The following is a 45,381-nucleotide window of genomic DNA, read 5'->3' on the forward strand; positions in this document are numbered from 1 at the left end:
GCTCTATCCAGCTGAGCTACGGGTGCAGTGGGGCTTCATTTAGCCGATTGGTCTGGCATCGGCAACGGCCTTTGGGGCACCTTGAGGCGCCCGGCAATACGAAGGTGGCAGGACGGCGGGCCTCATCCCCGTCAAAAATCTGATCCGTTCTGCCGGATTGGTGCTAGTCTTGGTTTGTTGATCTTCTCGACCATCGATGGGGACGTCCGATGTATAAGAAGGTTCTTCTGGCCTATGACGGGTCTGTTGAGGGCCGGCGCGCCCTGCGGGAGGGCGCCAAGCTCGCGCAAATGTGCCGTGCCGAGGTCTTCCTGCTGGCGGTTGTCGAGGTTTCCTCGATCATGACGCCGGAGGCCGGGCTCACCATTCCGATCGAACTGCAAACCGAAGACTACAAGGCGATCCTGGCCGAAGGCACGGAGCGGCTGAAGGCGGTGGGCTTTACGCCGACCTCGCGGCTGGAGGTGGGAGATGCCGGGCAAAAGATCGCGGAAGTGGCCGAGGAAATCGGCGCGCATCTCGTGGTCGTCGGGCATCGCCCGCAAGGGCCGCTGGCGCGGTGGTTCGGTTCCGTCGGCAGCTATCTGGTCAAGCGGCTGCGCTGCAGCGTGCTGGTCGCCCAGACCGAGATCAGCGACGATGAATTCGAGCGGCTGAAGCCGCCGGCCGAGACGGCAGCCTAGGCTCAGTTTTGCACCGCGCCGGATCGATCGAAGAGATCGTTACGCCGGAACGATGATCTTGCCGATCGGCCATAGCGCGATGCCGGCGAGTTTGAGGTGTGCCCAGGCGAAGGGAATGCCGATGATGGTCACGGCCAGCACGATCGCCGTGACGACATGCGCGAGCGCCAGCCACCATCCCGCCAGCACCAGCCAGATGATGTTGCCGACGACGCCGAGCGGCCCGGTGCCGATATCCTCCTCACCGGTATAGAGGTCGCGCGACACCGCCCTGAACCCGAACGGAAACAGCGTGTAGGCCGCGATATTGAACGCCGCCCGTGCCCAGGGCAGGCCGATGATGGTGATGGCCATGATCACGGCGGCCACCAGCCAGCCGAATGCCATCCACGCGCCGCCAAGCACGATCCAGACAATATTCAGAAGTAGCGAGACCGGTGACATGGCCCATCTCTACCGTGCCGGGGACGCCATTGAAACTCAAAAAGCCCGCTGCGGCAGGAATTGGCTTGTGCGCGTCGGCATCCGGAACTCGATTGCCGCAGGCCGTTCAGGCGCTAAACTGCTTTCCAATACGATCCGAACAACAGGCGTCCTTTAGGGAGAAGCGTCGATGCGTCCGCTCGAATTCGGCTGGTATCTGCCCACGCACGGCGACACCACGGCCTATGGGCTGATGGAGGCGCAGGTCGCAGGTTCCCCTGAACTCTGTGATCGCGTGGTGCAGGCGGCGGAAGCGGCCGGATTCGAATATTTGCTGATACCGGTGGGCTCGGTGTGCTGGGAGGCATGGATCACGGGCGCGTTCATGGCGGCGCGGTCGCGGACGATCAAGCCGCTGATTGCAGCAAGGCCCGGCTACATCAATCCGGTGCTGCTGGCCAAGATGATCTCGACCTTCGACCAGATGTCGGGCGGCCGCATCTGCATCAATCTGATTGCCGGCCAGAACGAGAGCGAGGTCGAAGGCGAGGGCGTGCGTTACGCCAAGGAGGAGCGCTACGCGCTGATGGAGGAGGAGGTCTCGATCCTCAAGGCGCTGTGGACCACGCGCGGCCCGGTGACGTTCGAAGGCAAGTTCCACAAACTGTCGGGCGCGCATATCAGGCCGCGTCCCTTGCAGCAGCCATTTCCAAAATTCTATCTCGGCGGCGGCTCGCGCCAGGCCTGGGAATTGTCGGCGAAACATTCCGACGTGCATCTGTTCTGGGGCGACCTGCCGGAACGGATCGCCGGAAACATCGCCGAGATCAGGCAGATGGCCCGTGCCCATGACCGCGAGAACGACATCGGATTCGGCATGCGGCTGCAGGTGATCTGCCGTGAAAACGAAGCGGACGCCTGGGAGGCCGCCGATCAGCTGGTGCGTCACGCCACCGACCGGCAGAAGCAGGAGATGAAGACGCTCTACAACAAGTCAGAGGCGAACCTGCGCGTGCAGCAGCTTGCCCGCGACCATGGCGACCTGCTGCTGCCGCATCTATGGACCGGCATCACCAAGGTTCGCCCGGGTGCCGGCATCGCCGTCGTCGGCAATCCCGCGCAATGCGCGGATACGCTGCAGCAATTCATCGATGCTGGCTGCCATTCGTTCTGCCTGTCCGGCTATTTGCACGACGAGGAGGCCGAGCGTTTCGGCCGGATGATCCGCCCCATCCTCGCCGAGAACAATCGGGGTCGCTGGGCTGCGTAGGGCCGCGCGGGTCGACATCGCGGGTCAGGCCGAGGCGAGCGCGGCTTCGCTGCCAACGCCGATCAACCGCCGCACCTCGGCAGCCGGCTTGGGGGCACTGAACAGGTAGCCCTGCATCTGGGTGCAGCCGAGCCTCTTCAGCAAGGCCTTCTGCTGTTCGGTTTCGACGCCCTCGGCGGTCGTGATCATGTTGCGCGAAGTCGCAATGTTCACCACCGCCTGCACGATCGTCTCCGAGCCGTCGACCTCGATGTCGCTGACGAAGCAGCGGTCGATCTTGATCTTGTCGAACGGGAAGCGCTTCAGATAGCTCAGCGAGGAGAAGCCGGTGCCGAAATCGTCGAGCGCGATGCGCACGCCGATGGCGCGGAGCTGATGCAGGATCGCCAGCGCGGTCTCGTCGTCATGGATCAGGACCGCCTCGGTGATTTCGATTTCCAGCCGATCTGGCGGCAGGCGGGAGGTGGCAAGTGCGCCCATGATCCGAAGTGCGAGTGTCTGGGATCTCAACTGGACTGGCGAGACGTTGACGGCGAGTCGCACATGGGCCGGCCAGCTGGCGGCCTCGATGCACGCCGTCTGCAGCACCCAATCGCCGAGCTCGTTGATCAGGCCGATATCTTCCGCCAGCGGGATGAATTCCGCCGGCGAGACCATGCCGCGTCCGGGGTGGCGCCAGCGCAGCAGCGCCTCGCAGCCCACCACCTCGTTGCTGCCGAGGTCGAGCAGCGGCTGATAGTGAATTTCGAAACCGCGATCGACCATCGCCTGCCGCAGGTCCTGCTCCATGGTCAGCCGCGCCTTGGCGCGGGCATCCATGACCGGCTCGAAGAAACGATGGGTGCGGCGGCCTTCGGCCTTGGCGCCGTACATCGCCAGATCGGCGCTCTTGATCAGCTGGTCGAGATCGGTGCCGTCCTGCGGCGCCAGCGCGATGCCGATGCTGGCGTCGGTCGAGAGTTGATGGCCGAGGCAATGATGGGGTTGCCGGATCGCCTCCTGGATCCGCGTCACGAATTCGACGACGTCGTCGCGGTCGCCGGCCGCGGTCTGGATTACGGCGAATTCGTCGCCGCCGAGCCGCGCAATCAGATCGGTCGGCTTGAGGCAGTCCTTGATACGGGAGGCGACGGCCTTCAACAGTTCGTCGCCGACATGATGCCCGAGCGAGTCGTTGATGCCCTTGAATTCGTCGATATCGATATAGAGCAGCGCGAATTGTTCGCCGCCGACGGCCTTCTGCAACTCGCGCTCGATCTGTTCGCGGAACAACACCCGGTTCGGCAAGTCGGTCAGCGCGTCGTAATGCGCGAGATGGGCGATCTTTTCATCGGCGCGGCGACGCTCGGTAACATCCTCGACGACATGGACGATGTAGCTGGGCTCGCCGGCCTGATTGCGAATTCCGAGCCGTCTGGAGGTGATGTAGCGACGGCCCATCGCCTGGGTTTCCCAGAGATGCTCGTCCTTGAACAGGCCGTCGGCGGATCGCAGCGCCTTGTCGTCGTCGGCCGTGACGATGTCGGCGGATGCTTGCGGAAATATGTCGAAGGCGGTTTTGCCGATGATGCTGTCGCGGGAAATGCCGAATTGAGTTTCGGCCACGCGGTTGGCCAGAAGGTAGCGGCGATCCCGGGCGCCCTTCACGGTGATCTGCGAGGGGATGTGATCGATGATCTGGCTCAGGAAAGCATGGTTGCGGTCGCGTTCCTGCTCGAGTTTGCGACGCTCGGTGACATCTTCGATGGTGGCGATCCAGCAGCCATGCGCCAGCGGCCGGCTGATGGCCAGGAAGCTTCGCCCGTCCGGGCACTGCATCATGCTGTGGTCGGCCTCACCCCGTGCGATATTCCGCAAAACGCCGGAACAGAATTCCTTGACGTCGCCGCTAAAGGCTCCCTTGTCCCTGCGGTGCTGGATCAGGTCGGAGAAATGACAGCCGGGCTTTACGATGTCCGGCGACAGGTTGAACATGTCGATGTAGCGCTGGTTGACGGTGACGATGCACGCGGAGGCGTCGTACATCACCAGGCCCTGGATCATGTTGTTGAGCGCGGTGTCGAGCCGGTGCCGTTGCGATTCCAGCCGTTGCTGCGCCTCTTTGCTCTGCCGGGTCATCTGCCGGATGATGAGGAACAGGATCAACGCGATCGTCGATGCCGACAAGATGGCGGCGCTGACCAGGAACCTGGTCTGGGCCTCCCAATCGGCCAGCGCGGCGGTCATCGAATTGGTCGCGATGACGATGATCGGGAAGCGGCTCAACTGGGCCGCGGACCCGAGCCGTTCCCTGCTGTCGATCGGGCTTTTGACGCGCAGCGTCTGCTGACCGCCCTGCGTCAGGACACGCTGCAGCAGCGGCGCCGATTTGAAATTTTGTCCGACCAGGTGTTCGGCGCGCGGATGTCGCGCCAGCAGGGTGCCGTCGGCGTGAAACATCGAAACGGCGGCGTCCGCTCCGATCGCGACGGAAGCAAAGAACTTCACGTAATTGGAAGGATCGATGCGCCGCGTCATCACGCCGAGAAAGACACCATCTTCGCCGGTCAGCCGATGGGCAACGACCGTGTTCAGACTGCCGCTGACAAGGCTGCGAAGCGCCTCGGTCTGGATCGAAGGTGATTGCGGATTGAATTTGAAGGACTTGAAGTAGGCGCGTTCGGAGATGTTGAGGGCCGGCGTCGGTAACGGCCGCGACCAATTGATGATGTTGCCGTCGGCGTCATAGATCGAAATGTCGCCGAGATAGGACAGGACGCCGGCTTTGGATCTGAGGATTTCGTGAGCTTCCAAACTCGACATCAATTTCCGGAACGCCTGCGGCGAAGCGATGCCGGGAATGTGCAACCGCGCTATCACGTCGGCGGCGATGGTGTCGGAGTCCTCGAATTGCTGGTCGAAGTGACGGGTGAGCAGCAGTACGGTGTTTTGCAATTCGCGTTCGCTGTTAGCCAGCGCGCGCTCGCGGAATTCCGCGACCATCATGATCGTGCCGGCAAAAATCGCCGCAACCAGCAGGGCCCCGCAAACGGTCAGCCACAGCACCGGACCACGGATCGTCGTGCCGAGACGCCGACTGGCCGCCGCGGCTCGGGACACCATGCTTTTCAGGTCGCGAAACAGAACGCGCATTCCCCCTTCTCCCCGGGAACTACATACGATGCGCTCATGTCATAAGCCGTTAGGAAATCCGGTTACCTAAGGTTTAATCCAGCCCTCTAGGCACCGTTTGCGGCCGCACTGCGCGCATGGCCGGCTGCGTGGTGCGCAAGGTGGTATCTGTCTACTTTTACAACTTTCGGGATTGGGGTCGGCGGGGGCGATGCGCGGACGCTAAGCTGCCTCAGCGGCGATAGCCGCTGGCGCGGGAAAAGGCCGGGCGGGTTTCCTGTGCCGGGCGGCTCGACAGGCTGGCGCGCGTTTCGCTGGCGAGCGGTGCGGCCGGCCTGAGATCTTCCAGGAAGATCGGCTTGGAGAAGTAATAGCCCTGCGCATAGCGGATCTTGGTCGCGGCCTGCAGATAGGCCAGTTCCTCGAAGGTTTCGAGGCCTTCGGCGATCACGGTCATGCCGAGCGCTTCGCTCAGCGATTCGATCGCCCGCAAAATGCCCTGGCTGCGCGGCCGCAGATGGATGTCGGTGATGAAGGAACGATCGATCTTGATTTCGTCGGCGGTGATGTCGGCCAGCGCCGACAGCGACGAATAGCCGATGCCGAAATCGTCGATCGAGATGCCGACGCCGAGCTTGCGGAAGATCGGCAGGATTTCATCCTGGAAATGCGTCTTGGTGACGAAAGCGTCTTCGGTCACCTCGATCATGAAGCGCTTCGGAAATCCGGTCGCCTCCAGCGCCTGCGCGAACGGCCGCATGAATTCGGGATTGCCGGCCTGCTTGGCCGCGACGTTGATGCTGATCGTGGTATCGGGACCGAAGGTCTCGTTGATCAGGTCGATCGACTTGACGATCTCCGCCAGCACCAGATGGGTCAGTTCGTCGATCAACCCCAGTTCGACGGCGAGCTTGATGAAGGTGCCGGGGGCCTGAATCACGCCCTCATCGTCCCTGAGCCGCACCAGCGCTTCGATGCCCTTGACGGCCTTGGTGCGGATGTCGACCTTGGTCTGGAACGCACAGCAGAAGCGCTTTTCCAGGATTGCCAGCCGCAGCGATTGTTCGACCTTCATCCGCGCCAGCGCCTCGCGTTCCATGCTGGAGTCGAAGAACGCTGCCCCGCCCTTGGCTCCGTTCTTGACGCGGTACATCGCGATATCGGCATTTTGGCGCAGCGTGTCGTAGGTCTTGCCGTGCTCGGGATAAAGGCTGACGCCGATCGACGTCGAAGCGAATATCTCCGATTCGTCGATGAAGAACGGCGCCTTCAGCCGTTGCAGCATGAAATGGATGTATTCGGCGACTTCGCTCTCGCTCTGGACCGGATTGAGCAGCAGCATGAACTCGTCGCCGCTGATCCGCGATAGGATGTCGGATTCGCGCAAATCCATGCCCAGCCGCTTGGCCATTTCGACCAGCAAGGCGTCGCCGATCGCGTGGCCGTAATAGTCGTTGATGTGCTTGAAATTATCGACGTCGAGAAACGCGAGCGCGAAGTGGCCGTGGACATTGCCTTGTTGCAAATTGCCTTGTTGCAAATTGCCTTGGGCGCTGTCGCGCGCGAGCAGCGTGTTGACGCGGTGTTCGATCACCCGCCGGGTCGGCAATCCCGTTAGTTCGTCATAATAGGCCGAGCGGAACAACGAATCCTCGAACGCCTTTTGTTCGGTGATATCGGCGGAACTCGAGACCAGCAAATTGCGTCCGGCGATCTGGATCGGCCGGTGTGAGGTGAGAAATACGTGCTTGGCCGGACCGGAGGTCACGGCCTCTTCCAGTGTGGCCGCGTGGCCGCTGCGGAGCAAATCGAGACAGGTCTCCTGGCGATCGCTCAATTGCGAGGGCGCAGGCGCGGCCGCGGCCATCTGCAGTAACGCCGCGGCGGCGTCGTTCACCAGCAGGAACTCGCCTTGCTCGTCCTGAACCGTCACGCCGGTCGGAAGCAATCTGAGGACATCCCGCAGAATGCTCAATTCGGTACCAAAAGCGCCTTCGTTACCGGCGCCAGTCGCTGCCGCCTGAAGGTCATGTTTATAGGGACTATGCATGCAGCGGAGCTTGCCAAAGTCCCTTCTAATTTTGGTTAAGTGGAACTGTGAAAAACCGCGACACTCCTAGAAGTTGGCGCTTTCGGACCACGCGGCCGCAATCGTCATTAACAGAATCTCAATTCGGAATGCGGCCGCGTGCGATAATTGCGAATTGTGCCTTCAGGTTGTGCAACCGCGTTCAGCTTGCGGGGATGCGACACTGCATCGTGCAATGAACGCCGGTCTTCAGGAAACTGACTTCGGTCTTGCCGTCGAACGAGCGGAGTGCCGATTGTAACAGCTTGGTGCCGAAGCCCGGCGCTCCGATTTTTTCAACCGCAGGTCCCTCGGTTTCGTCCCAGGTGATCTTGAGCCAAGCCACATTGAGTTTGTCGTCTGACACCGTCCACGACACCTGCAACATGCCATTCGCAGCGGAAAACGCGCCGTACTTCCCGGCATTGGTGGCCAATTCGTGGAAAATCAGCGCCAGGCTGACCGCCAGCTTGGCCGGAAGGAATAGCGGATCGCCGTTCAGGTTGAATCGGACATGGCCGTAAGGCCCGAGTTCGGAGCGCAGCAAGTCCTTGATATCACAGCCGCTGCCATCGACCCGTGCGATCAGATCGTCGGTTGCCGACAGCGCGCGGATCCGGTGATCGATGCTGTTCCAGACCTGCGGTTCATCATGCAAGACCTGGTGCAGAACGGCGTGAATCGTCGATGTCTTGTTCTTCAGCCGGTGCTGCAGCTCGTCGACGATCAGCTTGCGGTATTCCTCTTCCTCGGTCAGGCGCTTGGCGATCTGCCGCTGTTGCGCGACGATGGTCCGGTAGTGCTCGACACCCCATATCGTGATGCCGCAGACCGCCCAGAAAATCAGCAGCAGCGCCAGGCGGGCGGAATCGGCCACGGCGTCGCTGAAATTGACGGCGACGCCAAGCGCGCCGCCGGCGAGCGCCGTTGCGATCCCGATCCGGTAGCCGCCAAAGGCGGTGGCAAAGAACACGGCCGGAAAATACGGCGTGAAGAATACGTCGGGGCGGATCTGGGCCAGTCCCCACCGCGCCAGGGTCGCCAAAACGAGGCAACAGACCGCAAAGGCGGTGCTGAATAGCGGTGAGGGCTGGGAAATTCCCTGCCAGCCATGCCTGAACTCGTCGATCAATTTCGTCATCGGTGTTGTCACTTCACGTGATCAGCGAATCCAAAATAAGGCCGACCCTAACGGAAATCGGGGATATCGAGCCCGCCGGCAACGACGAGGCGGTCCTGCCATGGCGATGTCAGCGCGATAAGCTCGCTTGCGTTGTTCCCGGCGGGCGGGAATATTGGCATCAACAAAAACGGGAGGAATGGATGAACCGTCTCATTCGCGCGTTCGGCGCATCGGCCCTCTTTGTCCTTGCGGCCACCGGGAACAGTTGGGCGGACCCGGTGCTCCCCATGGCTGTGACGCCCGAAGACGTCGGCCTGTCCTCCAGCCAGCTGGCGCGCATCGAGGCGGTGACCCAGAAATACGTCGAAACCGGGCTGGTGCCGGGCGCCGTGATGCTGGTGGCGCGGCGCGGCAAGATCGCTTGGCACAAGACTATGGGTTTCCGCGACCGCGCGGCGAAAGACCCGATGCGACCGGACTCGATCTTCCGCATCTATTCCATGACCAAGCCGATCGTCTCGGTCGCGGCCATGATGCTGGTCGAGGAGGGAAAGATGCAGGTCAGCGACCCCGTATCGAAATTTATTCCGGAAATCGGCCGCATGAAGGTGGGCAATGAGACCACCGAGAACGGCAAGCCGGTGCTGCAATTGACCGATCCCGCCCGCGAGATGACGGTGCAGGACCTGTTGCGGCACACCTCCGGGCTGATCTACGGCGCGCGCGGCAAATCGCTGATCAATGCGGCCTATGTCGAGGCCAGGATCGGCGGCCGTGATGCCAGCAATGAGGAGTTTGTCGCGAAATTATCGAAGCTGCCGCTGCGGTTCTCCCCCGGCGAGCGCTGGGAATACGGGGTGTCGACCGACGTGCTGGGGCGCGTGGTCGAAGTCGTCTCGGGCAAGACGCTGGGCGAATTCCTGAACGAGCGCATTCTGACGCCGCTCGGCATGACCGACACGGGCTTCTCTGTGCCGTCCGACAAGCTCAATCGCGCCGCCCAGCCCTGGCAAATGCCCGAATCGCCGCCGATGACGCCACGCTTCGACGTAGCGCAAAAGCCCCGTTTCGAATCCGGCGGCGGCGGCCTCACCAGCACGATGGACGACTACCTGCGCTTTGCGATCATGCTCGCCGATAGCGGCGAATTCGCCGGCAAGCGCCTGCTCGGCAACAAGACCGTCGATTTCATGACGGCGGATCATACTTTGGCGCGGCCGGGCCGGCCGCCGGGGCTGGGTTTTGGCCTCGGCTTCGAGGTTCGGACCAGCGTCGGGGATGCCGCCTTGCCGGGCTCGCTCGGGGAATATGGCTGGGCCGGCAACGCCGGCACGCTGTTCTGGATCGATCCCAAGGAGCAATTGATCGCGATCTACATGGTGCAGGTCGATGACGGCGTGCGGATCATGCTGCGCAATCAGTTCCGGACCATGGTCCAGTCCGCGATCATCAACTAGGATTTCTCAGGTTTCGCAAAGGGGATGGTGAAATGGGACGGCTGGACGGCAAGGTCGCGGTGATCACGGGCGCGACCAGCGGCATCGGACTGCATACGGCGGAAATTTTCGTCGCCGAAGGCGCGAAGATCGTCATCGCCGGGCGCCGCGCGCCGGAGGGCGAGGCGCTGGCCAAGAAACTCGGCGCTATCTGCATCTTTCGTCAGACCGATGTCACGGTCGAGGAGCAGATGAAGGCGCTGATCGGGCTTTGCGTGGAAAAGTTCGGCAGGATCGATTGTCTGTTCAACAACGCCGGCGGTCCGGCCCAGACCGGCGGCATCGAAGGCCTTGAGGTCGATCGCTTCGATGCGGCGATGGCGACGCTGGTGCGCAGCGTGATGCTCGGCATGAAGCACGCAGCACCCCAGATGCGCAAGCAAGGCTCCGGCAGCATCATCAACAATGGCAGTATCGCAGGGCGGCTTGCCGGCTTCTCGTCATCGATGGTCTACGGCGCGGCCAAGGCCGCCGTCATCCACCTCACCAAATGCACGGCGATGGAGCTCGGCGAATCCAACATCCGCGTCAATTCGATCTCGCCGGGTGCAATCGCGACCGGCATCTTCGGCAAGGCGCTGGGCCTTTCGGTGGAAGCCGCCGAAAAGACCCCGAGCGTGATGCGTGAGGTCTACAAGACCGCGCAGCCGATCCCGCGCGCCGGATTGCCAGCGGATATCGCGCATGCCGCGGTGTTCCTCGCCAGCGACGAATCCTCTTTCATCAACGGCCACGATCTCGTTGTCGACGGCGCCATCACCGGCGGCCGCAACTGGACCCAGCAGCAGCAGGGCTATGTCGCGCTGCGCAAGGCATTCGATCAGGGATAGGTATGGGGAGTTAACCGTCATTGCGAGCGCAGCGAAGCAATCCATTCTTCCTTCGTTGCGCCATGGATTGCTTCGCTGCGCTCTCTTGCACAAACGCTTTGCGTTTGTTGCAGGCAATGACGACGAGATAGTGGAAGGAGAAGAAGAAATGTCTGCAACACTTGGTTTGTCACCCGCCAGCCCCCAAGGGCGGCCGTTTTATCTCGCCGTGATCGCCGGGCTCGCCTGCGCCTTCGTGATCGGGAAGACCTTGCCCTCCACGATGGATGCGATCTCGGCGATTATCGAGCCGCTTTGTTCGAACGCTGCGGCCGCAGGCTCGCCGCTCGATACCGTCGAGCCGATCGGCTCCTACGCGCTCCCGAACGTGCCGGGCAAGAGGGTGACGATCGTGCGCGTGTTCTACGGGCCCGGCGGGTTCACCCGCGCGCACCGGCATGCCGGCTCCGTCACCGCCTATGTCACCAAGGGCGAAATCCGCTCGCAGCTTGCCGGCGGCGTCGTCGAGACGTTCAAGGTGGGCCAGTCGTTCTTCGAACCGCCCGGAGCCGTGCACCTGGTTTCGGCCAATGCCAGCATGACAGAGCCCGCGGAATTGATCGCGGTATTCGTCGCCGATGAAGGCGCGCAGCTCACGACGTTTGTGGAGTAGCTGGGGATCGTAGATCGTAGGGTGGGCAAAGCGAAGCGTGCCCACCATTCTGCCAACGGCCTCGGATAGATGGTGGGCACGGCGCGAAGTGCGCCTTTGCCCACCCTACGCATTCCTCTGTCACACTGCCTTCAGCACGACCTTCAGTCCGTCCCGCGGTTTTGGGATCGGCCACATCTGCCAGTCCGGCTTGTAGCCGGGCTCCAGCGAGACACTGAGATTCTGCAGGAAATGCCGTGCAAAGCATTTCGCCTGCATATAGGCAAAATGCAGCCCGAGGCACATATGCGCGCCGCCGCCGAACGGCACCCAGGCGAAGCGATGACGGTTGCGCTGCGCCTCGTCGGTGAAACGCATCGGATCGAATTTGTCCGGATCGGGCCAGATCTCGGCCATGTGATGGGTGAACAGCGGATTGACGCCGACCAGGGTGCCGGCCGGGATCGCATAGCCCTTGAAGGTGAAATCGCGGACGGCGCGGCGCGGCATCGAGGGTACCGGCGGCTTCAGCCGCAACGCCTCCTTGAAGGCCATCTCGCTCAGCGGCATTTTCTCAAGATTGTCGATGCTGGAGGGGTCGTTGGCCTCGATGCCGAGCCCTTTGACTTCCTCGCGCAGCCGCGCCTGCCATTCTGGATGCGCGGCAAGCTCGCCGACAAAGGAGGTCAACGACGACGTTAGCGTGTCATGCGCCGCCATCATCAGGAAACTCATATGATCGATGACGTCCTGGGTCGACAGCAGCGCGCCGTCCTCATGGGTGGCCTGGCAAAGCTGCGAGAACAAATCGTCGGCGCCGCCGCGCGCGCGGCGGATCGGAATTTGTTCGGAGAAATAGGCGACGATCCGCTTGCGCCCCGCGACGCCGCGGCCCATCTGCGTGAACGGCAGCGGGTATCGGATCGGCGCCACGGCCGCCGCCACCATGTCGACGAAGGCGCGCGTGATCTCGTCCACCTCGGGACCGATCTCGGCGCCGAGAAACGATGTTGCCGCCAGATCGAGCGTGAGCTGCTTCATCGCGGGATAGACCAGCATCTCGCCGGGTTGCGCCTTCCATTGCTTGACGCGCACGGCAATGCCGCGGTCGAGATCAGTGAGGTAGGATTTCATCGGTCCCGACTTGAACGCAACCGACAGCGCACGGCGGTGCAAACGATGTTCCTCGAAGTCCAGCAGCATCAGCCCGCGCGGAAACAGCCGGCCAAGGATCATGCCCCAGCCATGGGTCGAGGAAAATTGCTTGGCCTGGTCGAACAGCAGCAGTTCGTTGGCCTCGGGGCCGAGCAGGTTGATGCTGGTCTCGCCGAACACGTGGCTGCGATAGACCGGGCCAAATTTGGCGTGCATCCGCTCGACCTGCCCTTTGGGATCGGCGAGGACCTCCAGCGTCTTTCCGATCACCGGCCAGCCTTCGTCGCCAGGTATGTGCTTGAGTGAATTACGCTTCGGCGGTGTAAGGGTGATCGCGGGGGAGGCCACATTCTGCATCGACATGGCGATTTGCTCCGGTTCGGCTCTGGCCCATTATGTGGGATCATCGGCATAACCAAGGCTGGAAAATAACGCTTTGTTGCGTCGATGCAAAGCCGTTAGCGCCGGTGGCGCGCCGCTTCATCCAAACCGCGCCACAAGGCCGCGGGCCGTGCTAGGGTGTGGCAAAATCAAGCCGGGCAGGGAGAACTGATATGTCGAGACTATTGGGTGTGATTGCCGTCACGCTGGCGGCGATGGTCGCCGGACCAATCGCCGCACAGGCGCAGACCATGCCCGCCATCACCAGCTTTGGTCCGGATTTCCCCAAAACCGGAATCTTCATCGGCAACAGCTTCTTCTATTACAACAACGGCCTGCCGGGTCATCTGTCGTTGATGGAAAAGGCCGCCGACCCCGAGAACGTGCAGGCCTACCGCAACACCATGGTGACGATCGGCGGTTCCGGCTTCGACTGGCATGATATCGAAAGCTATTTCCGGCCCAATGCGATCGGCAGCTATTCCTTCGACCCGAACAACAATGTCGTCTTCAACAAGCTCGACCGGCTGTTCGACGTCGCCGTCATGATGGATTGCAGCCAGTGCCCGATCCATCCCACGCTCAAAACCGTATTCACCGACTATGCGAAGAAGAACAGCACCATCGCGCGCGCCAAGGGCGCCAAGCCCGCGTTCTTCATGTCCTGGGCCTATGCCGACAAGCCGGAGATGACGGCGCAATTGGCCGAGGCCTACACGATTGCCGGCAACGAGAACAACGCGCTGGTGATTCCCGCAGGCCTTGCCTTCGCACGCGCCATCAGCAAGCAGCCCGAGCTCAACCTCTATGCGCCGGACAAGCGTCATCCGTCGTTGGCCGGCACGTATCTCGCGACTTGCGTGGTGTTTGCGTCGCTGACCGGGCGCTCGCCGGTCGGCAACCCGTATCTCGCCGGCATCGATGCGCCGACCGCGAAATTCCTGCAAACCGTGGCGTGGGAAACCGTGCAGAGCTATTACGCGAAGTAGAAATTCTGGAGTGAGGCGCCGCGGAGAGCATCCGCGGCGCTCGAAACGTCAGGCCTTGCGCTTGGCGGCTTCCTTTTGCAGGTCCGGCGCGTTGATGGTGGGGATCGCGACACGTCCGGGGCCGGTGACCGCGAGGGCCGCGGCGGCCTTATCGTTTTCCATGATCTTGGCCATCACGGCTTGTCCTGCGCGCTCGAACACCGCGCGGTTTTCGACCAGGAATTTCTGCGACTCGCGCAGTCCCTTCACGTAGCCGTTGATCTCCGGGATCACGTAGCGCGCCACCATGTCCCAGCTGCGTCGGGTGTTTTCCGGATTGGCCCAGTCATGCACGAAGCCGACGATGGTGCCGACGCCGCCGGAAACCGCCATCAGATTCTTGATGGTCTTGATCAGGTCGTCAGGTGTTCCGATGGTGGAAGCGGCGGCTTCGCCGCCCGCGGTTTTCTCAAGCGCGTCCTCGGGTGACTTGAACGGCTCGAGGCCCGGCCGTTGCAGCGTGCCGACATTATATTCATTGTGCCACTTCATCAGGCCCGGGCCGGCCTCGCGATAGGCCTGTTCGCGCGTTTCGGCGATGTGCCAGGAGAGCAGCACGCGCCAGTCGGTGCGGCTCACGGTGGTGCCGGCCTTCTTGGCGGCGTCCTCGGCAAAGCCCCATTGCGTCGGCAGCGCCATCAGGCCCTGCGTCGACATCGAACCCAGCGAGATGATGCCGATGCCGTATTTGCCCGCCAGCGTCATGCCCGAGGGCGAAATCTGCGACGCCACCACGAACGGCATCTCTTCCTGCAGCGGCAGCAATTGCAGCGCGGCGTCGTTCATCTGAAACCAGTCGCTCTTGGCGGTGACGCGCTCGCCCTTGAACAGCCGGCGGATGACCGCGATCGCTTCGTCCTGGCGGTCGCGCTGCGTCATCGGATCGATGCCGAGGGTATGCGCGTCGGAGGCCAGCGCGCCCGGACCGGAGCCGAAGATGGCGCGGCCGCCGGTCATCCAGTCGAGCTGCACCATGCGCTGCGCGACATTGTAGGGATGGTGATACGGCAGCGACACCACGCCGGTGCCGAGCTTGATGCGCTTGGTGCGCTCGCCGGCGGCGGCCAGGAACATTTCCGGCGAGGCGATCATCTCCCAGCCCGAAGAATGGTGCTCGCCGCACCAGAATTCGTCGAAGCCGAGCGCGTCGATCTGCTCGACGAAGTCTAGGTCGCGGCGGAATTGCAGCAGCGGATTCTCGCCGATCGGATGATGCGGGGCGAGAAAGGCTCCGAATTTGAGGCGCGCCATGGGGTTTTCTCTCCGGATTTATTGTTCTTTGGAATTGCTCGGTGCCAAACTACGGGGTGGGGCAGGGCAAGGCAATCCTCCAAGCCTGCCGCTGGCGCATGGTTGTCGCGCAAGTTTGGCTGACATACCGTCGGCCGGAATTACGGCCACTCACCTCAGGGACCACCATGAATCGCATCCTCGCCCGATGAATCTGGCAAAACCCCACATCGACATCGGCTTTGCCACCAATCACGCGCCGGCAGCGCTTGCGTTCTGGCAGAACGAGATCGGCCTACGGTTCGACCACACCCAACCGATCCGCCGCGGCTACAAGCAGCACCGCCACGATCTCTGCGGCTCGATCCTGAAGATCAATCAGGTCTATGAACCGCTGCCGGACAATCCGCCGTCAGGTTACCTCGAACTGCTGATAGCACGCGATGGCCTGACTGCGCCGCAGCCGATGGCCGATCCCGAGGGCAACCGCGTCTCGCTGGTGCCGAGAGGCATGTACGGCATCGAGCGCATCGGCATTCGCCTTGGCGTTCGCGACGTCGCGGCGCATCGCCGTTTCTACACCGAAGCACTGGGATTGCCGTTAGGTGAAGCCAACGCCAATGGCGCCGAGACGTTCCTCGCAGGCGACACGGTGCTAATCGTCGAGCCCGCGGCCGACGCGCCGCATGATGCTGCTTTTGAAGGCAAGGGTTGGCGCTACATCACGTTCCAAGTCTTCGAAGTCGACCGCGAGCACGCTCACGTGCTGGCCCATGGCGGCCGCGAAGCCCGCGCGCCGGTGACGCTGGGGACCACGGCGCGGATCTCGATGGTGCGCGATCCCGACGGCAACTGGATCGAGCTGTCGCAGCGGGCGTCGCTCTCTGGTTCGCTGGAGCCTTCGCATGGATAGGTTTATGTGACGATGATCCGTAGGGCGCATCAGCAGATTTTGGGATACGCGTCGCCAAGTATCGCCTTGCCGGGCGCAGCCATCGATGGCATGCTCGGCATATGACGCCCAAATGCATTTCGCTCAAGTCGCTTTGGTGGCGCTCCTTTTAGGGAGCGGCACGGCGTTACTATTTTCAACGACCTTCGCCGCCGTGATCGGGTGAGCCAAGGTCGTTTTCCGGCAAGTCTCCAATCGCGGCGGCTCCAATCAGGAGAAGCCATATGCTTGTCGAGACTGTGCGACCAATCATTCTCACCGGTGATCGCACCACCGGACCCCTTCACCTTGGCCACTATGCAGGCTCGCTGAGAAATCGGGTTGCGCTTCAGCGCACGCATCGACAGTTTGTTTTGCTGGCCGATGCACAAGCCTTGACGGACAATATCGACGATCCCGAAAAAGTGCGCAGCAATGTGATGGAAGTGGCCCTCGATTACCTGGCCGTCGGCATCGATCCGGGCGAAACGACCATTTGCGTGCAATCTGCATTGCCGGCGCTTGCCGAACTTGCCCAGCTGTATCTCAATTTTGTTTCCGTGGCCCGGTTGGAGCGCAATCCGACGATCAAGGATGAAATTCAGATGCGGGGCTTTGAGCGGGACATTCCCGCGGGCTTCCTGTGCTATCCGGTGGCGCAGGCCGCAGATATTACGGCATTCAAGGCGACCGTCGTGCCGGTGGGGTTGGATCAAGCTCCGATGATCGAACAGACGAATGAAATCGTTCGTCGGATCAATCGGCAGGTCGGTCGTGAGCTGTTGGTGGAGGCAAAGGCGCTCATTCCGGCAACGGGACGACTTCCCGGCGCTGATGGAAAGGCGAAAATGAGCAAATCCCAGGGGAATGCGATTTCGCTTTCAGCTTCGCCCAACGAGATCAGGGCTTTTGTAAATCGCATGTACACGGACCCGAATCACTTGCGCGCATCCGATCCCGGGGTCGTTGAAGGCAATGTTGTCTTTGCATACCTTGATGCGTTCGACACCGACCAAGCCGCCGTTGATGAACTGAAAGCGCGCTATCGGCGCGGAGGGCTTGGCGACGTGACGGTCAAGCGCCGCCTTGAAGACGTGTTGCAAGAGCTGCTGAAGCCGATCCGCGAACGTCGCCAGGCCGTGTCCAATGATCTCGGCTACGTGCTCGATGTGCTGCGTTCCGGCACGTCCAGGGCGCGCGCGATCACCCAAGCCACCTTCGATGAACTGCGCGATGGTTTGGGCTTGTTTTCGTTAGCCTGAACAAGATGAGATCGGCTGCTTGCATCATCGTAGTTCTACGGAGAGCGATGCATAAAGGCTTAAGGAACTTTGACTAGGTCTGTCATCAGCATTCCAGAACAGAACGCGAAGGTCCCGGTCCTTCTGTGGCGGTCGAGCCGGGCTCTTCTCTCTAGCCTCCAATGAATCAGCTACCCGCAGGCGGCGCCGTGCTCAGCGGCGTCGCCTGTTATTTCATGACCGATCCATTTCGATGGCTGGGCTGATAACCCTTGCCTTACTGCACCGGCACGTTCAGCACGCGCACCACGCGAAAACTGTAGCCGCCGCCGTCGACGATGCCGTTTTCGCGATAGCCCGCGCGAACCATGTTGGCGATCCAGTCCCAGGTGCCGCCGCGTAGCATGCGCCGCTCGCAATTGCCCTCGAGCCAGGGTGAGCCATCGACCGGCGTATCTTCATTGTAGCGCTTGTTGAAGCAGTCCTCGGTCCACTCGAACACGTTGCCGTGCACCTGATACAGGCCGAACGGGTTGGGCGGATAGGAGTCCACCACCACGGCCCCTTGCTGTCCGCACCGCGCGGCCCGGCGCCATAGGGGATCGATGCCTTGTAGTTGGCGTCCTGCGCGCTGATGGTGTTGCCGAACCAGAACGTCGTCGAGGTGCCGGCGCGGGTGAAATATTCGCGCTCGGATTCGCTCGGCAGCCGGTAGGTGCGGCCGACCTTCTTCGACAGCCACGCCAGATAGGATTTCGCGGCCACGAAATTGATGCCCTGCGCCGGCATGCGGCCGCGGCCAAAACCCTTGTCGTCGCCCTTGTCGCGGCCGCAGCCGCCGTCGGCGAGACAGGCGTCCCATTCGTCGAACGAAATGGTGAAGCGGCCCACTGCGAACGGCTTTGCAAAACTGACGCGATGAATCGGATCCTCGCCCTTGAAGCGGTCCGGCTCATCCGCGGGCGTCCCCATCATGAACGAGCCCTTCGGCACCACCACCATTTCAGGACAAACATCGCATTCCTTGAAACTGTCCTTTGGAATGAGCGACTGCTCGATCTCGGGCGTCAGCGGCTGGACGCGCTTTTCCGGAAAGAACTGCCGGGGCGCGCGCGGGGGCGGGGTCTGGCCTTCTTCCGCGACCGGTACCGGCGTCTGCATGCCCGGTGGCCACGGTTTTGTTGCCGACGCGCTGCCAGTGAATGAAACGGCGAGCACTGCGGCCATCGGCGCAAGGAGAAGCTTCGACACGAATTCCATAGGTCATCCCTTGCGCGGACCGGTAATGGTGCTTGGTCGCGGGCCAAGGGATTCGCGTTCACGGTAAATTTGAAGTCGTCGGGCGCCTAAGCTAGAGCAAGCCATGAGCTATTTTCCCGACGAATCCACCGGCCGCGCATGGGCACGATACGCAGTATTGGCATTGCCGCTGCTCTACCTGATCGTCGCCCTGACCTATTCGGCATACATGGCGCCGTGGGGGCGTCAGGTCGATCCCGAGTCGGCTTATGCGATGAACGGCCTTGCCTGGGCGGCGGGCTATCCCATGATGAAGAACGATCATCCCGGCACGACGACGATCCTGCTCGGCGGGATCGTCATGAAGCTCTATGCATTCATCAGCGGCCGTTCCGACATCATCGAATTCGGGCTGAAGAACTACGACGCATTCATCTACGCGTCGCGGGCCGTCGAAGCCCTGCTGATGTCGCTCGCCTTGCTGGCCTCCGGCCTCATGGTGCAGCGCGTGACGCGAAGCGCGATTGCCGCTGTTCTGTTACAGGTCGGGCCGTTCGTCCATTTCGAGTTGATGCACTTCGAACTGATGCTGACCCCCGAAAGCCTGATGATTTCATGTGTCGTTCTGGGAACCGGGCTGGTGCTCAAGTCGGCGCTCGGCCGGGAGCCGCCGACCGCAGGTCTCGGCGTTGCGCAAGGCCTCGTGTTCGCACTCGGGCTGTCGTCCAAATATTTGTATGCGCCGCTGGCTATTCTTTCCGTGGCGCTGCTGCGAAGCTGGCGGGCGTATGTGCTGGCGACGCTGGTCGGCGCGTTCGGATTTTTTGTCTTCAACAGGATATTGAATCCGTACGTCTTCACGAGCGGATTCCATTGGCTTGTGAGCATCGCAACGCACAAGGGTATCTACGGCGCCGGCGAGCCGGGCTTCATCGACTTCAACCTGTTCTGGTCGAACATGGGCCAGATCATCGCGGCGAGCCCTCTGATCTCAGCGGTGTTCGTCCTTGGCGGGTGCGTTGCGCTGGCGCGAATGCTGACCAGCCGCGATTACCTGAATCCGGTCAGCCTGACGCTGCTGGCGTGTTTCGTCGCCTTTGCGGCGCAGCTGCTCGCGACGTCCAAGCATTTCAACCTGCATTACATGGTTGCGTCATGGACGCTGACCGGCGGCGTTCTCGTGCTGAGCATCATTGAGATGCGAAGACTGTGGCCCGCGCTGTCGCCACGCCTGCTTGCCGGCGCGGCAGGATTGATTTGCATCGCCCTTTTTTCGACGAGCCTGATCAGGCTCAAGGACGAAGCGGTGACATGGAGCGGCCTCAACAGGACCGGCGCCAGGCTGTCGCAAACCGTTGTCTCCGTCGCGCCGACCTGCGCCAATGTCTCCAGCATGTTCGTGCGCGCGCCTGAGAACGAGTTGAACCACGGCGCGGACATGACACTCGGCACCCCGAAAATGACGGCCGACTTCTCGGAAGCCTATGCGCGGGCTTTCAAGGAGCCGTTGCTGGATCACAACTTCTACCGCAATGTCCTGCTGCGGAATTTCATCGTTCACGGCTACGATCAGCTCGCCCGTGAGTATCCGTGCATCGTCGTGCGGACCTCGCAGGAACTCAACGTCAGTACGTCGAGTGGTCTTCTGGAGTTGCGGCCCGATCATTGTGTCGTCGAGAGCATCCACGTTTACACGGTCGGGATGGCGTGCAGGAAAATCCAGGACGCCATGGCGAAGTGAGCGTGTTCTGGGCGCCAGTCGGAGCGCCGCGAAGCAGTCCTACCGCGTCATCCTGTTCCACGCATCGAGCCCGGCGATTTTGTAGGCTTCCGCCAGCGTCGGGTAATTAAAAGTGTTCTGGATGAAATAGTCGATCGTGCCTTTGAGGTTGAGCACGGCCTGGCCGATATGGATCAGCTCGGTGGCGCCTTCGCCGAGGATATGCACGCCGAGCAGGCGGCGGGTCTTGGTCGAGAAGATCATCTTCATCATGCCGCTGTTCAGCCCCATGATGTGACCGCGCGACGTCTCGCGAAACCGCGCGACGCCGACCTCATATGGAATGCCGCGCGTGCGCACCTCTTCTTCGGTCAGCCCGGTGGTCGAAATCTCCGGCACCGAATAGATGCCGTAGGGAAAAAATTCCGGCGGTGCCAGCGGCTCCATGCCGAGCGCATGGCAGGCCGCGACGCGGCCTTGCTCCATCGAGGTCGAGGCCAGGCTCGGAAATCCGATCACGTCGCCGGCAGCGTAGATATGCGGCACGCAGGTTTGCAGTGTCAGTGGATCGACCGTGATGCGGCCGCGATGATCGACCTCGATCCCGGCGGAGCCGAGATTGAGCCGGTCGGTGGCGCCGACGCGCCCGGCTGCGAACAACAGCATCTCCGACGTCACGACGCGGCCGTCGGCAAGCTTGGTCTGGATGCCGCCGCCCGCGCTGTGTTCGATCGAGTTCACCGCGGAGCCGAGGCGCAATGCGACATTGCGGTCGCGCAGCTCGTGCATGAATTCCTCGATCAGTTCCTTGTCGATGAAATCCAGAAACGTCGGGCGCGGTTCGATCAGGGTCACGGCAACGTCGAGCGCGGAGAAGATGGTAGCGTATTCGACCCCGATCACGCCGGCGCCGATCACGGCGAGGCTGCGCGGCAGTTTCGGCAGGTCGATGATCTCGTCCGAGTCGAACACGGTCTTGCCGTCGAACGGTACGTAATCGGGGCGGAACGGCCGCGTGCCGCAGGCGATCAGGATGTGCGCGGCGGACACGGTTCGGGTCTCGCCATTGGCTGCCGTTATCTCGATCTGGTGCGGGCCGACAAAGCGGCCTTCGCCGGCGGCGGTGCGCACCAGATTGCGGCTGAACTGATGTTCGAGCACCTCGACCTCGTGATCGAGCGTCTTCTGCAGCCGCACGATCAGGTCCTGGGCGGCGATGTCCTGTTTCACCCGGTAGGACCGGCCATAGAAGCCGCGCTCGCGCCAGCCGGACAGATTGAGCACGGTCTCGCGCAAGGTTTTGGAGGGGATGGTGCCGGTATGGACGGAAACGCCGCCGACCCGGCGGCCCTTTTCCACCACCAGCACCGATTTGCCGAGCTTGGCGAATTGCACGGCGGCGCGGCGCCCGGAAGGGCCGGACCCGATCACCAGCATGTCATAGTCGTACATCTAGGGCCGTCCCGAACTCACAAGCGCCTGAAAAAGCCGCAGGAAGCCTCAATCGCCATGCAGCAATCGGGCCAAATCCCCGGGACCTTTACCTCTTGGGTAATCGCTCGCATGACCGAAAGCTGTAACGGATGCGTGCAACAGATTTCGGACAAGGCCGCTGCCAATGCACCAGATCGTCGCAAACCCCGTCGATAACTCAGTCGATTCCTGGCGCCGCTGGTGGGTGCTCGCAATCGTGGTATCCGCGCAATTCATGTTCGGGGTCGACGCCTTCATCGTCAACGTCGCGATCCCGACCATCGCGGCCGAGCTGCAGGCGAGCGCAGCGCAGATCGAGGCCGTGATCGCGGTCTATCTGATCGCCTACGCCACGCTGGTGGTTACCGGCGGCCGGCTTGGCGACATCTACGGCACGCGCAACGTGTTTATGTCAGGTGTGTTCGGTTTCACCGTCACCTCGCTGTGGTGCGGGCTGGCGCAGTCCGGTCCCGAACTCATCCTGGCGCGGCTGGCGCAGGGTGCCACCGCGGCGCTGATGGTGCCGCAGGTGCTTGCGACCATTCATCTGCTGTTTGCCGATAGCTCGCGCGACCGCGCCTTTGCCATCTACGGCATCGTGCTGGGGCTGGCGGGAGCTGCCGGTTTTCTTCTCGGCGGCATTCTGGTGACATCAGATCTCGGCGGTCTCGGCTGGCGCGCAGTGTTTTTCGTCAACGTGCCATTTGGCGCGGTCATCATCGCCGCCGCTTTGCGGTTGATGCCGACCGTGCCGCGCCGCGCCGGCACGCGGCTGGATATTCCCGGCGCGATGGTGCTGTTCGTGGGCTTGCTGTGCCTGATCGGTCCGCTGCTGTTCGGCCATGATCTGCACTGGTCGCCTTGGGTCTGGCTGGTGATGGCAGCCGGAGTCGTCATCATCGCCGCGTTCCTGCAGCTCGAACGATCAGTCGCGCGCCGCGGCGGCATGCCGCTGATCGATCTTTCGCTGCTGTCGGACCCCGCGTTCATGCGCGGGCTAGCAGCGGTGTTCTTTTTCTTCTTCGCCAATCTGTCGTTCTATCTGGTCATGACCATGTTCATGCAGAAGGCGTTGCAGATTCCGCCGCTGCAGGCCGGGCTCGTCTTCATCCCGCTGGCGCTGACCTTTGTGATCGCTTCGCGCCACAGCGGCGTGCGCGCAAGGCATCGCGGCACGCTGGTGCTGATCGAAGGCTGCGCGGTGCAGCTCGCAGGTCTTGCCGCGCTGGTAGCTGTGATCGAATGGGGCAGCGCGCCATCAGCCATTGTGCTGGCGTTGGTGCTGACGATCTTCGGCTACGGCCAGGGATTGGTGATGGCGCCGTTGTCGAGCGCGGTGCTATCGACTGTAAAACCTTCGAGTGCGGGCGCGGGCTCTGGCATGTACGGCACCATTGCGCAGATCGCCAACGCTGCCGGTGTTGCCGCGATCGGCGCGGTGTTCTTTGCGATCGAAGCCGCGGGCGCGGCGCGACCGGCGCTTCTTGTCGCGTGCGCACTGTTCGCACTGTCGATCATGGCATGTGCCGCATTCCTGACATGGATGCGGCGCGCGACCTTGGGATGACAAATTAACGTCAATAACGAAAATTCAATTCTGGGGAACGACAGTGCACGGTCTTTTTATTTTGCACTGCAGCAACTATCTGGTTGAGGTGACGTTGTATGGACGATCACCTCCGGGAGCTGCCAGTTGTCACTTACCAAGAACGTCAACTTTCTCCGCCATCTTCCTAAGCTGAGTGCCTTCAATGGCTTGCCGGGGTATGGCCGGAGCATTGTGCACAGCCCCCTGGTCGAAATTAACGATTTCGGCTCGAATCCGGGCGCGCTCCGGATGTTTTCATTCGTACCTGAACACCTCCCGCGCGCGCCTGCGCTGGTCGTCGTGCTGCACGGCTGCGGCCAGACCGCGGCCGGCTACGATCGCGGCGCCGGCTGGTCGACGCTTGCGACGCGCTACGGCTTTGCGTTGCTGATGCCCGAACAGCAGGCATCGAACAACGGCAACACCTGCTTCAACTGGTTTAATCCGGAAGACATTTCGCGCGATGGTGGCGAAGCCGGTTCGATCCGGCAAATGATCGCGCGCATGGTCGACGATCACAACATCGATTCACGTCGCATCTATGTGACCGGGCTCTCCGCCGGTGGCGCCATGACCTCGGTGATGCTCGCGACCTATCCGGACGTGTTCGCCGGCGGCGCCGTCATCGCCGGCTTGCCATATGGCATTGCCGGCAATGTCCGTGAAGCATTGAGCGGCATGATGCAGTCGCCACAGCGCCCCGCGGCTGAATTGGGCGACCTCGTACGTAACGCTTCCAGGCATAAAGGGCCGTGGCCGAAATTGTCGGTGTGGCACGGCAGCGCCGATCGCACGGTGAGCCCGGGCAATGCGGATGAGATCGTCAAGCAGTGGCTCGATGTGCATCAATTACCGCTCGCGCCCATGTCGACGGGCGATGTCGACGGCTATCCGCGTCAGGTCTGGTGGAATGCCGACGGTGAGACCATTGTCGAATCCTACACCATCACCGACATGGCCCATGGCACGCCGCTTGGCGCGACCGACAATGACGAGCGGTATGGTGAGCAAGGTGCCTTCCTGATCGAGGCAGGCATCTCGTCATCCTATCACATTGCGAATTTTTTCGGCCTGACCGACCAAATTCTTCAACCCAGGACAGTGCCTCATGCCGCTTCAAAGGCCGTTTCCAAGACCATTCCGGTCGACCCGACGGGCATCTCGCGCGAACGCGCCGGCGTCATCGCGATGACGGTTCCGGTGCCTGCACCCGAACCGGATCTGGCCACGGTGTTGTCGCCGCGCCCGACGCGGATTCACCACGCCAAGCGGGCGCAGCCCCCGCGCCGCCGCGGCATTGATGTCGGTGAAGTCATCACCCGGGCGCTGACCGCCGCGGGCCTGATGAAATAGCGATCAATTGCGGTTCACATCTCGCCGGTGAGGAACGGATTGGTCATCCGCTCCTGGCCGATGCTGGAGCCTGCGCCATGGCCGCAGACGAAGCCGACATCGTCGCCGAGCGGCAACAGTTTTTCCTTGATCGAGCTGATCAGCGTCGCATGGCTGCCGCCGGGCAGGTCGGTGCGCCCGACTGAGCCTGCGAACAACACGTCGCCGACATGGGCGAAGCGCAATTCCTTGTTGTAGAACACCACGCTGCCCGGTGAATGGCCGGGGCAGTGCAGGATGTCGAAGGTCAGATCGCCGATCGAGACCTGATCGCCTTCGTCGAGCCAGCGGTCGGGCCCGAAATTGCGCACGCCGGTCATGCCGAAGCGCTCGCCGCTCGAGACGACATTGTCGAGCAGATATTTGTCGGCGATGTGCGGCCCTTCGATCTTGACACCCAGCGCGTCGCGCAATTCGGCTGCACCGCCGACATGGTCGATATGGCCGTGCGTCAGCCAGATCTTCTCGACCGTGACGCCGGTCTGCTGGATCGCGGCCTGGATTTTTGGCACGTCCCCGCCGGGGTCGATCACCACGGCCTTCTTCGATGGCTCGTGCCAGATGATGGTGCAGTTCTGCTCGAACAGCGTCACCGGAACGATGATCGCGCCGGCCTTCGGTGGAACGTCATTCTGGTCGTGGTTCTGGTTCTGATTTTGGTTCTGATTGTCCTGGGTCATGGCGGCAGATTGCCGATTTTTGGCCTCTCGCCAAGGAAAAGATTCGCAAAAGATTCGGAAAAGATTTGTAGAAGATTCGCGCATACGGCGGGTAAGGCCTGCCGGCAACCGATTAGGTCTTGGTTCGACCACGGCGTGCCGCCAGGTTCCGCAGTGCCAATATTTCGCGCAGCCATTGCCGCCTGGGCTGGGCCGGAAAGCCACCCCAAACCGCGCCGGCGGGGACGTTGTCATAAACGGTGGACCTCGAAAGCAGCATCGCGCCCTTGCCGACGGTGATGTGCGGGATGATGCCGGTGCGCGGTCCCAGTACGACGAAATCCTCGATGGTGACGCTGCCGCTCAAGCCCGATTGCGCAACGATGATGCAATGGCGGCCGATCATGCAGTTGTGCCCGATCTGGCACAGATTATCGATCTTGGTTCCTTCGCCGATGACGGTGTCGCGCAATCCGCCGCGGTCGATCTTGGTGCCCGATCCGACCTCGACGTCGTCGTGAATGACGACGCGCCCGATCTGCGGAATCTTGATATGTCCCTTGCCGTCCGACACGTAGCCGAAGCCATCCTGGCCGATATGGCACCCGGGGTGGATCACCACCCGGTCTCCGAGTTGGGCGTGGGTGATGGTGCTGCCGGCGCCGATGGCGCAGTCGGTCCCGATCTGAACCCGTTCGCCGATCATGGCGTGCGCGGCGATCAGCGTGCCGGCGCCGATTTTGACGGAGGGCCCGATCACCGCGAACGGATCGATCGTAACGTCAGGCCCGATCTGCGCCGTGGGATGCACCACCGCGCTCGGCGCGATACCTTGCGTGCCGAACGCCGAGACCGGACGCAGCGCGCTGCCATACATCTGGCGTGCGACCGTGACGAAGGCCTCATAGGGCTTGCGAACGTTCAATGTGACGACCCCGGCAGGGGCCTGGTGGGCGAACCGTTCGGTGGTCAGGACGGCGCCGGCTCGGCTCGTCGCGAGCGCTTCGGCATATTGTGCGTCTTTGACAAAGGTCAGATCATCAGCGCCGGCGCGGTCGATCGGCGCGATGCCGGTGATGATTCGGGACAGGTCGGCGCCCGCACACGGGTTTGCTCCCGTGAGCGCGGCAATCTCTGCCACGCTCAAGCCCGAAGAGTTCGAGAAAAAACTGAACTCGACCACGAGCTCTACCCCCTGCGGATCACGATAGCCGGGCGGGCCCACGATCCCAAGTCTATTCGGAAGTCTATCGGGGCAGGGTCGCGCGAATCGTGCTTCCGGGACGGAACCGGCCGCCGGTCAAATCGTCGCGGCGCCTGCGGCGGCGGCTTTTGCGGCCAACATATCGGGGGCCAACCCCGCCATCCCGGCCCGGTGCGATTGCGCACCAGGCCGCGACGACACGCGAAGGTTTAAGGCGCCGGCGTTACCGCTTGATCTGCGCCTTCAGCGTATCCTCGACCACGCGGTCGAACGATGACGCCTTCGCCGGAGCCTTGGCGCGCGCATCGGCGACATATTTGTCGCGCTTCGCCACCAGTGCGCCGAGCTTCTCATTGAGTGCCTTGCGCTGGCTCATCTGCTTGTTGACTTCGTCGACGCGCTGCTCGGGCTTCATCGCGCGCAGATTGTCGGGCAGGTCTTCCTCCTTGATCGAGGAAAAGCTGCTGCGGCCGGCCGAAACGTCGGCGACCAGATCGCCGTCGCCGGTGACGGCTTCCGACGTCGCCTTGGAACGCTTGTTGATGAAGCTCGCCATCTCGGAGGCCTGTGCCGGCGCCGCCGCCGCCACCTGCGACAATTGCTTTGTCTTGTCCTCGGTGCGCTTCTGCATCACGCGCGGTCCATAGGGGATCACGGTGCCGTTGATCTCCCGCTGCAGGATGATGATGTCCTCGTCATACGGCGTTTCGATCACGACCACCTGTCCGCCATCCTGCGGAATCGGAATGAAGCGGCCATTGCCGTTCTGGGCGATATCGCGCCACACCCGTTCGGTGTCGGCGGCGTTGCCGGCGAGCACCGCGTTGACGATGATGTCCTTCTGCTTCGCCACTTTCAGCGTTACCGGATATTTGGTGTCCTGCGCGTAGTCCATGTGCGGCGGCGCGTCGCCGACCAGGAACACGATCCGCCTGACATCGCCGCCGTCGGTCCATTGCAGCTTGTTGACGGCGATATCGAGCGCCTCGTTGACGCTTTCCGGCCAGTCGCCACCGCCACGGGCCTTCAACTCCAGGAGATTGGCGTAGAGATCCTGGATGTCGCGGGTGAGTTCGACCTTCCTGGTGACGTAATCATCGCCGATGTCGCGGTAGGCGACGAGGCCCATGCGGATCTCGGCGTCGGGATTGGAATCGACGATTGCGGTCGCGATCGACCAGATCTTGCGCTTGGCGCCTTCGATCAGGCCGCCCATCGAGCCCGTGGTGTCCAGAACGAACGCGACTTCGACCGTGGGCTTGGCGACGGCCTGCGACAGGCCGGCGGAAAGGGGTAGCGTAGCGAGAGCGAATGCGAGCGAGCGAAGCGTGATGCCGTGATCCCTGAAGCGTTGCTTCATGGTTTCTCTCCTCCATGTGTTCCGTCCCTCGGAACCCAGGTTCCCTCGGCTTCGCGGTGGCGTGTGGTCCAAATCAAGGCGGGTTGGGTACGAATTTGCGGCGCATTCCGCGCCGCAGCCCGGATGGCGACCGGTGCGGAATCGGATAGGCTAGGAGCATGGAATCGCCCGCCCGCCAGGTCAGCCTCGTACCGCCGCCGGACCGCCGCCAATCGGAGACCGCGCTCGCGATCGCGCGCGGCACCGCCAGGATGCTGCGAACACTGGGTTTTTCCTGCATCAGTGAGTTGCCTTTGCCGTCCGGCCGGCGCGCCGATCTGGTGGCGCTGAACGAGAAAAGCGAGATCTGGATCGTCGAGATCAAGTCGTCGGTGGAGGATTTGCGCGCCGACCAGAAATGGCAGGACTACCGGATGCATTGCGACCGGCTGTTCTTTGCCTTCACGCAGGATCTACCCTGCGAGATTTTCCCTGAGGGCACCGGCCTGATCGTTGCCGATGCCTATGGCGCCCATCTGCACTGCGAGGCGCCCGAGCATCGCCTGGCCGCGCCGACCCGCAAATTGATGACGGTGCGGTTCGCGATGGCCGCGGCGCAACGGATCAACCGGCTGGTCGATCCGCAGGGACATTCGGAGTTTTAGCAACCACCGTCACCGCGATGAAGTCAGCGTCAACGACTCGTTACTTGGGCCGGTTGATGATGGTGTCCTGGGTCGGCGTGACGATGCAGATGCTGCGATCGTTCCACTGGATGCCGTAGCCGAAGATGATGATGCTGCCCTTCGGCGACGCAAGTCCGCCACCGGCAACGATATCGAGCTCCTGCAGGCTCAGTTCGCGGGTCTCATGGTTGGTTGCGTTCATGTCCGTCTCTCCCTTGTCCCGGCGAGGGACCGTGTTGCCGTTCGCAAAACCTTAGGCAGCGGCACCGATCGTCGCTGTGACGGATGTCACACCGAGGCGGCGCGGGAGAGCAGGAAGATTTTGCGGCGCGCAATCCCGCACGATGGTCCGCGATCAGGCGGACCATCGGCGATCACACGGGTAAGAGCCGCTTACGCGGACTTGCCGTAATTATAGAATCCCTTGCCGGTCTTGCGGCCGAGATGGCCGGCGGCGACCATTTCCTTCAGCAGCGGCGCGGGCCGGTATTTCGGGTCGTTGAAGCCTTCATAGAACACCTCCATGACCGACAGCATGGTGTCGAGGCCGACCATGTCGGCCAGTGCCAGCGGGCCGATCGGGTGGTTGCAGCCGAGCTTCATGCCGGCGTCGAGGTCCTCGGCGGTGGCGATCCCTTCCTGCAGCGCAAAGATCGCCTCGTTGATCATCGGGCACAGGATGCGGTTGACTGCAAAGCCCGGGCTGTTTTTCGCCGTGATCGGCACCTTGCCGACCCGCTTTGCAAATTCTTCAGCCAGGGCGTGGGTGTCGTCGGACGTCTGCAAACCGCGGATCAACTCCAGCAGCGCCATCAGCGGCACCGGATTGAAGAAGTGCATGCCAATGAAGCGGTCCGGACGGTCGGTCGCGGCAGCGAGTTTGGTGATCGAAATTGAGGAGGTGTTGGTCGCGACGATCGCGCGCGGGTTCAGCGTCGCGCAGAGGTCCTTGAGGATCTTGATTTTCAAATCCTCCCGCTCGGTCGCGGCCTCGATCACGAGGTCGCAATTGGCAAGCTTTGCGTTGTCCGTCGTCGCGGTGATGCGCGCCAACGCGGCCTGCCGATCGGCATCGGTCATCTTCTGCTTGTTGACGAGGCGCTCCAGGCTGCTGGTCAGCGTCGCCATCCCCCGCGCCACTGCGGCGTCCGAGATGTCGATCATCGTCACCTTCAGCCCGGCCGCCGCGCAGACCTGCGCGATGCCGTTACCCATCGTGCCCGCCCCGATGATGCCAATCGTTTCAATCATAGCTTAGTGCCTCCACTGCTGAAGGCCGGTACCCAAAGATGCCGGCCTGCTCCAATCGCGTTGATGGCCATCGTTAGCAGAGCGCAGCGCTCATCGGTAGCAAAACCAGCCCGGCTTCGCCCACGGCGTCCACCGGCGTCATTTTATCCTCGCTTCTATCCTTGCCGCGGCGGCGATCAGCTCCTTGCCGTCAGAGGTCCTGATCGTCAGCTGGACCGTTTCGGCGCTGTTGCCTGCAGGAATCGGCGCAAAAATGCGATTTCCGTTTTTCGGGTCGGCCGTCACGGCATCGTCGAACAAGACTGCGTCGCTGCGTTTCATGATGATGCGCAGCGGCGTCACAGGTTCAATGCTGAAGAACTGAAGGGTGGCGCCGGACGCTTCGGCGACAAGATTGATCAGGATGTTCGCGTTCGCATGCGTCACGTTGCTCATGCCGACGGTTGGGCTGTAGGTTTCCGGAATCGACACCTCGCTCCGCGCCGGAAACTCGGCGCTGTGGAAAAATTCGTCCGACACCCCCGCCCATAACTCGACGTAAGGCCGCGCCGGGTTCGGATCCTTGCGCTGGTCGGTTTCGTTCGTGAACGAGGCAAATCCCCACGTCCACATTTTCAGGCCTCGCGTGATCGTGTTGTCCGCGATGCGGATGATCCCTTCTTCATTGTCGTGGTTGATCACGCCCCAGAAATTGCCGCCCTGCATATCCGGCGCCGCATAGGCGATGCCCATCGTCGGCCAGTTCTTGAAGTAGCGCAGCTTTGCGAATCGGGTGGTGCCCGCGCCGGCACTCGCGTCGCCCTCGGCTATATTCTTTGACCAGGCGGGCGTGCGGTAAGCCGCGACCGGCGCGATGATCTCGGCGCCGCCGGTGGTTTTGGGATTGTTCGGATCCGACCCCGGCGCCAGCGTCGTGCAGGTCCAGTATTCGTACGGGATCGTCTTGTCGTTTGGGTTCTTCAGCACCAGGCGCGCATCGACCGCGGCGCGATCGGCCTTCAGCGTCACATGGTAAGTCGCTTCGATGCCGCTCGATCCCTTGCTGAACTTCTCCGGTGCCGCCGGGTATTCGAAATTGTCCGTCAGCGACATCGACACCGTCACTTCGTCGGCACTCTCTTTCACAACCTTGAAATCCCACGGTTTTGGCCACGTCCTGCCGTGCTCGGCATCCGGAAAGGTGGGAAAGATGCCGCCATACACCATCAGCCAATCGTAATAGAAATTGCCTTCGCCCATTCCGTAGGGCACGCCGACTTCGGTGCGGTACAGCTGTTCATGGCCGGTCGGCTTGTAGATGATGGAAAGAATGCGCCCGCCGAATTCGGGCAGCAGCACGACCTTCAGGTAGCGGTTCTCGAGCACCCGGCCCTTGAACGTGCGATCGACGATGGTGTTCTTGTCGAGCGACCCGTTGACGAAGCCGTTCTCCCCGGAGGTCGCATATTTGACCGTGCTCCAATGCACCGTCTGCTCACTGAGCGACACCTGGTCCGGCGCCGCCGACGCCGCAAGCGCGGCATGAAATGTCCAGATCGCCGAAATCACGCCGGCCGTGAAGCGGAGACCGATACGCGAGGAAGCACCAATTGCCATTGACGTGGCCTTTGACTGACCGGGCGATCCTATCGTGCAACGGCCGGCTTGTTGAAGCGATTTGGTGCGATTTCTCCCCTGCCGGCTCGAAGTATCCCACTTCGTGCCAGGCGAGGGTAACGCTGTCGCCGCCGCGCTCCGCCTCAAATGCAAAGGCTGAGTATCTTGATGCGGCAGTCGCTTGATTTTGGCCGGGATGCGGGAGCGGCCTCGCGTTTCACAGCAACAAGCGGCTCCGTCTCTTTCTTGTTCTTGCCCTTGGGCCGCTTCGGCTCGTAATCGCCGGCGATCACCATGGCCCAGTAGGTGCGCTTGCCGCTGGCATCCCTGGCGCTCGCGATCCCGACGCGTGACGCATTTTGCAACAGTAGGTTCTTGCGGTGCCCGGAGGAGTCGATCCACTGGCCGAGCGTCTTCTCGAAACTCTCGTATCCGTAGGCAATGTTCTCGGCGGCGCGACCCGCACCCGCCGGCGCGACCCGTTTGGTGAACGGGCCGAGCACCTCATGACTAAGCTCATTCTTCGCCGCCATCGCGCGCGCCTGGTCCATCGCGATGCGGTCGAGCGTTGCATCGCGCACGACGCGGACCTGGCCATGCTTGAGGCGGAAGCCGGAGATCAGTTCGGCCGGCGACTCGGCGGCCATCGCAGGCGCGGCGAGCATTAAAAAGCCTGCCATCAGTCCGCCAACGGCGCGACGTGTCATCGTCCCCCAAATACCCATTGTTCAATAAACCAGCGCCATATCTGGCTGCTTATCCATCGTTAATGTGGACGACTCAAGGCACGGGGCGTGTATTCCCTGGCACTTGACCGACAGCCGGCGGGGGTCGCAGGCAATAGCTTGGTCAGCCGCAGTTCCAAACCGCGCCGATCGGCGTCCGCGTCCAGCACGGGCCAAAGCTGCCGCCATTGTAGCGGCCGCCGTAAAAACCGGGACGGCCGAAATAGCGCCAGGCGCCATCATAGCCGTAATAACTCGGGACCGGATCGATGTACCAGGGACGCTGGTTGCGGCGCGCGGCGCGCAAAACCGCAGCTCTCTGGGTGTAAGCCGGGCGGCTGTTGTTCGGAGGCTGATGATAGCCCGGCAGGAAGCCGTAGCCCTGCCAGCGTGGCGCCGGCCGCTTATGGGCAGGAGCAGCCGGCGCGACGACCGGCAGGAGTGACAGGACAACAGCAATCAATGCAAACACGAAGCGCGACATGCGCGCACCATAGACGGCCGGCTGTTGGGAGGCGATTCAAATCTAAGTGCACGGTCCAGCGCGACTATTTCCGGTTCGCTTGCGAGCGGCTGCATGCGCCAACAGCGGCTATTCCCCTCAACGGACATTGCGCTAGCGTATTTCAGCTCAATTGGGCCGGTTCTCGCTCGCCTCTTCGCCTCAAAGTGCTAGAATTTGGTGTGCTGGGGTTTGCAATGCTCAGCGCCGATCGGCGCCGGCTCACTCATAAGGGAGCGTGATCATGGCGAGTGTAATCGATATCGCAAAGGCCGCAGTCACCGCATACAACGAAAAGGACTGGAGCAAGGCCAGGGGACATCCTGGCTGCCAACGCCGTGTACGACGAGAAGGGAACTAACCGTCGCATCAAGGGCGCCGGCGAGATCATCGAGGCCTGGCAGGGCTGGGCCAAGGCCTTCCCCGATTCGAAAGCCACATTCGTGCGTGAGTTCGCGAGCGGGGACACCGCGGTCCTCGAGCTTGTCTGGAAAGGCACTCACACGGGCCCGCTCCAGACTCCAGCAGGTACCATTCCGCCTTCGAACAAGCGGATCGAGGTGCCGGCCTGCCAGATCGTCCAGGTCGAGGGTGGTAAGGCCAAGAGCGCCGTGCACTACTTCGACCTCCTGACAATGCTCACACAGATCGGTGCCTCTGGCGCGGTAAAGACTGCCGCGTGAAAGGCAAAGCCGTTCCGTCCAATTGGAGAAGCCCGCCGGCGTGAGCCGGCGGGCGCGACGCAAAGGACGACGATCGAAGCCAAGCTCGTCCGCAGACTCTCGGGCAGCACCTCGATCGGCGAATGCGTCGGCACTGCCGGGCTCGGCTGCTACGGCTTTAATGCCATTCGTCCATCCGCTTCGCGCCAACATCGGTCGTCCGCTGGCCCCGCTTGCGGTCGAGCGCGAAGATAAAATCCTCAGCTTACGGAAACGCGATCGTGATCTTGCCGAAATGGCCGGCCTGCTGCATCAGCCGCAGCGCGCCCGGCACTTCGGTGAAACCAAGCGTTCTGTCGATCACGGGCTTGAGGCGGTTCTGCCCGATCGCCGCGGCCATGTTCTCAAACATTCTCCGGCTGCCGACGGAGAGCCCGATCACGTGCAGGTTCTTGCTGAACAGGGTAGGGATCGAGACCTGCTGGGAAAAGCCCGATAGCACCCCGATCACAAGGATGGTGCCGCCGACGCGCGCGGCCTCGAGCGATTGCTGAAAGGTGTCCTTGCCGCCGACTTCCACGATGTGATCGACGCCGCCGCCGGCCCAGTCCGCGGCAGCCTTGCCCCATTCGGCGACCGCGCGATAGTTGATCGTATGGTCCGCGCCGAGCGCTTTCGCGCGTTCGAGTTTTTCGTCGTTCGATGACGTCACGATGACCGTGGCGCCCGCCAGCTTGGCGAACTGCAGCGCGAAAATCGAAACCCCGCCCGTGCCCTGCACCAGGACGGTCTGGCCCGGCCGGAGCCGGGCTTCGTCGAACAGCGCGCGCCAGGCGGTGAGTGCCGCGCATGGCAAGGTGGCGGCCTCGGCAAAGGTCAAATGATCGGGAATGCGGGTGACGCCTTCGGCGTCAAGCAGCAGCAATTCCTGCAGCACACCCGGGCGCGTGCCGCCAAGCGCGAGGCGGCGGCCGCTGGCCGAAGGCCCGCCGTCGAACCAGGATTGAAAGAACATCGGGCACACGCGATTCCCGACCGAGACCCGGCTCACGCCTGGTCCCACGGCGACAATTTCGCCGGCTCCGTCGGAGAACGGGATCAGCGGAAGCCTGTACGCGCCGCCCTGGCCCTGCACGGTTATCAGGTCGCGATAATTCAGCGATGCCGCGCGCATCCGGACCACGACCTGACCGGGGCCGGGCTCCGGCTCCGGCCGATCGACCAGTTCCAAGGCGTCGATCGACCACTCGCGTGCGACTTGCCAGACTTTCAACAAAGCCTCCTTTATTCGCCGATGCTACGCCGCGAAATACCCGCCGTCGACCACCTGCGACGCGCCGGTCATGAACGAGGCCTTGTCGGAACACATCCAGACCACGGCTTCCGCGATTTCCTCGGGCACGCCCATGCGGTTCATCGGCACCTTTGCCAACGTGGCATCGAGCCGCGTCTCCACCACCTCCCTGGTCATGGGTGTGGTGATATAGCCGGGGTTGACGCAGTTCACGCGGATGCCGTCCAGCGCATATTCGATCGCCGCGGTTTTCGTCAGTCCCACCACGCCGTGCTTTGCCGCCACATAATGTCCCGAAGTCGCCAGACCAATCAGCCCGGCGATCGAGGCGGTGTTGACGATCGCGCCGCCACCGCCTTGCGCCAGCATTTGCGCGATCTCGTGTTTCATGCAGAGCCACACGCCGGTGAGGTTGATCGCGAGCATGGTGTCGAACGAGATCTGGCTGAGTTCGTGCAGGCGCTGGCGTCCGGGGCCAACCGATCCGCCGGCAACGCCGGCATTGTTGAACGCGCAGTCGATCCGTCCATAGGCCGCCACGGTGCGCGCGACCATCGCGGCAACGTCGCCTTCTGCGGTGACGTCGCCGCCGATCGCAATGGCCTGACCGCCGGCCGCGTTGATCAGGGCGACGGTGCCGGCCGCGTTTTCCTCGGTGCGATCGGCTACCGCGACCCTCGCGCCCTCGCGCGCCATTGCCAGCGCCGTCGCGCGTCCGATGCCCGAGGCGCCGCCCGTCACCAGCGCCACCTTGCGATCAAGAATGCCTGCCATGTCTGTTTTCTCCTGCTAGCCTAGGCCGCCATCGACCGTGAAGCACTGGCGCGTAATTCGGCTGCTCTCGTCGGACGCCAGAAACAGCGCCAAGCACGCGATGTCGTCGGGCGTCACCGCGTCGGGAATGTCCTGACGCGTGCGAAGCTCGGCGATCTTCTGCTCGTCAGGATACCACAGCCGGCGCTGGCGCTCGGTGATCACCATACCGGGTGCGATGGCGTTGACGCGGATGCGGTCTGGTCCGACCGACCGGGCCAGGGAATTGGTGAAGCCGACAATCGCCGCTTTCGCCGCCGCGTAGACCGGCAGCGCCGGTGCGCCGCGGGTCCATGCCACGGATGACATGTTGATGATCGAACCGCCGCCGCGGGCCTGCATCTGCGGCACCACGGCCTGTGCGGCGAAGAAAACGTGCTTGAGGTTGACGGCGATCGACCAGTCGAATTCCGCCGGCGTCACTTCTGAAAGCACCTGGCGCTGGTCGTTGGCGGCGTTGTTGACCAGTACCGCGGCATCGCCGAGCGTGGCGTGGACCTTGGCCATCGCGGCGCGCAACGCGTCGATATCCAGCAAGTCGCAGGGCGCGAACAGCGGCGCGGAGCCGGACGCATCCGTCACCTCGCGCACCAGCGCTTCGCCGGCGACGGCGTCGATGTCGAGGAAGGCGACACGGGCCTTTTGTGCCGCGAACGCACGGACGAACGCGGCGCCGATGCCGCTGGCGCCTCCGGTGATCAACACGACACGGCCTGCAAGGCTGGGATAAAGGGCATGGGTCATGCGATCAGGCGCTCCGTCACCGGGTCGAACAGGCAAATCCGACGCGTGTCGAGCGCGAAGGCGGCAAGCTTACCCGGCTCAGGCCTGATGTCCGGCGAGATGCGCGCCAGCACCTGCTCCCCGCCGAGCCGCAGCAACACGATGGTCTCCGCGCCGGTGGGCTCGACCATCTCGACCGGCGCCTGGACGACGATCGGTGCGCCCGATGCGCCCGAAAAACTGCGGCTGCCCTCGGCAATGCATTCCGGCCTGATGCCAAGCACCACGTCGCGGCCGACAAAGGCTGCGGCCGCCTCGTACCCCTGCAGTCGAAGACGGACCTCGTCCAGCCGCCCGGCGCCGATCACCACCACCGGCCCGCCATCTTCCGCTTCGAGCCGCGCCGGCATCGTGTTCATCGGCGGTGAGCCCATGAAGCGTGCGACGAACAAATTGGCCGGATAGCGGTACACCGTATCCGGATCGGCGAATTGCTGCACCTCGCCCTGATGCATGACGGCGATCCGCGTCGCCATTGTCATCGCCTCGATCTGGTCGTGGGTGACATAGACGATGGTCGCGCCGATGCGCTGGTGCAGCCGCTTGATCTCCATCCGCATCTCGACGCGCAGTTTGGCGTCGAGGTTGGAGAGCGGTTCGTCGAACAGGAACAGCAGGGGATCGCGCACCAGGGCCCGGCCCATCGCCACGCGCTGGCGTTGGCCGCCGGACAATTGCGATGGCTTGCGGCCGAGCAATGGCTCGATCTGCAGCAGCCGCGCGACATTGGCCAGCGCCTTCTCCTGCTCCGCCTTCGGAACATGGCGGCATTCCATGCCGAAGGTGATGTTCTGGCGCACCGTCATCGACGGATAGAGCGCATAGGACTGGAACACCATCGCGATGTCGCGGTCCTTTGGCGCGATGTCGTTGACGACCCGTCCGCCGATCTCCACGGTCCCCGCGCTCGGGCGATCGAGCCCGGCCACGATGTTGAGCAAGGTGGATTTTCCGCAGCCGGACGGTCCGACCAGCACGGTGAATTCGCCGCTCTCGATGTCGAGGTCGATCCCCTTCAACACTTCCAGATTGGCGTACCGCTTCGACAGGGCACGAATGCTCAACGCTGCCATGACTTCCCCTTCAATGACTTCCCCTTCATTTCACGGCGCCGGCGGTAAGGCCGCGTACGAAGTATTTGCCACCGATCAGGTAGATCAACAGGGTAGGCAGGGCCGCGATCATCACCGCGGCGCTTTGCACGCCATGATGCGGGATGTCGGCGACCGCGGCCGAGAGCGCGATCAGCGCAGCGGTGACCGGCTGCTGTTGGCCGGTCGTGAATGTCACGCCATAGAGGAACTCGTTCCAGATATGCGTGAACTGCCAGATCACGGTGACAACCAGGATGGGCGGCGAGAGTGGGAGAATGATGCGCCAGAAAATACGAAAGAACCCGGCGCCATCGATGCGCGCGGCCCTAATCAACTCCTGCGGGATGGCAACGTAGTAGTTTCGGCAGAACAAGACGGTAAAGGAGAGTCCCTGGATCGTGTGGATCAGCACCAGGCCCGTCAGCGTGTTCATCAGCCCGGTATCGCGCAGCACGATGGTCCACGGCAGCAAGCGCATCTGCTGCGGCAGGAAGATGCCCAGCGTGACGATGCCGTAGATCCAGTTGTCGCCGCGAAAGCGCCAGAGCGAAACGGCGTAACCGGCGACCGCACCAAGCAGGGTGGAAAAGATCGTCGCGGGAATCGTCACGAGCGCGGAGTTCAACATGTAGGGGCGGATGCCGACACAGGTCTGCGCGACGCAGAAGTCGGACCAGGCTGTGAGGTAGTTGCCAAAGGCCCACTGCCGCGGCCAGCCGATCATCGAGGTCTGGACGATTTCCTCGTTGCTGCGCAGCGAATTCAGCACGACGACGATTAGTGGTACGAGCCACGCCGCCGCGACCAGCGAAACGACGAGATAGATCAGCATGCGGCTCGGCGCGAAGGTTCGATCACGCATGGGGGGCCCGACGTTGCTGGAGATATTGCCACGCCGCGTAAGGCAGCAGCACCGAGAGAAGAATCAGCAACATCAGCACGGCCGCCGCCGCCCCCCGGCCGAGCAGGTTGCGTTGGAACATCAGGTCGTAGACGACAAGGGCCGGCAACTGGGTCGCGATTCCAGGGCCGCCGTTGGTCAGCGCGCGGACGAGGTCGAAGGTCGAAATGGCGAACTGCAGCTGGATCACGATGACAGTTATGGTGATCGGCCAGAGCGTCGGCAGGATGACGCGCCGGTACATCCGGACCGGTCCGGCGCCGTCGATCTGTGCCGCCTTGATCAGGTCGGCATCGACGGACCTGAGGCCGGCGAGGAAGAGCGCCATGGCGAAGCCCGAGGATTGCCAGATCGCAGCGATGACGATCGTCCAGATCGCCATGTCGCGGTCGATCAGCCAATCGAACCGGAAGGAAGTCCAGCCGAAATCGTGGACGAGCTTCTGGATCCCGATGCCGGGATTGAGCAGCCAGCTCCAGACCGTGCCGGTGACCACGAACGACACCGCCAGGGGGTAGAGGAAGATGGACCGCAGCACGTTCTCGCCGCGAATGCGCTGATCGAGCAGGATCGCGAGTATGAGACCTGTCACCAGGCTGAGCAGCACGAACGCACTGCCGAACAGCAGCAGATTGTCGAAGGCGATTTGCCAGTTCCGCGACGCCAAAACCGAGGTGTAATTGCGCAAACCGACCCAGCCCGACACCGGGACCAGCGTGGACGGCGTGAACGAGATCCAGATGGTCCACAGCGAAAACGAAACGAGGTGCGCGGCCGACAACAGCAGCGGTACCCAGATCGTCAGATACTCGGGCAGCCGGCGCACCATTTCAGGTGTCGTCGGCCGCCCTGCTCGCGGTGCCGCGGCGTCTGTCAACGCGCGCTCTCGACGGCCTCGGCGAGGCGGGTGACTGCCTGCTCGGGCTTGATCGTCTTGTTCTTCACATACTCCGTGATCACGTCGATCAACGCAGCGGTCAGGCCGTTTTCCTGTGCCATGTTGTGCGCGACGCTGAGAACCGCCTGATTACTGGCGATCGCGTCTTTCAGAGCTGCTGCGGTTCGGCGTTGACCGTCCGACCAGCCTTCGCCGGAAAGATCAACATCGGTGCGCACGGGTATCGATCCCGTGATCTGCGAATACATGGTCTGGATGGCGGGATCCATGACGAGCTGGGCCATCAGCGCCTGGCCGGCTTGCAGGTCGGGCTCCTTGCGCTGCCAGAATATGAACGCGTCGGCATTCAACAGGAACACCGGCTTGCCGTTGTCGCTGGGGCCGGGAGCAATCATGAAGTCCTCGAACTTGAAACCGGCATTGCGCAACACGCCCTGCGCCCACCCGCCCATGATCATCATGCCCATGTCGCCGTCGACGAAGCGCTTCAGGTTGGTCGAAAAGTGCTGGGCGCCGACGTTGGGGTCCATCCAGTCGGCGATCTTGCGTACCTGCACGAAGGCGGCCTTGATCTCGGGGCCCTCGAGGGCCTTCTTGTCGAGGTTCATGATGGCTGCGCGGTATGCGGCGGGACTGATGCCTGCCAGGGAGGCCTCGAACTTCTGCCCGTCATCGGGGCGGGTGCCGCCGTTGGCGATGGGATAGGCGACCCCGCCCGCTTTCATCTTTTCGGCCAGGTCGTTGAAGTCTGCCCATGTGACGGGGATCTTGTCGGCCTTGGCCTTGTCCATCGCGCGCTTGGACAGAAACAGCATGTTGGTGCTGTAGATCTGCAACGGCAGCGCAATCCACTTGCCGCCGGGCTTGTGCAGTTTCGCAAGGTCCGGGGCAACGACCTTTTCGTAGCCGGCGGCAGCGACTAGCTCATCGAGGCTCACGGTCGGGGCGATCTTCGACCAGGCCGCAATCTCGGGTCCCTTGAGCTGCGAACAGGCCGGCGGATCGCCGGCCATGATCTGGGCGCGCAGCTTGTTCATCATTTCGGTGGTGAACCCGGGAACCGGCGAATGTTGCCAGACGCCGCCCCTCTCCTCGAATTTCTTACCGAGCGCCGTGATGGCCGCCCCATCGCTGCCGGCAGACCATTGCGAGATGGCGGTCAGGCGCGGCTTGATCGCGCTTTGCGCGCGGGCGAACGCCGGCAGCGCAAGCGCGGCCGCGGATCCAGCGAGCAGACGACGCCTTGTGATCATTGGCATGGTACGTTCCTCCCGGTTTCAAACCTTGACGCGTTTGCCGCGTCGTTCATTGCTTGTCAGGCGGCCTCCGCCGATGAGGCCGGCATGCCGCCGCGGCAGGCCAGACAGCAGGCTGCAAAGGCGAGCGCGGCATTCGGATCATTGCCGCTCGAAGGCGGCACGAAAGCGAGTGATACCTGGGCGAATTTCCGCCCGCCCATCACGCAGGCATCGATCCCGTCGATCAACGCCTTTCGATCTGCTTCCGCGAGAACAGACGGCCAGCCGCTGATGGCCACGCCGGCACAAGGCTTGACGTTCAGCGTATTGCCGATCGCAAGGCCAAGCCGGAACAGCCGGCGCCGCAGTTCCTGGCGCATGCGGGCGGAGATCGGGATCGCATTCACCCACTCGTCGCCGAGCTGCAGCAATTCCGGCTCGCCAACACCGAGAAGCCCGGCCAAGGCCGGAAGCGACGTATAGGCCTCGACACAGCCATGATGGCCGCAGCGGCAAGGCGGACCGCCGTCGTCGAACACCATGTGGCCGAGCTCGACCGGCTGCAACGCATCGGCCTCGATCGGGTCGTCCATCCAGGCGCCTGCCACGCCCTGGCCGACAAAGACGAACAGATGCGGGCCGGTAAACGGATAGTCTTCCGTGCGGCAGCGATGAAACGTGGCGTGCGCCACGACCGAATTGGTGATCGCGACCGGCACGTCCGCAAACATCTCGGCAAGCATGCCGTGAACGCGCTTGACGTCGCAGGGAATGATCGGATTGACGAGCTCGCTCAATCGGCCAAGCCCCGGGACCGAAACGCCGATCTGCGAGAGCTGAACCCGATGCTGCCGCGTCCAGTCCTGCAGCGATTGCAGCGCCTGATGAAACAGCCGGCTGACGGATTTGACGGTTGGCGATTTCGGCAGTGGCAGGCGGTCGGTATAATGCAGCCCGCCGGAAAGCCCGCCGACCCCAACGGTCAGCCGCTGGCCGGTCAGCTCGATGGCGGCCAGCCTTACCGAGCTGTCGAGTAATACCAAACCGGTCGGGCCACCGAAGTAAGGCGCAGGCCGCCTCACTTCCTCGATCAGGCCCTCCGCCTTCAGATCAAACAGGATACGCGACAGGCTTGCCTCGGAGAGGCGCACGGCTTTGGCCAAAGGCGGTCGAAACATGCCGCCCGACTGAAGCAGATGCCCCAGAATGGCCGCACGCGTCTGCCGCCGACTTCTCGGCTGCTCCGGCATTTCCGTCCCTGTCGTCATTCTTACTTAGTGTAAGAATGTGCGCGCGAAACATTTCAACTGTCAAGGCGCTTGCCGGCTCAAGGCATGCGTTGTGTGCGCGGCAGCAAAATCGAGGGCGCAGGCGTTTGGTTCGAAGCTGGTGGCTCATTGATCTGCGTCGTGCGCGCCCTCCGCAAACCCGCATTGCCGCACAACCGGTATGCCGCCGCTGCGAGCTGCGCCGAGATGACGAACGCGAATAGTTGTGGTCTATCTGTCGCCGTACAGCGGGCCTTGAAATCAAAATAAAATCCGGCATCGACGCCGCGTCCAATAACGGTGGATCACTTGATGGCTGCAATCTATCCAGATCTCGAGGGCAAGTCTGTCCTGGTCACGGGCGGTGGGTCGGGGATAGGCGCGTCGATCGTGCGTGCCTTCGCGCGGCAGAAGGCCAAAGTCGGTTTTCTGGACATCGCCAGAGATCCTTCAACGCGGTTGGTCGATGAACTCGCTGCACAGGGATTTGCAGTCCGATATGAATATTGCGATGTGACCAATATCGATCATTTACGCGCCGCGATCGGCCGGATCAGGGCCGGCATTGGGCCGATTCGCGTGCTGATCAACAACGCGGCGCATGATGACCGGCATTCGGTCGAGAGCGTCACGCCGGAATATTGGGATGACAGAATTGCCGTCAACCTGAAGCACCAGTTCTTTGCCGCTCAAGCCGTCCTGCCGGACATGCAAGCCGGGAAAGACGGCGCTATCGTTAACTTCGGATCGATCTCCTGGATGACCGCGCAGGGCGGGATGCCGGTGTACACCGCTTCGAAGTCGGCCGTGCTTGGATTGACGCGCGGGCTCGCGCGCGACTACGGCGCCTGGAATATCCGCGTCAACGCCGTCGTTCCCGGCTGGATCATGACGGAGCGTCAGATCGAAAAATGGGTGACGCCGCAAGGCGAGGCCGATCTGATGAAGGCGCAGTGCCTCAAGCGCAAACTCTACCCGGACGACATCTCCCGGGTCGTGGTGTTCCTGGCCTCGGAAGAAGCGAGCGCGTGCACCAGTCAGCACTATGTCGTCGACGGCGGGAGAGTGTGAAGGACGATTTTGAGCCAGGCGTATCTGCCTAGGCGCCAGCCAGTACGTCGCGCACGTCGAGGCGTTCCCCGTCCGGCTTGCTGACGTAAAGATGGTCAGCCAGTACCGATTGCATGTTCTCAAACATCGAATAGAGGTCGTCACAATAGACTGACGGATTGTCGTAGCCGTTCTTTTTGGAGAAGCGATGCGGAAGGTAGCCGCCGCCGCAGGCGTTCATGAATTTGCACTGCTGGCATTTCGCGGCAAGTTGGATGGAAGCATCGCGCGCGGCTTTCCAGCGCGGCTCGTTCCTGACGTCGTCGATGGCATGCTCGAAAATATTGAACTTGGTCTGCGTGAGGCCGTCGCCGGCAATCCGCAGCACATCGTGCGCCTCGACGGAACCGTCGGTCATGACCGTGCAGAGTTCGATAGGTTTGTAGCCGACGCCCTCGGTCGGCGAATTGTTGCCGAGCATGGCGGTGATCATGTCGCTGATGATCCGGATGTTGGCCGTGGGCTTGATCCGGTTGGCCTCCAGCCACAGGTCGAACAGGCCGTTGTAGAACGAACCAACGGATGCGGGGGTCTCGTCCACCGTCGCGTCGGGGATCATGATGTCGTAGCTGGAAATTCCGCATTCTGCGAAAAACTCGACATATTGTTCTGGCGGGTAGGCGGGATTGCAGACGGCGAGGGCGGTCATGCCGATGTCGCGCGATGCAAGCATGCGTGCGGCCCGTTCCGCCGCGGCGTGGGTGCCGGTGCCCTGAAACGTCTTGCGGTGAATGTCGTGAATGTGTTCGGGCCCATCCAGGCTGATCGCGACGGAAATGTTGCGCGCCTCGAAACAGTCCAGCCATTCATCGTCGATCAGCACGCCATTGGTGGTTACCGCGATCGGTATGTCGCAACCGGTCCGTGACGAAATGCCTTCGCAGGCCTCGGCAAAACGGTGGAAATTTTCAACTCCCCACAGCAGGGGTTCGCCGCCGTGCAGAATGATCGGGAAATCGATCAGGGAATACCTGGCAACGTGCTCTTCGATGCGCAGCAACAATTGCTGCAGCACGTCGTCACTCATCAGCTTCGGCTTGTCATAAACAGCCGCGTCGCGAAACCAGTAGCAATAGGAGCAGTCGATGTTGCATCGCGAGGCAACCTTGACAAGCAGCTGCGAGATCGGCTGCTCCTGGAAGCCGACCGCATCTGCCAAAGCATCTGTTGCGTCAGCCGACATGCCGATACCGGATGGCCCCAAGGAAACCACGAAGCAAAGCTAGTACTGGAAAAGCCTAGTACCGGATAAATCCGCCCCGGCGGAATCCGCCACCGCCGTAGTATCCGCCGCCTCTACGAAAACCACCGTAGCCTCCGCCGCCGCGAACAAAACCGCGTCTGAAGTAAACCTCGGTCGGTGTGACACCATTTTGCCCACGCAGATCACTCAGCAACGCCTCGATGCCCTGATGATCGCTCTGGATCGTTGCGCCCGGCCCATGCAGTTGCAGGACAGTCGATAGAACCTTCAGCGTGGTAATCGGCATGCTGTGCTCCGTTTTCTTGCGACGCAGTAAAAGGGTCGAACGAAGGCTGGTGTATCAATCAGCTGAGCAGCAGGAGATTATACCAATTCCATTGTCGCGGCAATGTGGCGAACTATTCGTTCAGAGAAGGTTTGGGGTACTTCATCTTGAAGTTGATCGATGGGTACGGGAGCGGCCGGCGGCCGTGCCGCTATCCCGTTGCTTTCCCTATCCTCTTCTTAAGTCCGAAAATGCTGCAGATGCGCAGATGCCTGGTCTGGGGGCGCAAACTTTAAACTGGGCCAACATCCGGCATGCCTTGGAGAGGGATTCTCCCGCGGGATCAAGCTGGGTCTGCTTCCAGCGGTATATGTGGGTGGATCAATGGCTGGTGAAACCGACCACGGGGATCGGGACCGTCAGCCGATGATCAGTCCGCCGTCCGCATTGAGCAGTTCGAGTACCTCGTCGAGAATTCGCTCCCGCTTGAATTCGACCAGCTTGTCGCGGCTTGCCGATGATCGGCTGGGGAAAGCATCAGCGTGCCCTGCAGGAGGTGAGTTGATTTTGAGCGCCGACCCCGTCTTGAGTCTGCCCGACGGGCAAATCAGTTCGGTTTTACGGAAATCATGTCAAGCCCCGAAATAAAAAATATTTCTGTTTACCAGAACACAAATCAGGGGCATATATTCGCCCATCCCGTCCCACTCAGAAGGGCGTCGGCCGTCGTCACGGACGTTGGACGGGTTGCGGTGGACGCTGGTTTACGCCTCGACGACGGCGTGGATGGGCGTACGGCAAAACCGTGTGGTCCTGGCGCCCGTTGCAGGCGTCAAGCTGTCGGAGAAGCGCAAGCGGGAACGGCAGCGACGGAGT

General features: G+C 62.4%; 40 protein-coding genes and 1 pseudogene. 14 read left to right on the forward strand and 27 right to left on the reverse strand.

Annotated elements, in window-relative coordinates; translation table 11 throughout:
• Positions 1–209 precede the first annotated feature (209 nt).
• A complete protein-coding gene (locus tag JQ611_RS38015) occupies positions 210–683 on the forward strand; it encodes a universal stress protein (protein ID WP_192736345.1) in 474 nt (157 codons plus the stop codon).
• Between the two features lie 39 nt (positions 684–722).
• Here JQ611_RS38015 and JQ611_RS38020 read toward each other — a convergent pair whose 3' ends face one another.
• Positions 723–1,127 carry a YccF domain-containing protein gene (locus tag JQ611_RS38020; protein WP_212268709.1) on the reverse strand — a complete coding sequence of 135 codons (405 nt, stop codon included), beginning with the start codon at positions 1,125–1,127 and terminating at the stop codon, positions 723–725.
• A gap of 169 nt (positions 1,128–1,296) precedes the next feature.
• On the opposite strand from JQ611_RS38020, the gene JQ611_RS38025 reads away from it, so the two are divergent.
• On the forward strand, positions 1,297–2,376 hold the full coding sequence (locus JQ611_RS38025; RefSeq protein WP_212468349.1) for an LLM class flavin-dependent oxidoreductase: 1,080 nt from the start codon (positions 1,297–1,299) through the stop codon (positions 2,374–2,376).
• A 24-nt stretch (positions 2,377–2,400) separates the two neighbouring features.
• Here the strand turns inward: JQ611_RS38025 and JQ611_RS38030 are convergent, their stop codons facing one another.
• The 3 genes from JQ611_RS38030 to JQ611_RS38040 form a co-directional block, all read right to left on the reverse strand.
• Positions 2,401–5,508, reverse strand: coding sequence for an EAL domain-containing protein (locus tag JQ611_RS38030; RefSeq protein ID WP_212468350.1), 3,108 nt, complete (start codon positions 5,506–5,508; stop codon positions 2,401–2,403).
• 211 nt (positions 5,509–5,719) lie between these two features.
• Complete coding sequence (locus tag JQ611_RS38035) at positions 5,720–7,537, reverse strand: bifunctional diguanylate cyclase/phosphodiesterase (RefSeq protein ID WP_212468351.1); 1,818 nt, start codon at positions 7,535–7,537, stop codon at positions 5,720–5,722.
• 181 nt (positions 7,538–7,718) lie between these two features.
• Positions 7,719–8,696: a sensor histidine kinase gene (locus tag JQ611_RS38040; protein ID WP_212468352.1), complete on the reverse strand. Its 978-nt coding sequence runs from the start codon at positions 8,694–8,696 to the stop codon at positions 7,719–7,721.
• 182 nt (positions 8,697–8,878) lie between these two features.
• Between JQ611_RS38040 and JQ611_RS38045 the strand changes: the two genes are divergently transcribed.
• The 3 genes from JQ611_RS38045 (at position 8,879) to JQ611_RS38055 (ending at position 11,656) form a co-directional block, all read left to right on the forward strand.
• The gene (locus tag JQ611_RS38045) at positions 8,879–10,135 is read left to right on the forward strand and encodes a serine hydrolase (protein WP_212468353.1); all 1,257 of its coding nucleotides are present in this window, start codon (positions 8,879–8,881) and stop codon (positions 10,133–10,135) included.
• A 32-nt stretch (positions 10,136–10,167) separates the two neighbouring features.
• A complete protein-coding gene (locus JQ611_RS38050; RefSeq protein ID WP_212268715.1) occupies positions 10,168–11,004 on the forward strand; it encodes an SDR family NAD(P)-dependent oxidoreductase in 837 nt (278 codons plus the stop codon).
• 148 nt (positions 11,005–11,152) lie between these two features.
• Entirely contained in the window at positions 11,153–11,656 is a 504-nt protein-coding gene (locus JQ611_RS38055) for a cupin domain-containing protein (RefSeq protein WP_212268716.1), read from the forward strand.
• A 120-nt stretch (positions 11,657–11,776) separates the two neighbouring features.
• On the opposite strand, the gene JQ611_RS38060 is transcribed toward JQ611_RS38055, so the two are convergent.
• A complete protein-coding gene (locus JQ611_RS38060) occupies positions 11,777–13,153 on the reverse strand; it encodes a cytochrome P450 (protein WP_212391480.1) in 1,377 nt (458 codons plus the stop codon).
• A 191-nt stretch (positions 13,154–13,344) separates the two neighbouring features.
• Here JQ611_RS38060 and JQ611_RS38065 point away from each other — a divergent pair, with 191 nt between their 5' ends.
• On the forward strand, positions 13,345–14,160 hold the full coding sequence (locus JQ611_RS38065; RefSeq protein ID WP_212468354.1) for a DUF4886 domain-containing protein: 816 nt from the start codon (positions 13,345–13,347) through the stop codon (positions 14,158–14,160).
• A 48-nt stretch (positions 14,161–14,208) separates the two neighbouring features.
• Here the strand turns inward: JQ611_RS38065 and JQ611_RS38070 are convergent, their stop codons facing one another.
• The gene (locus tag JQ611_RS38070) at positions 14,209–15,450 is read right to left on the reverse strand and encodes an LLM class flavin-dependent oxidoreductase (protein WP_212468355.1); all 1,242 of its coding nucleotides are present in this window, start codon (positions 15,448–15,450) and stop codon (positions 14,209–14,211) included.
• Between the two features lie 187 nt (positions 15,451–15,637).
• Here JQ611_RS38070 and JQ611_RS38075 point away from each other — a divergent pair, with 187 nt between their 5' ends.
• Positions 15,638–16,342: a VOC family protein gene (locus JQ611_RS38075; protein WP_212468356.1), complete on the forward strand. Its 705-nt coding sequence runs from the start codon at positions 15,638–15,640 to the stop codon at positions 16,340–16,342.
• 263 nt (positions 16,343–16,605) lie between these two features.
• Positions 16,606–17,622 (forward strand): tryptophan--tRNA ligase, encoded by a 1,017-nt coding sequence (trpS, locus tag JQ611_RS38080; RefSeq protein WP_212468357.1) that lies wholly within the window; start codon positions 16,606–16,608, stop codon positions 17,620–17,622.
• 256 nt (positions 17,623–17,878) lie between these two features.
• Here trpS and JQ611_RS43205 read toward each other — a convergent pair whose 3' ends face one another.
• Positions 17,879–18,343: a formylglycine-generating enzyme family protein gene (locus JQ611_RS43205; RefSeq protein ID WP_409411331.1), complete on the reverse strand. Its 465-nt coding sequence runs from the start codon at positions 18,341–18,343 to the stop codon at positions 17,879–17,881.
• Positions 18,235–18,861, reverse strand: a pseudogene (locus JQ611_RS43210) (formylglycine-generating enzyme family protein); the annotation flags it as partial. The pseudogene JQ611_RS43210 and the gene JQ611_RS43205, both read right to left, overlap by 109 nt.
• Positions 18,862–18,964: 103 nt before the next feature.
• Between JQ611_RS43210 and JQ611_RS38090 the strand changes: the two are divergent.
• The gene (locus tag JQ611_RS38090; RefSeq protein ID WP_212468359.1) at positions 18,965–20,581 is read left to right on the forward strand and encodes a hypothetical protein; all 1,617 of its coding nucleotides are present in this window, start codon (positions 18,965–18,967) and stop codon (positions 20,579–20,581) included.
• 39 nt (positions 20,582–20,620) lie between these two features.
• On the opposite strand, the gene sthA is transcribed toward JQ611_RS38090, so the two are convergent.
• The gene (sthA, locus tag JQ611_RS38095) at positions 20,621–22,012 is read right to left on the reverse strand and encodes a Si-specific NAD(P)(+) transhydrogenase (protein ID WP_212391492.1); all 1,392 of its coding nucleotides are present in this window, start codon (positions 22,010–22,012) and stop codon (positions 20,621–20,623) included.
• A gap of 166 nt (positions 22,013–22,178) precedes the next feature.
• Between sthA and JQ611_RS38100 the strand changes: the two genes are divergently transcribed.
• Together JQ611_RS38100 and JQ611_RS38105 are read left to right on the forward strand one after the other, a co-directional pair.
• Positions 22,179–23,600 (forward strand): MFS transporter, encoded by a 1,422-nt coding sequence (locus JQ611_RS38100; RefSeq protein WP_212468360.1) that lies wholly within the window; start codon positions 22,179–22,181, stop codon positions 23,598–23,600.
• 126 nt (positions 23,601–23,726) lie between these two features.
• Complete coding sequence (locus JQ611_RS38105; RefSeq protein ID WP_212468361.1) at positions 23,727–24,974, forward strand: PHB depolymerase family esterase; 1,248 nt, start codon at positions 23,727–23,729, stop codon at positions 24,972–24,974.
• Between the two features lie 14 nt (positions 24,975–24,988).
• Here the strand turns inward: JQ611_RS38105 and JQ611_RS38110 are convergent, their stop codons facing one another.
• The 3 genes from JQ611_RS38110 to JQ611_RS38120 form a co-directional block, all read right to left on the reverse strand.
• Positions 24,989–25,693, reverse strand: coding sequence for an MBL fold metallo-hydrolase (locus JQ611_RS38110; RefSeq protein WP_249133791.1), 705 nt, complete (start codon positions 25,691–25,693; stop codon positions 24,989–24,991).
• 112 nt (positions 25,694–25,805) lie between these two features.
• Entirely contained in the window at positions 25,806–26,855 is a 1,050-nt protein-coding gene (gene lpxD, locus JQ611_RS38115; RefSeq protein ID WP_212468362.1) for a UDP-3-O-(3-hydroxymyristoyl)glucosamine N-acyltransferase, read from the reverse strand.
• Between the two features lie 244 nt (positions 26,856–27,099).
• Positions 27,100–28,236, reverse strand: a complete 1,137-nt coding sequence (locus JQ611_RS38120; protein WP_212468363.1) for a VWA domain-containing protein — start codon at positions 28,234–28,236, stop codon at positions 27,100–27,102.
• Positions 28,237–28,394: 158 nt separating this feature from the next.
• Between JQ611_RS38120 and JQ611_RS38125 the strand changes: the two genes are divergently transcribed.
• The gene (locus JQ611_RS38125; protein WP_192736364.1) at positions 28,395–28,880 is read left to right on the forward strand and encodes an MmcB family DNA repair protein; all 486 of its coding nucleotides are present in this window, start codon (positions 28,395–28,397) and stop codon (positions 28,878–28,880) included.
• A 40-nt stretch (positions 28,881–28,920) separates the two neighbouring features.
• Here JQ611_RS38125 and JQ611_RS38130 read toward each other — a convergent pair whose 3' ends face one another.
• The 5 genes from JQ611_RS38130 to JQ611_RS38150 all read right to left on the reverse strand — a co-directional run bounded on the left by JQ611_RS38130 (position 28,921) and on the right by JQ611_RS38150 (position 32,957).
• Positions 28,921–29,103, reverse strand: a complete 183-nt coding sequence (locus tag JQ611_RS38130; protein WP_212468364.1) for a hypothetical protein — start codon at positions 29,101–29,103, stop codon at positions 28,921–28,923.
• 191 nt (positions 29,104–29,294) lie between these two features.
• A complete protein-coding gene (locus tag JQ611_RS38135; RefSeq protein ID WP_212468365.1) occupies positions 29,295–30,152 on the reverse strand; it encodes a 3-hydroxybutyryl-CoA dehydrogenase in 858 nt (285 codons plus the stop codon).
• Positions 30,153–30,290: 138 nt separating this feature from the next.
• Complete coding sequence (locus JQ611_RS38140) at positions 30,291–31,748, reverse strand: DUF5107 domain-containing protein (RefSeq protein WP_212268729.1); 1,458 nt, start codon at positions 31,746–31,748, stop codon at positions 30,291–30,293.
• Positions 31,749–31,891: 143 nt separating this feature from the next.
• Positions 31,892–32,473 (reverse strand): CAP domain-containing protein, encoded by a 582-nt coding sequence (locus JQ611_RS38145; protein WP_212268730.1) that lies wholly within the window; start codon positions 32,471–32,473, stop codon positions 31,892–31,894.
• 124 nt (positions 32,474–32,597) lie between these two features.
• On the reverse strand, positions 32,598–32,957 hold the full coding sequence (locus JQ611_RS38150; RefSeq protein WP_212268731.1) for a hypothetical protein: 360 nt from the start codon (positions 32,955–32,957) through the stop codon (positions 32,598–32,600).
• A gap of 341 nt (positions 32,958–33,298) precedes the next feature.
• Between JQ611_RS38150 and JQ611_RS38155 the strand changes: the two genes are divergently transcribed.
• Positions 33,299–33,658, forward strand: coding sequence for an ester cyclase (locus JQ611_RS38155; RefSeq protein WP_249133793.1), 360 nt, complete (start codon positions 33,299–33,301; stop codon positions 33,656–33,658).
• 244 nt (positions 33,659–33,902) lie between these two features.
• Here JQ611_RS38155 and JQ611_RS38160 read toward each other — a convergent pair whose 3' ends face one another.
• Genes JQ611_RS38160 through JQ611_RS38195 form a run of 8 tightly spaced genes read right to left on the reverse strand, consistent with a single transcriptional unit; the run spans position 33,903 to position 41,908 of the window.
• Positions 33,903–34,910: an NAD(P)-dependent alcohol dehydrogenase gene (locus JQ611_RS38160; protein ID WP_212468367.1), complete on the reverse strand. Its 1,008-nt coding sequence runs from the start codon at positions 34,908–34,910 to the stop codon at positions 33,903–33,905.
• A gap of 24 nt (positions 34,911–34,934) precedes the next feature.
• A complete protein-coding gene (locus tag JQ611_RS38165) occupies positions 34,935–35,705 on the reverse strand; it encodes a glucose 1-dehydrogenase (RefSeq protein WP_212468368.1) in 771 nt (256 codons plus the stop codon).
• Between the two features lie 15 nt (positions 35,706–35,720).
• The gene (locus JQ611_RS38170; protein WP_212468369.1) at positions 35,721–36,488 is read right to left on the reverse strand and encodes an SDR family NAD(P)-dependent oxidoreductase; all 768 of its coding nucleotides are present in this window, start codon (positions 36,486–36,488) and stop codon (positions 35,721–35,723) included.
• Positions 36,485–37,600 carry an ABC transporter ATP-binding protein gene (locus tag JQ611_RS38175; RefSeq protein ID WP_212391520.1) on the reverse strand — a complete coding sequence of 372 codons (1,116 nt, stop codon included), beginning with the start codon at positions 37,598–37,600 and terminating at the stop codon, positions 36,485–36,487. Before JQ611_RS38175 ends, JQ611_RS38170 begins: the two co-directional genes overlap by 4 nt.
• A 25-nt stretch (positions 37,601–37,625) precedes the next feature.
• Positions 37,626–38,483, reverse strand: coding sequence for a carbohydrate ABC transporter permease (locus JQ611_RS38180; protein ID WP_212268737.1), 858 nt, complete (start codon positions 38,481–38,483; stop codon positions 37,626–37,628).
• Complete coding sequence (locus JQ611_RS38185; protein ID WP_212391530.1) at positions 38,476–39,351, reverse strand: carbohydrate ABC transporter permease; 876 nt, start codon at positions 39,349–39,351, stop codon at positions 38,476–38,478. Before JQ611_RS38185 ends, JQ611_RS38180 begins: the two co-directional genes overlap by 8 nt.
• Positions 39,352–39,395: 44 nt before the next feature.
• Positions 39,396–40,679 (reverse strand): ABC transporter substrate-binding protein, encoded by a 1,284-nt coding sequence (locus JQ611_RS38190; protein WP_212468370.1) that lies wholly within the window; start codon positions 40,677–40,679, stop codon positions 39,396–39,398.
• Positions 40,680–40,735: 56 nt separating this feature from the next.
• Positions 40,736–41,908 carry an ROK family transcriptional regulator gene (locus JQ611_RS38195; protein WP_212391532.1) on the reverse strand — a complete coding sequence of 391 codons (1,173 nt, stop codon included), beginning with the start codon at positions 41,906–41,908 and terminating at the stop codon, positions 40,736–40,738.
• A gap of 330 nt (positions 41,909–42,238) precedes the next feature.
• Here JQ611_RS38195 and JQ611_RS38200 point away from each other — a divergent pair, with 330 nt between their 5' ends.
• Positions 42,239–42,997, forward strand: a complete 759-nt coding sequence (locus JQ611_RS38200) for an SDR family NAD(P)-dependent oxidoreductase (RefSeq protein ID WP_283813458.1) — start codon at positions 42,239–42,241, stop codon at positions 42,995–42,997.
• Positions 42,998–43,025: 28 nt separating this feature from the next.
• Here JQ611_RS38200 and JQ611_RS38205 read toward each other — a convergent pair whose 3' ends face one another.
• Complete coding sequence (locus tag JQ611_RS38205; RefSeq protein ID WP_212268739.1) at positions 43,026–44,219, reverse strand: radical SAM protein; 1,194 nt, start codon at positions 44,217–44,219, stop codon at positions 43,026–43,028.
• A gap of 55 nt (positions 44,220–44,274) precedes the next feature.
• Positions 44,275–44,526 (reverse strand): hypothetical protein, encoded by a 252-nt coding sequence (locus JQ611_RS38210; protein WP_212037920.1) that lies wholly within the window; start codon positions 44,524–44,526, stop codon positions 44,275–44,277.
• Positions 44,527–45,381: the final 855 nt, after the last annotated feature.

The organism is Bradyrhizobium sp. AUGA SZCCT0182 (assembly GCF_018130185.1).
GTDB lineage: Bacteria > Pseudomonadota > Alphaproteobacteria > Rhizobiales > Xanthobacteraceae > Bradyrhizobium.

What these genes read in the sequence shown, in the direction of transcription:
- JQ611_RS38035 (WP_212468351.1), bottom strand. Translation starts at nt 7,537, where the DNA reads ATGCATAGTCCCTATAAACATGACCTTCAGGCGGCAGCGACTGGCGCC.
- JQ611_RS38015 (WP_192736345.1), top strand. Translation starts at nt 210, where the DNA reads ATGTATAAGAAGGTTCTTCTGGCCTATGACGGGTCTGTTGAGGGCCGG.
- JQ611_RS38135 (WP_212468365.1), bottom strand. Translation starts at nt 30,152, where the DNA reads ATGATTGAAACGATTGGCATCATCGGGGCGGGCACGATGGGTAACGGC.
- JQ611_RS38020 (WP_212268709.1), bottom strand. Translation starts at nt 1,127, where the DNA reads ATGTCACCGGTCTCGCTACTTCTGAATATTGTCTGGATCGTGCTTGGC.
- JQ611_RS38040 (WP_212468352.1), bottom strand. Translation starts at nt 8,696, where the DNA reads ATGACGAAATTGATCGACGAGTTCAGGCATGGCTGGCAGGGAATTTCC.
- JQ611_RS38060 (WP_212391480.1), bottom strand. Translation starts at nt 13,153, where the DNA reads ATGTCGATGCAGAATGTGGCCTCCCCCGCGATCACCCTTACACCGCCG.
- JQ611_RS38045 (WP_212468353.1), top strand. Translation starts at nt 8,879, where the DNA reads ATGAACCGTCTCATTCGCGCGTTCGGCGCATCGGCCCTCTTTGTCCTT.
- JQ611_RS38110 (WP_249133791.1), bottom strand. Translation starts at nt 25,693, where the DNA reads ATGACCCAGGACAATCAGAACCAAAATCAGAACCAGAACCACGACCAG.
- JQ611_RS38150 (WP_212268731.1), bottom strand. Translation starts at nt 32,957, where the DNA reads ATGTCGCGCTTCGTGTTTGCATTGATTGCTGTTGTCCTGTCACTCCTG.
- JQ611_RS38175 (WP_212391520.1), bottom strand. Translation starts at nt 37,600, where the DNA reads ATGGCAGCGTTGAGCATTCGTGCCCTGTCGAAGCGGTACGCCAATCTG.
- JQ611_RS38100 (WP_212468360.1), top strand. Translation starts at nt 22,179, where the DNA reads ATGCACCAGATCGTCGCAAACCCCGTCGATAACTCAGTCGATTCCTGG.
- JQ611_RS38090 (WP_212468359.1), top strand. Translation starts at nt 18,965, where the DNA reads ATGAGCTATTTTCCCGACGAATCCACCGGCCGCGCATGGGCACGATAC.
- JQ611_RS38065 (WP_212468354.1), top strand. Translation starts at nt 13,345, where the DNA reads ATGTCGAGACTATTGGGTGTGATTGCCGTCACGCTGGCGGCGATGGTC.
- JQ611_RS38195 (WP_212391532.1), bottom strand. Translation starts at nt 41,908, where the DNA reads ATGCCGGAGCAGCCGAGAAGTCGGCGGCAGACGCGTGCGGCCATTCTG.
- JQ611_RS38190 (WP_212468370.1), bottom strand. Translation starts at nt 40,679, where the DNA reads ATGCCAATGATCACAAGGCGTCGTCTGCTCGCTGGATCCGCGGCCGCG.
- JQ611_RS38075 (WP_212468356.1), top strand. Translation starts at nt 15,638, where the DNA reads ATGAATCTGGCAAAACCCCACATCGACATCGGCTTTGCCACCAATCAC.
- JQ611_RS38210 (WP_212037920.1), bottom strand. Translation starts at nt 44,526, where the DNA reads ATGCCGATTACCACGCTGAAGGTTCTATCGACTGTCCTGCAACTGCAT.
- JQ611_RS38120 (WP_212468363.1), bottom strand. Translation starts at nt 28,236, where the DNA reads ATGAAGCAACGCTTCAGGGATCACGGCATCACGCTTCGCTCGCTCGCA.
- JQ611_RS38185 (WP_212391530.1), bottom strand. Translation starts at nt 39,351, where the DNA reads ATGGTGCGCCGGCTGCCCGAGTATCTGACGATCTGGGTACCGCTGCTG.
- JQ611_RS38070 (WP_212468355.1), bottom strand. Translation starts at nt 15,450, where the DNA reads ATGGCGCGCCTCAAATTCGGAGCCTTTCTCGCCCCGCATCATCCGATC.
- JQ611_RS38200 (WP_283813458.1), top strand. Translation starts at nt 42,239, where the DNA reads ATGGCTGCAATCTATCCAGATCTCGAGGGCAAGTCTGTCCTGGTCACG.
- JQ611_RS38055 (WP_212268716.1), top strand. Translation starts at nt 11,153, where the DNA reads ATGTCTGCAACACTTGGTTTGTCACCCGCCAGCCCCCAAGGGCGGCCG.
- JQ611_RS38125 (WP_192736364.1), top strand. Translation starts at nt 28,395, where the DNA reads ATGGAATCGCCCGCCCGCCAGGTCAGCCTCGTACCGCCGCCGGACCGC.
- JQ611_RS38140 (WP_212268729.1), bottom strand. Translation starts at nt 31,748, where the DNA reads ATGGCAATTGGTGCTTCCTCGCGTATCGGTCTCCGCTTCACGGCCGGC.
- JQ611_RS38180 (WP_212268737.1), bottom strand. Translation starts at nt 38,483, where the DNA reads ATGCGTGATCGAACCTTCGCGCCGAGCCGCATGCTGATCTATCTCGTC.
- JQ611_RS38050 (WP_212268715.1), top strand. Translation starts at nt 10,168, where the DNA reads ATGGGACGGCTGGACGGCAAGGTCGCGGTGATCACGGGCGCGACCAGC.
- JQ611_RS38165 (WP_212468368.1), bottom strand. Translation starts at nt 35,705, where the DNA reads ATGGCAGGCATTCTTGATCGCAAGGTGGCGCTGGTGACGGGCGGCGCC.
- trpS (WP_212468357.1), top strand. Translation starts at nt 16,606, where the DNA reads ATGCTTGTCGAGACTGTGCGACCAATCATTCTCACCGGTGATCGCACC.
- JQ611_RS38030 (WP_212468350.1), bottom strand. Translation starts at nt 5,508, where the DNA reads ATGCGCGTTCTGTTTCGCGACCTGAAAAGCATGGTGTCCCGAGCCGCG.
- JQ611_RS38025 (WP_212468349.1), top strand. Translation starts at nt 1,297, where the DNA reads ATGCGTCCGCTCGAATTCGGCTGGTATCTGCCCACGCACGGCGACACC.
- JQ611_RS38145 (WP_212268730.1), bottom strand. Translation starts at nt 32,473, where the DNA reads ATGGGTATTTGGGGGACGATGACACGTCGCGCCGTTGGCGGACTGATG.
- JQ611_RS38170 (WP_212468369.1), bottom strand. Translation starts at nt 36,488, where the DNA reads ATGACCCATGCCCTTTATCCCAGCCTTGCAGGCCGTGTCGTGTTGATC.
- JQ611_RS38130 (WP_212468364.1), bottom strand. Translation starts at nt 29,103, where the DNA reads ATGAACGCAACCAACCATGAGACCCGCGAACTGAGCCTGCAGGAGCTC.
- sthA (WP_212391492.1), bottom strand. Translation starts at nt 22,012, where the DNA reads ATGTACGACTATGACATGCTGGTGATCGGGTCCGGCCCTTCCGGGCGC.
- JQ611_RS38205 (WP_212268739.1), bottom strand. Translation starts at nt 44,219, where the DNA reads ATGTCGGCTGACGCAACAGATGCTTTGGCAGATGCGGTCGGCTTCCAG.